At 59.2% G+C, this 57,671-nt stretch carries 49 protein-coding genes, 1 tRNA gene and 2 pseudogenes (2 of these 52 cut by a window edge); 28 read left to right on the forward strand and 24 right to left on the reverse strand.

Going from position 1 to position 57,671, the window contains the following annotated elements; genetic code table 11:
• On the forward strand, positions 1-2,593 hold the 3' portion of the coding sequence (locus tag JJD74_RS18685) for a bifunctional diguanylate cyclase/phosphodiesterase (protein WP_200616529.1). Its footprint begins 1,154 nt before the window's first position; only the last 2,593 of its 3,747 coding nucleotides appear in the window; the start codon falls outside the window, past its left edge; the stop codon is at positions 2,591-2,593.
• 15 nt (positions 2,594-2,608) lie between these two features.
• Positions 2,609-2,685: transfer RNA gene (locus tag JJD74_RS18690), tRNA-Ile, on the forward strand.
• A 120-nt stretch (positions 2,686-2,805) separates the two neighbouring features.
• Here JJD74_RS18690 and JJD74_RS30865 read toward each other — a convergent pair.
• The 5 genes and pseudogenes from JJD74_RS30865 to JJD74_RS18710 form a co-directional block, all read right to left on the reverse strand.
• Positions 2,806-2,958: pseudogene (locus JJD74_RS30865) on the reverse strand (phage integrase); the annotation flags it as partial.
• 158 nt (positions 2,959-3,116) lie between these two features.
• Entirely contained in the window at positions 3,117-3,752 is a 636-nt protein-coding gene (locus JJD74_RS18695; RefSeq protein ID WP_325167006.1) for a DUF2931 family protein, read from the reverse strand.
• 22 nt (positions 3,753-3,774) lie between these two features.
• A pseudogene (locus JJD74_RS18700) lies at positions 3,775-4,344 on the reverse strand (DUF2235 domain-containing protein); the annotation flags it as partial.
• 195 nt (positions 4,345-4,539) lie between these two features.
• Entirely contained in the window at positions 4,540-5,058 is a 519-nt protein-coding gene (locus tag JJD74_RS18705) for a hypothetical protein (RefSeq protein ID WP_200616531.1), read from the reverse strand.
• The gene (locus tag JJD74_RS18710; RefSeq protein WP_200616532.1) at positions 5,016-5,324 is read right to left on the reverse strand and encodes a type II toxin-antitoxin system TacA family antitoxin; all 309 of its coding nucleotides are present in this window, start codon (positions 5,322-5,324) and stop codon (positions 5,016-5,018) included. The genes JJD74_RS18705 and JJD74_RS18710 overlap by 43 nt, the downstream gene beginning before the upstream one ends.
• A 556-nt stretch (positions 5,325-5,880) precedes the next feature.
• Between JJD74_RS18710 and JJD74_RS18715 the strand changes: the two genes are divergently transcribed.
• The 11 genes from JJD74_RS18715 to JJD74_RS18765 all read left to right on the forward strand — a co-directional run bounded on the left by JJD74_RS18715 (position 5,881) and on the right by JJD74_RS18765 (position 17,669).
• Positions 5,881-6,405, forward strand: coding sequence for a hypothetical protein (locus JJD74_RS18715; RefSeq protein ID WP_200616533.1), 525 nt, complete (start codon positions 5,881-5,883; stop codon positions 6,403-6,405).
• A gap of 356 nt (positions 6,406-6,761) precedes the next feature.
• On the forward strand, positions 6,762-7,223 hold the full coding sequence (locus tag JJD74_RS18720) for an Lrp/AsnC family transcriptional regulator (RefSeq protein WP_007910086.1): 462 nt from the start codon (positions 6,762-6,764) through the stop codon (positions 7,221-7,223).
• A gap of 221 nt (positions 7,224-7,444) precedes the next feature.
• Positions 7,445-9,127 carry a flavin monoamine oxidase family protein gene (locus JJD74_RS18725; RefSeq protein WP_042561400.1) on the forward strand — a complete coding sequence of 561 codons (1,683 nt, stop codon included), beginning with the start codon at positions 7,445-7,447 and terminating at the stop codon, positions 9,125-9,127.
• 12 nt (positions 9,128-9,139) lie between these two features.
• Positions 9,140-9,934 carry a carbon-nitrogen hydrolase family protein gene (locus JJD74_RS18730; RefSeq protein WP_047303781.1) on the forward strand — a complete coding sequence of 265 codons (795 nt, stop codon included), beginning with the start codon at positions 9,140-9,142 and terminating at the stop codon, positions 9,932-9,934.
• A gap of 38 nt (positions 9,935-9,972) precedes the next feature.
• A complete protein-coding gene (gene pqqF, locus JJD74_RS18735) occupies positions 9,973-12,378 on the forward strand; it encodes a pyrroloquinoline quinone biosynthesis protein PqqF (protein WP_200616534.1) in 2,406 nt (801 codons plus the stop codon).
• Between the two features lie 158 nt (positions 12,379-12,536).
• Complete coding sequence (gene pqqA, locus JJD74_RS18740) at positions 12,537-12,611, forward strand: pyrroloquinoline quinone precursor peptide PqqA (protein WP_003422658.1); 75 nt, start codon at positions 12,537-12,539, stop codon at positions 12,609-12,611.
• Between the two features lie 81 nt (positions 12,612-12,692).
• Positions 12,693-13,604 carry a pyrroloquinoline quinone biosynthesis protein PqqB gene (gene pqqB, locus JJD74_RS18745; RefSeq protein ID WP_047303785.1) on the forward strand — a complete coding sequence of 304 codons (912 nt, stop codon included), beginning with the start codon at positions 12,693-12,695 and terminating at the stop codon, positions 13,602-13,604.
• A gap of 134 nt (positions 13,605-13,738) precedes the next feature.
• Positions 13,739-14,491 carry a pyrroloquinoline-quinone synthase PqqC gene (pqqC, locus tag JJD74_RS18750; RefSeq protein WP_042561405.1) on the forward strand — a complete coding sequence of 251 codons (753 nt, stop codon included), beginning with the start codon at positions 13,739-13,741 and terminating at the stop codon, positions 14,489-14,491.
• Positions 14,488-14,763, forward strand: a complete 276-nt coding sequence (gene pqqD, locus JJD74_RS18755; RefSeq protein WP_042561406.1) for a pyrroloquinoline quinone biosynthesis peptide chaperone PqqD — start codon at positions 14,488-14,490, stop codon at positions 14,761-14,763. The genes pqqC and pqqD overlap by 4 nt, the downstream gene beginning before the upstream one ends.
• Positions 14,735-15,895 carry a pyrroloquinoline quinone biosynthesis protein PqqE gene (gene pqqE, locus JJD74_RS18760; protein WP_042561407.1) on the forward strand — a complete coding sequence of 387 codons (1,161 nt, stop codon included), beginning with the start codon at positions 14,735-14,737 and terminating at the stop codon, positions 15,893-15,895. The genes pqqD and pqqE overlap by 29 nt, the downstream gene beginning before the upstream one ends.
• On the forward strand, positions 15,861-17,669 hold the full coding sequence (locus JJD74_RS18765) for a S9 family peptidase (protein WP_200616535.1): 1,809 nt from the start codon (positions 15,861-15,863) through the stop codon (positions 17,667-17,669). Before pqqE ends, JJD74_RS18765 begins: the two co-directional genes overlap by 35 nt.
• Positions 17,670-17,818: 149 nt before the next feature.
• Here the strand turns inward: JJD74_RS18765 and JJD74_RS18770 are convergent, their stop codons facing one another.
• Positions 17,819-17,977, reverse strand: a complete 159-nt coding sequence (locus tag JJD74_RS18770; protein ID WP_003228885.1) for a YqaE/Pmp3 family membrane protein — start codon at positions 17,975-17,977, stop codon at positions 17,819-17,821.
• 196 nt (positions 17,978-18,173) lie between these two features.
• Positions 18,174-19,457, reverse strand: a complete 1,284-nt coding sequence (locus JJD74_RS18775) for an aspartate aminotransferase family protein (protein ID WP_200616536.1) — start codon at positions 19,455-19,457, stop codon at positions 18,174-18,176.
• 169 nt (positions 19,458-19,626) lie between these two features.
• On the opposite strand from JJD74_RS18775, the gene JJD74_RS18780 reads away from it, so the two are divergent.
• Positions 19,627-20,556, forward strand: a complete 930-nt coding sequence (locus JJD74_RS18780; protein WP_200616537.1) for a LysR family transcriptional regulator — start codon at positions 19,627-19,629, stop codon at positions 20,554-20,556.
• A 228-nt stretch (positions 20,557-20,784) separates the two neighbouring features.
• Here the strand turns inward: JJD74_RS18780 and JJD74_RS18785 are convergent, their stop codons facing one another.
• From JJD74_RS18785 to bioB, 10 genes are all read right to left on the reverse strand, one after another.
• Positions 20,785-22,563, reverse strand: coding sequence for an acyl-CoA dehydrogenase C-terminal domain-containing protein (locus JJD74_RS18785; protein WP_200616538.1), 1,779 nt, complete (start codon positions 22,561-22,563; stop codon positions 20,785-20,787).
• 210 nt (positions 22,564-22,773) lie between these two features.
• A complete protein-coding gene (locus JJD74_RS18790) occupies positions 22,774-24,570 on the reverse strand; it encodes an acyl-CoA dehydrogenase C-terminal domain-containing protein (protein WP_200616539.1) in 1,797 nt (598 codons plus the stop codon).
• Positions 24,571-24,661: 91 nt separating this feature from the next.
• Positions 24,662-25,951 carry a GGDEF domain-containing protein gene (locus JJD74_RS18795; RefSeq protein ID WP_042561413.1) on the reverse strand — a complete coding sequence of 430 codons (1,290 nt, stop codon included), beginning with the start codon at positions 25,949-25,951 and terminating at the stop codon, positions 24,662-24,664.
• Positions 25,952-26,250: 299 nt separating this feature from the next.
• Positions 26,251-28,056, reverse strand: a complete 1,806-nt coding sequence (locus JJD74_RS18800) for a phenylacyl-CoA dehydrogenase (protein WP_042561414.1) — start codon at positions 28,054-28,056, stop codon at positions 26,251-26,253.
• Between the two features lie 277 nt (positions 28,057-28,333).
• Positions 28,334-28,630, reverse strand: coding sequence for a pyrroloquinoline quinone biosynthesis protein PqqE (locus JJD74_RS18805; RefSeq protein WP_115147171.1), 297 nt, complete (start codon positions 28,628-28,630; stop codon positions 28,334-28,336).
• Between the two features lie 108 nt (positions 28,631-28,738).
• Entirely contained in the window at positions 28,739-29,419 is a 681-nt protein-coding gene (gene bioD, locus JJD74_RS18810) for a dethiobiotin synthase (protein ID WP_042561416.1), read from the reverse strand.
• The gene (gene bioC, locus JJD74_RS18815) at positions 29,416-30,228 is read right to left on the reverse strand and encodes a malonyl-ACP O-methyltransferase BioC (protein WP_042561417.1); all 813 of its coding nucleotides are present in this window, start codon (positions 30,226-30,228) and stop codon (positions 29,416-29,418) included. The genes bioD and bioC overlap by 4 nt, the downstream gene beginning before the upstream one ends.
• On the reverse strand, positions 30,221-30,952 hold the full coding sequence (locus JJD74_RS18820; RefSeq protein WP_200616540.1) for an alpha/beta fold hydrolase: 732 nt from the start codon (positions 30,950-30,952) through the stop codon (positions 30,221-30,223). Before JJD74_RS18820 ends, bioC begins: the two co-directional genes overlap by 8 nt.
• Positions 30,945-32,123: an 8-amino-7-oxononanoate synthase gene (bioF, locus tag JJD74_RS18825; protein ID WP_200616541.1), complete on the reverse strand. Its 1,179-nt coding sequence runs from the start codon at positions 32,121-32,123 to the stop codon at positions 30,945-30,947. The genes JJD74_RS18820 and bioF overlap by 8 nt, the downstream gene beginning before the upstream one ends.
• Positions 32,124-32,282: 159 nt before the next feature.
• On the reverse strand, positions 32,283-33,338 hold the full coding sequence (gene bioB / locus JJD74_RS18830) for a biotin synthase BioB (RefSeq protein WP_047303803.1): 1,056 nt from the start codon (positions 33,336-33,338) through the stop codon (positions 32,283-32,285).
• A gap of 91 nt (positions 33,339-33,429) precedes the next feature.
• Between bioB and JJD74_RS18835 the strand changes: the two genes are divergently transcribed.
• The 5 genes from JJD74_RS18835 to rarD all read left to right on the forward strand — a co-directional run bounded on the left by JJD74_RS18835 (position 33,430) and on the right by rarD (position 39,317).
• Complete coding sequence (locus tag JJD74_RS18835) at positions 33,430-34,164, forward strand: ComF family protein (RefSeq protein ID WP_200616542.1); 735 nt, start codon at positions 33,430-33,432, stop codon at positions 34,162-34,164.
• 218 nt (positions 34,165-34,382) lie between these two features.
• Positions 34,383-35,147, forward strand: coding sequence for a TOBE domain-containing protein (locus JJD74_RS18840; protein WP_200616543.1), 765 nt, complete (start codon positions 34,383-34,385; stop codon positions 35,145-35,147).
• Positions 35,148-35,217: 70 nt separating this feature from the next.
• Entirely contained in the window at positions 35,218-37,119 is a 1,902-nt protein-coding gene (locus tag JJD74_RS18845) for a PhoX family protein (RefSeq protein ID WP_200616544.1), read from the forward strand.
• Between the two features lie 166 nt (positions 37,120-37,285).
• A complete protein-coding gene (locus JJD74_RS18850) occupies positions 37,286-38,260 on the forward strand; it encodes a serine/threonine protein kinase (RefSeq protein WP_042561424.1) in 975 nt (324 codons plus the stop codon).
• A gap of 169 nt (positions 38,261-38,429) precedes the next feature.
• Positions 38,430-39,317, forward strand: coding sequence for an EamA family transporter RarD (rarD, locus tag JJD74_RS18855; RefSeq protein ID WP_042561425.1), 888 nt, complete (start codon positions 38,430-38,432; stop codon positions 39,315-39,317).
• A gap of 220 nt (positions 39,318-39,537) precedes the next feature.
• On the opposite strand, the gene JJD74_RS18860 is transcribed toward rarD, so the two are convergent.
• Positions 39,538-40,056 (reverse strand): glycine cleavage system protein R, encoded by a 519-nt coding sequence (locus tag JJD74_RS18860; protein ID WP_042561426.1) that lies wholly within the window; start codon positions 40,054-40,056, stop codon positions 39,538-39,540.
• Between the two features lie 521 nt (positions 40,057-40,577).
• Between JJD74_RS18860 and JJD74_RS18865 the strand changes: the two genes are divergently transcribed.
• The gene (locus tag JJD74_RS18865; protein WP_200616545.1) at positions 40,578-42,755 is read left to right on the forward strand and encodes a malate synthase G; all 2,178 of its coding nucleotides are present in this window, start codon (positions 40,578-40,580) and stop codon (positions 42,753-42,755) included.
• 139 nt (positions 42,756-42,894) lie between these two features.
• On the opposite strand, the gene JJD74_RS18870 is transcribed toward JJD74_RS18865, so the two are convergent.
• Both JJD74_RS18870 and JJD74_RS18875 read right to left on the reverse strand, forming a co-directional pair.
• Entirely contained in the window at positions 42,895-43,314 is a 420-nt protein-coding gene (locus JJD74_RS18870) for a hypothetical protein (protein ID WP_200616546.1), read from the reverse strand.
• A gap of 136 nt (positions 43,315-43,450) precedes the next feature.
• A complete protein-coding gene (locus tag JJD74_RS18875) occupies positions 43,451-43,897 on the reverse strand; it encodes a response regulator (RefSeq protein WP_042561429.1) in 447 nt (148 codons plus the stop codon).
• Between the two features lie 253 nt (positions 43,898-44,150).
• On the opposite strand from JJD74_RS18875, the gene JJD74_RS18880 reads away from it, so the two are divergent.
• The 8 genes from JJD74_RS18880 to JJD74_RS18915 all read left to right on the forward strand — a co-directional run bounded on the left by JJD74_RS18880 (position 44,151) and on the right by JJD74_RS18915 (position 53,315).
• Positions 44,151-46,091 carry a putative nucleotidyltransferase substrate binding domain-containing protein gene (locus JJD74_RS18880; RefSeq protein ID WP_042561430.1) on the forward strand — a complete coding sequence of 647 codons (1,941 nt, stop codon included), beginning with the start codon at positions 44,151-44,153 and terminating at the stop codon, positions 46,089-46,091.
• A complete protein-coding gene (locus JJD74_RS18885) occupies positions 46,088-46,795 on the forward strand; it encodes a 3'-5' exonuclease (protein ID WP_047303816.1) in 708 nt (235 codons plus the stop codon). Before JJD74_RS18880 ends, JJD74_RS18885 begins: the two co-directional genes overlap by 4 nt.
• 243 nt (positions 46,796-47,038) lie before the next feature.
• Positions 47,039-47,515, forward strand: coding sequence for an RNA polymerase sigma factor (locus JJD74_RS18890; protein ID WP_234451801.1), 477 nt, complete (start codon positions 47,039-47,041; stop codon positions 47,513-47,515).
• Positions 47,512-48,486 carry a FecR domain-containing protein gene (locus tag JJD74_RS18895; protein ID WP_200616548.1) on the forward strand — a complete coding sequence of 325 codons (975 nt, stop codon included), beginning with the start codon at positions 47,512-47,514 and terminating at the stop codon, positions 48,484-48,486. Before JJD74_RS18890 ends, JJD74_RS18895 begins: the two co-directional genes overlap by 4 nt.
• 210 nt (positions 48,487-48,696) lie before the next feature.
• Entirely contained in the window at positions 48,697-51,132 is a 2,436-nt protein-coding gene (locus JJD74_RS18900) for a TonB-dependent siderophore receptor (RefSeq protein WP_200616549.1), read from the forward strand.
• 74 nt (positions 51,133-51,206) lie between these two features.
• Positions 51,207-52,337 carry a PepSY-associated TM helix domain-containing protein gene (locus tag JJD74_RS18905; protein ID WP_200616550.1) on the forward strand — a complete coding sequence of 377 codons (1,131 nt, stop codon included), beginning with the start codon at positions 51,207-51,209 and terminating at the stop codon, positions 52,335-52,337.
• On the forward strand, positions 52,334-52,513 hold the full coding sequence (locus tag JJD74_RS18910) for a hypothetical protein (RefSeq protein ID WP_042561436.1): 180 nt from the start codon (positions 52,334-52,336) through the stop codon (positions 52,511-52,513). The genes JJD74_RS18905 and JJD74_RS18910 overlap by 4 nt, the downstream gene beginning before the upstream one ends.
• A gap of 172 nt (positions 52,514-52,685) precedes the next feature.
• Positions 52,686-53,315: a glutathione S-transferase gene (locus JJD74_RS18915; protein WP_200616551.1), complete on the forward strand. Its 630-nt coding sequence runs from the start codon at positions 52,686-52,688 to the stop codon at positions 53,313-53,315.
• A 244-nt stretch (positions 53,316-53,559) separates the two neighbouring features.
• On the opposite strand, the gene creD is transcribed toward JJD74_RS18915, so the two are convergent.
• The 4 genes from creD to rloA2 all read right to left on the reverse strand — a co-directional run.
• Complete coding sequence (creD, locus tag JJD74_RS18920) at positions 53,560-54,930, reverse strand: cell envelope integrity protein CreD (RefSeq protein WP_042561438.1); 1,371 nt, start codon at positions 54,928-54,930, stop codon at positions 53,560-53,562.
• A 169-nt stretch (positions 54,931-55,099) separates the two neighbouring features.
• The gene (gene creC / locus JJD74_RS18925; RefSeq protein ID WP_200616552.1) at positions 55,100-56,518 is read right to left on the reverse strand and encodes a two-component system sensor histidine kinase CreC; all 1,419 of its coding nucleotides are present in this window, start codon (positions 56,516-56,518) and stop codon (positions 55,100-55,102) included.
• Entirely contained in the window at positions 56,518-57,198 is a 681-nt protein-coding gene (gene creB / locus JJD74_RS18930; RefSeq protein WP_200616553.1) for a two-component system response regulator CreB, read from the reverse strand. The genes creC and creB overlap by 1 nt, the downstream gene beginning before the upstream one ends.
• Positions 57,199-57,265: 67 nt before the next feature.
• A protein-coding gene (rloA2, locus tag JJD74_RS18935) for a retropepsin-like aspartic peptidase RloA2 (protein ID WP_042561441.1) crosses the window boundary here: on the reverse strand, positions 57,266-57,671 show its 3' portion. Its footprint extends 101 nt past the window's final position; only the last 406 of its 507 coding nucleotides appear in the window; the start codon falls outside the window, past its right edge; its stop codon occupies positions 57,266-57,268.

Below are 57,671 nucleotides of genomic sequence, written 5' to 3' on the forward strand. Positions count from 1 at the left end.
TAGCCTCGATTACCGGGTGATCACCGCCGACGGTCGCTGTCTGTGGGTACGCGACATCGTCAGCCTTATCGAACACGGCCATGAGCCGGTGATGCGCGGACTGATGATCGACATCAGCGAGACCAAACGTACCGAGGAGGCCTTGCGCCTGTCCGAGCAGAAATTTGCTTCGGTGTTCCAGCAATGCCCGGACATTCTGGTGATCGCGCGGTTGTCCGACGGTTGCTTGCTGGAAGTAAACGAGGCCTTCGAAGAGCAGATCGGACTGAAAGCCGAAGAAGTCATCGGTCAGACCGCCACCGACCTCAACATCTGGGGCATTCCCGGTGTCGGACCGGGGCTGTTGCAGCGGTTGCAGGCCGGAAGCATTCGCAACCTGGAAATGCCCTTTCGCCGTAACAATGACCAGGTGTTTACCGGGCTGATTTCCGCCGAACCCTTTGATCTCGACACCACGCCCGCACTGGTCGTGGTGGTGCGCGACATCACTCAGCTCAAGGAAACCCAACAGCAACTGCAAACGTCGGAAGAAAAGTTTGCCAAGGCGTTTCATGCATCTCCGGATGGCTTGCTGCTGTCGCGTCAAAGCGACGGATTGCTGCTTGAAGTCAACGACGGTTTCAGCCGGATCACCGGGTTCAACAGCGCCATGTCGGTGGATCGTTCGGCGCTGGACCTGGGGATCTGGGTCAACCTCAACGAACGTAAACAGATGCTCGATCTGCTGCACCGCGACGGCTTCGTCCGTGATTTCACCTGCCATATTCGCCGCAGCGATGGGCAGATTCGCCTGTGCGAAGTGTCTGCCCGACCGCTACCGATCGGCGAAGAAGACTGCATGCTGACCATCGCCCGCGACATCACCGAACGCCACCTGATGCAGGAGAAACTGCAACAGGCTGCGACTGTTTTCGAAAGCACCGCGGAAGGCGTGTTGATCACTGACACCCAGCAGCACATCAGCGCAGTCAACCGGGCCTTCACCGAAATCACCGGTTACAGCGAAAGCGAAGCCCTCGGCCATACACCGCGCCTGCTCGCCTCGGGCCTGCACGACAGCGCGTTTTACGCAGCGATGTGGCACCAGTTGACCGATGAAGGCCACTGGCAGGGCGAGATTTCCAATCGGCGCAAGAATGGCGAGTTGTATCCGAGCTGGCTGACCATCAGCGCAGTGCGCAACCGCGACAAACTCATCACCCATTTTGTTGCGGTATTTGCCGACATCTCCAGCCTCAAGCACGCCCAGGCCAAACTCGATTATCAGGCTCACCACGACCCACTCACCGGCCTGCCGAACCGCACGTTGTTCGAAAGCCGTTTGCTCACGGCACTCAATAATCAGCAGGAAAACGGCGGTCTGGGTGCCGTGCTGTTCCTCGATCTCGACCGCTTCAAACACATCAATGACAGCCTCGGTCATCCGGTCGGCGACCTGCTGCTCAAGGGCATCGCCGTACGCCTCAAAGAACAGCTGCGCGACATTGATACCGTCGCCCGCCTCGGCGGCGACGAATTCATCATTCTGTTGCCCGGCCTGCAACAGGCCAGCGACGCCGATCATATCGCGCTAAAACTGCTCAATTGCTTCGGCGCGCCTTTTCAGGCCGGCGAACATGAGTTTTTCATCAGCGCCAGCATCGGCACCAGCCTGTACCCCCGCGACGGTGGCGACGTGGCCACACTGGTAAAAAACGCCGATGCGGCGATGTACCGCTCCAAAGCCAAGGGCCGCAACCGCGTCGAGAGTTACACCCGCGACCTCACCGCACAGGCCATCGAGCGCGTGGCACTGGAGCACGAACTGCGTCGAGCCATTGAGCGTGAGGAGTTGCATCTCTACTACCAACCGAAAATCAGCCTCGACGACCACAGCCTCGTCGGCGCCGAAGCGCTGATCCGCTGGCGCCATCCGACCTTTGGCGAGGTGCCGCCGGAGCACTTCATTCCATTGGCCGAAGAGAACGGGATGATTCTGCAGATCGGCGATTGGGTGCTGGAGACTGCGTGCCGGCAGATGTTCGAGTGGAACCAGATCTACGACAGCCTCGGGCCGCTGTCGGTCAACCTCGCCGGGGCGCAGTTGCGGCAGCCGAATCTGCTTGGGCGCATCGAGCAACTGCTCAAGGACAACGGTCTCAGGCCGGATTTACTGCAACTGGAAATTACCGAAAACTTCATCATGAGCCAGGCTGAAGAAGCACTGACAGTGCTGCATCAACTCAAACACCTGGGCGTACAACTGGCGATCGACGACTTCGGCACCGGTTATTCTTCGCTGAGCTACCTCAAGCGTCTGCCGCTGGACATCCTCAAAATCGATCAGTCATTCGTCCGCGGACTGCCCGACGACCCGCACGATGCGGCGATTGTCCGCGCCATCATCGCCTTGGGCCGAAGCATGCAATTCACCGTCATCGCCGAAGGCGTGGAAACCCAGGCGCAACAACAATTTCTCGCCGCCGAAGGCTGCGAACAGATCCAGGGCTACATCGTCAGCCTGCCGCTGCCACCGGAAGAATTCGCCGCGACGTTTCTGCGTATTACCGTATCGGATTTTTCGGATAGCACAGCGGCGAAACCGTCGCTATAATCCGCGGCCTACTGAGGGCCTATAGCTCAGTTGGTTAGAGCAGAGGACTCATAATCCTTTGGTCCACGGTTCAAGTCCGTGTGGGCCCACCAAATTGAAAGCCACGTATTACGTGGCTTTCGTCGTTTCTAGCGCTTGAAAAAACTGGTCGATTGAATTGCACAAAATGCTTTCCGTCCAAGATTCGTCCAATTCCGTTTTTGGACGGGCCTTTACGCCACCTCTGCGACCACTGGTTTCGCTTCCAAGATACCGGCTAGCGGATTCAAAGTGACAACCTCTGCCATGTGTCCAGGACTGAAGTGTGCGTACTTCTGTGTCATGGCCAGCGTTGCGTGCCCGAGAACTTTTTGAAGCGTCAGGATAGCCAGCTAGCTGCGCACAAGCATGGGCCAACACCGCCGCCAGACAATGCCGGAGAGTTCGTACGCAATGGCACCAGCGCACTGTCGTTGAGCGAGAAATTAAAGCCCATCACTGGATAGCAAAAAACCGCCAATTGACGGGCTAAATATGTGCAGACTTACCAACTGCCGTAGGGGATTCCGTACTTTTCGACATACAGTTTTGACGCATCCTGCAATGGATAGTAAGTACCATCTGAAAGCCCTAAGTCAGGCCCCTTTGGCTCTATTTCTACTTGAGCGCGTGCGACTTTGATTGCTCGTCGACACTCGTCCAGTGCCCACACTTGGACAATACCGCCGGGAGCTAGCCCCAGCCGTACAGACGCACGCTTCGGAAGAAAAGTAGTCTCAGGAACACTTGAGCATTCTTTGGTCAGGGCATTGCGCATGACCTGCCGTGCACTTTCGGGTATCTCGATCCAGCCTTGGTAGGTTTGTGGTTCGACAAGCGATTGCCAGCGAACATAAATACGTACCGGAAGTTTTGCATCTACCACATGTCTTTCTTTGCCTCCTCCCGTAACCAGCCAGCCACTTGCTCCCTGAGTGCCGTTTTTCCTCCCCCCGGAAGAGCTGCTTCCAATCCTACGGTACATGTTCCCATCGACATCGACATCGACAGTGGCACTGTCCTCAACCCAGCCGTCCATGGCGTAGGGAGTGATAAACCCAGCGCCCACGGGCCGGCAGCCAGGTCCGAATGTCCCGAAGCTTGGCAACCGCCCGTTAAAAATGCCTCTAACAAAATCCATAGTGTTCGCACGCTTGTGACTCCTAGTCGGGTACGTGGGGATGCTGTACGCGGATCCCGTCCGTGGTAGGGCCGTTAAAATAAACCAATCCCGTGCGTGGCGTGATGCCTTGCAACTTCCTGGGAGGGTTCCAGTTGGCCGAGGTGTGAATATACTTCAGCTTGAGCAACTGCTCTTCCGCTGGCGTCGTGCTGTAGTCACCAGATACAAAGCGATCACAAAGTGCTTGAAGCTCTGCCGGAATGGCATAGCGCGAAGACTTATCGTTGATTGGTATGAATCGTACTCCCTGTTGCTTGGCCAGTTCGTATATGACCCGCAGGTAAACCCGCGACAGCTCACCTCGTACTGGTCGCTTAAGCTGCAACGCCGCGTAGACACGCTTGGTAGGGTTCAAGCGATCCTGCTGAGACGGAGGTAAGCTCCGAACATAGGGTGTAACGATCTCCAGCATCTCTGCCGGCCAACCTTTGGCCTCCCACTTCGCCTTCACTTGTTGGGCATCGCGATAGATTGAGGTGTATTTCACATCGGTCGTTACGGGAGCGTCCAGCGCTTGCATGGGACTGATCAGCAGTAGCTCTTCAGACTCGGCTCCGGCGAAGGCGTCAGGACCGAGTCGGCGGGTACATAGCTTGAGGGGGCGGCCAGATGAGCAGGCATCGGACTAACGGGGAGTAGCCAACAACTACGACTTTTGTTCAGCCTCCCTCATTGCAAAGAAGTGAACAATCGGAAAGGGATCTAACTGGCCGCAGAGTGCGGCCAGTTTTTCACGCGCTCCCAATCAGGTGAAAGGAAGCATCATCGTGATTGAGGACAACTGCGGACAGCGAATGAACCCTGCCTTCTCGTAAAGACCCACCAAGCTCTCATTCAGCGGATGCACAACGAGTGCGGTCGAGGCGACTTCTTCCGAGGCTGTAAGCGCACGAAGCACCGCGTCCTGAATCAGATCGAGCGACAGTCCAGTACCTTGCAGCGTCCTACATACTCCCATACGCCCCAAGATCGTGATCGGGTGCTGGTCTGGAGAATTGCGCTGCGCCTTTTTGGGCACGACGTCTGCCCGCATGATCGTACCGTTCGACAACGTGTAGTAACCGACGACGGTATTCGTATCCTTGATGCAAACAACAAGCACCGTGGCGGTCTTTGCGATCTGGGCCTTGATCGCTTTTTTCTTCAAGAACTCGTTGATAGAGTCCTCACCACAATCGAACGTATCCAGATCGTGGGTTTCAGTCAGTTTTACTGGAGCGCTCAACTCCAGCGAGATGGCCTTTGCAGCAGTTTCTCTAAGCATGTATTACTCCTTACGGGATTGTTCTGTAAGGCTTGTTCAAAGGCGTCAAAGTCATCGTCGGCAAGGACAAACAGGCGCTGATCAAGGATGACTTCCTCTGCCTTTTTACACGCAGCATCCAGGATGAAGCTGGTTCGGTCACTTCCCGACATGGCAGCGGCCACATCGATCAAGTCTCGTTTCCTAAAATCGACCCGCATGTTGATCGGGACGGGTTTTGTTTTTTCTGCTGCAGCGGACTCCGCACGCAATAGAGATCTGGTCATGGTCTTTCCTTTGTTTTCACGGTTTTTTTAGGTCTGATTCACCTCAGCGATTTTCATATTTCTGTTACTCGGCTGGTTAGACGATTCATGGCATAGCCTCACGCTTCTAGTTAGGGGACATTCCCTAAGATCTATACTTTCATCTTGTGTATGAGATGTCTACACGTAACGCATATAGATACACAAGGTACGACGGACGGTATCTGGGACCGTTTCATGAACTCGCTTTCAGAATCGCGGGCGGGCGGCTAATCTGAGATGGAATAAGGTCAGAAAAAATCTGGCGATAGCAGCGCTCCGGAGCGCGAAGGAGTGGTACTTGACGGCTGACCTCACTGTTCCCTTTTACCTGGACTGGAAATTTTGGTCCTTCGCCGTATCGTTCGCCGCGATAGTTCTTTCGCAAATGCCGCCGATTCACTTGCTCATTCGACCACGGCGCCTAGATGTTGAGGTGCATAGCCGGATTCAGCTGATGCATCGAGTTGGTAACACCTGCGTAGGTTTAGTAGTGGGCATTACCAATTCTGGGGGGCGCGCATTGAGGATCAGATCCATGCGCGCTGACCTAACGCGAGACGGACAGCCGTTTGCCTCTTTGCCGTGCCAGTCTTACTTCGAAACCCCTTCGTCAACCGCCAGCGTTTTGTTCGTTCCGTTTTTATTAAAACCCAACGAAAGCTGGTCTCACGCTGTCGGCTTTTTTAGTGCATTTGATCGGCAGACGGAAAAAACCTATCGATCTTGCATTTCACGTCTGAAAGCTGACATCCGCCAAAAGCTGGATGCTCAGCCTCCCGGAAGCAAGGAGTGGGTTGAAGCCGAACCTGATGCAGTGGCTCCATTCATGGAAATGTTCACCAGGCTTTTCAATTTGGAACCAGGCGAATACTCGGTAGCACTAACGGTTACGGCAGAACCTGGATCGGCTTCGTACTCGAAAAAATACAGGTTCACCCTGTTCGAAAGCGACACCGTGGAATTACGAGCGCAGTCTGAAAGATATAAATTCGGGACGTTTATAGCGTTCGATGACCCGGAGGTTGCAATAAACATCCCTCTCACCGAAGACACAGCCTAGGATTCGAGAAGCAGTGGCAGCGGGACGGAGGTCCAGGTCAGTCGCAGGAAAATGTTTACCACTGGCCAGCGATATGCCCGTCCAACCTCCGTCCAAAATGGGTGCAAAATTATCGTTCACATATACACATACGTCCCAGACGTGCCTATTTTGCTGACCTAAAGCAATGAACATTGCACTTTTACTCGGGCTCATAATCCTTTGGTCCACGGTTCAAGTCCGTGTGGGCCCACCACTTTGAAAGCCGCGCAAATGCGCGGCTTTTTCTTGGGTGATGGTTTGGTTTTTTTCAGTCTTGGCGAGCTTCATCGCCTGTAACATGCGCTGATCAACGATCCGCACCAATGGAGCCCCCCTTGCCCGACATCCGCCCGCCCGTGCTTGACGAAATCGACCGCCAGTTGATTGCAGCCCTGCAAATCAACGCCCGCGAAAGCGTGGCCATGCTCGCCCGACAGTTGGGGATTGCCCGCACCACGGTGACGTCACGATTGGCGCGGCTGGAAAAAGCCAAGGTGATCACCGGTTACGGCGTACGCCTGGGGCAACGTGTGGTCGATGGCGGGTTGCAGGCGTATGTCGGGATAAAGGTTCAGCCGCGCTCCGGCAAAGAGGTGTTGCGCCGCTTGAGTGCGATGGCGCAGGTGCAGCAGCTGTGTGCGGTGAGTGGCGAATTTGATTATGTGGCGTGGTTGCGCACGGATTCGCCGGAGCAGCTGGATCAGTTGCTGGATCAGATTGGCAGTGTGGATGGGGTTGAGAAGACCACGACGTCGATTATCTTGAGCAGCAAGATTGATCGGGGTCAGCCGGTCTGATTGCAGGCATTGAGATCCAGGATGTCAGATAGGGCCTAGTCGCGGGCAAACTCGCTCCCACAGGGAACAGAGTGAAGCTTAAGATCGTCATTTTGAACAGGAAACTGGCAAAACGACGACACTTTGCGTCTTATTAACGTGTTCTACGCTCCCTAGAATGGCTGGCATCTTTTCCTATACTCAGACGCGCATTCCGCATCGGGTCGCCAGCAAGGTCAGCCATGAACAAGAACAATCGCCATCCTGCAGACGGTAAAAAGCCCATCACCATTTTCGGCCCGGACTTTCCTTTCGCCTTCGACGACTGGATCGAACACCCGGCCGGACTCGGTAGCATCCCGGTGCAAAATCATGGCGCTGAAGTGGCGATTGTCGGCGCCGGCATCGCAGGTCTTGTGGCCGCTTACGAGTTGATGAAGCTGGGCCTGAAACCGGTGGTTTACGAGGCGTCGAAACTGGGTGGGCGCCTGCGCTCGCAGGCGTTCAACGGCACTGACGGTATTGTCGCTGAGCTCGGCGGCATGCGTTTCCCGGTATCTTCCACCGCGTTCTACCACTACGTCGACAAGCTGGGTCTGGAGACCAAACCGTTCCCGAACCCGCTGACACCGGCGTCCGGCAGCACAGTGATCGATCTGGAAGGCAAAACCCATTACGCACAAAGCTTGAAGGATCTTCCTGCGCTGTTCCAGGAAGTGGCTGACGCCTGGGCGGACGCGCTGGAAGCCGGTTCGCAATTCGCCGATATCCAGCAAGCCATCCGCGACCGTGATGTGCCGCGCCTCAAAGAACTGTGGAACACCCTGGTGCCGCTGTGGGACGACCGCACGTTCTACGACTTCGTTGCCACCTCCGAGGCCTTCGCCAAACTGTCGTTCCATCATCGCGAAGTGTTCGGCCAGGTCGGTTTCGGCACGGGTGGATGGGACTCGGACTTCCCTAACTCGATGCTGGAAATTTTCCGCGTGGTGATGACCAACTGCGACGATCACCAGCACCTGGTGGTCGGCGGTGTGGAACAAGTGCCGCAAGGCATTTGGCGTCATGTGCCGGAACGTTGCGTTCACTGGCCAGAAGGCACCAGCCTGAAATCCCTGCACCGGGGCGCACCGCGTTCCGGCGTGAAAAAAATCGCCCATGCAGCCGATGGTCGTTTTGCTGTCACCGACAACAACGGCGACACCCGCGAGTACGCCGCCGTCCTGACCACTTGCCAGAGCTGGCTGCTGACCACCCAGATCGAATGCGACGAAACGCTGTTCTCGCAGAAGATGTGGATGGCGCTCGACCGCACGCGCTATATGCAGTCGTCGAAGACTTTCGTGATGGTCGACCGGCCGTTCTGGAAGGACAAGGACCCTGAAACCGGTCGCGATCTGATGAGTATGACCCTCACCGATCGCCTGACCCGTGGCACCTATCTGTTCGACAACGGCGACGACAAGCCAGGGGTGATTTGCCTGTCGTACTCGTGGATGAGCGATGCTTTGAAAATGCTCCCGCACCCGGTAGAAAAACGTGTAGAGCTGGCGTTGAATGCGCTGAAGAAGATCTACCCGAAAGTCGACATTGCCGCGCGCATCATCGGCGATCCGATCACCGTGTCGTGGGAGGCTGATCCGTACTTTCTCGGCGCGTTCAAGGGCGCTCTGCCCGGCCACTATCGCTATAACCAGCGCATGTACGCGCACTTCATGCAGGACGACATGCCGGCCGAGCAGCGCGGGATCTTCATCGCCGGTGACGATGTGTCGTGGACGCCTGCGTGGGTTGAAGGCGCGGTGCAGACTTCGCTCAACGCGGTGTGGGGGATCATCAAACATTTCGGCGGTGCCACACATAAAGAGAACCCAGGCCCGGGTGATGTGTTCAAAGACATCGGCCCTATCGCCCTGCCCGAGTAAGAGGAATTCCTGATGCGTGTAGCCCTTTACCAATGTCCACCGCTGCCACTGGACCCCGCCGCCAACCTACAGCGCCTGCATCAACTGGCGATGGAGGCCAAAGGCGCCGACCTGTTGGTGCTGCCGGAAATGTTCATGACCGGCTACAACATTGGCGCCGAGGCGGTCAGCACATTGGCCGAGGTCTACAACGGTGAATGGGCGCAGCAGATCGGCCGGATCGCCAAAACCGCTGGCCTGGCGATCGTCTACGGTTATCCCGAGCGCACTGCCGACGGTCAGATCTACAACGCCGTGCAGCTGATCGACTCCCACGGCGAGCGCCTGTGCAATTACCGCAAGACCCATCTGTTCGGGGATCTTGACCGGTCGATGTTCAGCGCCGGTGGAGACGAGGTTCCCGTGGTGGAACTCAACGGCTGGAAGCTCGGTTTCCTGATCTGCTACGACCTCGAATTCCCGGAGAACGCCCGACGACTGGCCCTCGCCGGCGCCGAGCTGATTCTGGTGCCGACGGCGAACATGATCCCGTTCGATTTCGTTGCCGATGTCACCGTCCGCTCGCGCGCCTTCGAAAACCAGTGCTACGTCGCCTACGCCAACTACTGCGGCCATGAGGGCGACATCCATTATTGCGGACAAAGCAGCATCGCCGCGCCGGACGGCAGCCGTATTGCTCAGGCCGGCCTGGACGAAGCGTTGATCGTCGGCGAGTTGGATCGGCAGTTAATGGTCGACTCCCGCAAGGCCAATCACTATCTCAGTGATCGTCGGCCTGAACTTTACGGCGCGCTCAACAAGCGCTAATCCGCTAGCATTGGCACTTCACTGTTCTGGAAGTGCCCATGCCTGCGCCGACTCACCCCCGCCCCCACACTGAAACCCTGGCCAACGGCTTGCGCGTGACCCTGCGTCATGTGCCTGGCCTGAAGCGCAGCGCTGCCGCACTGCGGGTGGCCGCGGGCAGTCATGACGTGCCGCTGGCGTGGCCGGGACTGGCGCATTTTCTTGAGCATTTGCTGTTTCTCGGCACTGAGCGTTTTCCCGCGAGCGAAGGGCTGATGGCCTACGTGCAGCGTCACGGCGGGCAGGTGAATGCCAGCACTCGCGAGCGCACTACCGATTTTTTCTTTGAGTTGCCGAGGCAGTCATTCAGTGCCGGGCTTGAGCGTCTGTCAGACATGCTCGCTCAGCCGCGTATGAATCCGGACGATCAATTGCGGGAACGGGAAGTGTTACAGGCGGAATTTGTCGCCTGGTCACAAGATCCGACGGCGCAGCAGCAGTTTGCGTTGTACGAAGGTTTACCGGCTGATCATCCATTGCGCGGCTTTCATGCTGGCAATCGGGCCACTCTCCAGGTCGAGCAGCCGGAGTTTCAAAAGGCTCTGACAGACTTCCATCAGCAGTTCTATCGCACCGGGCAAATGACCTTGAGTCTGGTTGGGCCGCAAAGCCTCGAACAGCTACGCGAGTTGGCGGAAACGTTCGCGGCGGCGTTGCCGGCTGGGGATAACGTTGTGCAAGCCGCGCCGCCGCCGTTAAAGGTGAAAAGTTATCAACAGGTCGCCGAACGCCAGTGCAATCTGCTGTTTGCATTCGACGCCTTGCCTGATTCATCCGCTCAAGCGTTGGCGTTTCTTTGCCACTCGTTGAACAGCGCCAAGCCCGGAGGATTGCTTGCGTATTTGCAGCAGCAGGGCTTGGCTGACAGCTTGAAAGCGGCGCCGCTCTATCAGTTTGCTGACCAAGCCTTGCTGCATCTGGCGTTCAATACATCCTCCGAATCGCTGAGCAGCATTGGCGAACAGGTGCGGGACTGGCTTAGCTTCTTCGCGCAGCAGGACTGGACGTCGCTGCGTGAAGAATACGCAGCCATGCTTGCGCGTCAGCAGCAAGTCAGCGGCGCATTGCAACGGGCGCGGCTCGACAGCGAACAATTGGAAACAGGCCTGAGCGCAACCGGCGTTGCTGCCCTCAAACATATCGTTGGTGAGATCGGCACTGTGGATAACTTCAGCGCCCATTGGCGTTTGCCGACTGCCAATCCATTTTTGCGCGCCAACGAACCGGTCGCCAACGCCGGACTGATCCGCGGACAAACCAGCGCTCACCGAGGTCTGCGCACGTTCGCGCAGGATCGTTCACGCGGCCGTCGCGAGCGCTCGCCGATGCAGTTCAGCCAGGCATTGCCGGACAACGGTGATCAAGGCGCGATTTATCTGCGCTGGCAGATGGAAGCGGCAGCCACCGCCGGCCTGCAAGCGCAACTGCAGGGCAGCCTGCGGGAAACTCAGGACGACGCACGTCAGGCCGGGGTGGAATTGTCATTCAGCACGACCGGCAATCAATGGCTGCTGAAACTGACCGGTCTGCAAGAACCAATGCCGATCGTCCTGGAGCATGCGCTGAAATGTCTGACGCAAGTTGATGCCGATTCCGCGCGAGGTGAGCCGGAAATGCCGTTGCTACCGATCCGCCAATTGCTCAAGGCATTGCCTGAACAATGTCCGCCCTCTGTAGAAACATCCGACAATGCCCAGCACTTGTGGACAACTTCCCGCTGGGATGGCCTGGCCTTGGGCCTCGGTGCGCAAACCCAATCAGCCATGGGCCTGGCTCTGAGCCGCATCCCCGGCACACCCGACACTCAAATACCGGCTCCGTCGGCGATCAATGGCCAACACCTGTGGCGCCACATCGACACCGCGTCCAGCGAACACGCGTTGTTGCTGTTCTGCCCAACGGCCAGTCGCGACGTCTCTGATGAAGCCGCTTGGCGCCTGCTCGCGCAGCTGTGCCAAACGCCGTTCTACCAACGCCTGCGGGTCGAGTTGCAGTTGGGTTACGCGGTGTTCAGTGCCGTGCGGCAGATGCACGGACAGACCGGGCTGCTGTTCGGCGTGCAATCGCCGACGTTCGCACCGGTGGAGTTGCTCCGCCATATTCAACAGTTTATTGAAGCGCTTGCTTCGCTCATCGATGCGACTGACCTCGTCCAGCAACGGCAGAACCTCGCCGATCAATTCAGCGACGAAAATCTATCGACCAAAGATGTCGCCGAACTGCTGTGGCAGTCCAGACTTGCCGGCCACTCGTCGGATTATCTGCCGCAACTGGTCAGCGCAATCGATTCGCTGGAACGCCCAGCATTGCTGGCAGCCGCGCAACGATTGAACCGCGCCGAGGGTGGCTGGCTGTGCCTCGCCAGCGATTCGCCGCTCGGCGCGCCGTGGCAAGCGACAAAGTGATCATTACCGAGGCTGCAACGAGCTTTATCGAATATTCACGGGCAATCACGTTGAAATTTTGAGTAACATAGCCGCCTAACTATTTGGAACATCCCTGCGCTGCCGTGGACTATACCTATGGACAGCGCTATCCCATCCACCACCTGAGGAGTAACCCTATGTCCTGGACAAAACCTGCTTACACCGACCTGCGTATCGGCTTCGAAGTCACCATGTACTTCGCCAGCCGCTGAGTTCTGCCTCGACAGAATTGCAGTGCAACGCCTCGGTTCGCCGGGGCGTTTTATTTTCAGCGTTGAAATGATGGAGCGTTCATGTTCGTCCAGATTCTGGGTTCGGCCGCCGGTGGCGGATTTCCGCAGTGGAATTGCAACTGCGTCAACTGCGCAGGTTTTCGCGACGGCAGCCTGAATGCCAAGGCCCGCACCCAATCGTCGATCGCGATTTCCGATGACGGCGTGAACTGGGTGCTGTGCAACGCCTCGCCGGACATCCGCGCGCAGTTGCAAAGCTTTGCCCCGATGCAACCGGGCCGCGCTCTGCGCGATACCGGCATCAGCGCCATCATCCTGATGGACAGCCAGATCGACCACACCACTGGCCTGCTCAGCCTGCGCGAAGGCTGCCCGCATCAGGTCTGGTGCACGGACATGGTTCACGAAGACCTCAGCACAGGGTTTCCGCTGTTCAAGATGCTCACCCACTGGAACGGTGGGTTGGACTGGAACCGCATTGAGCTCGACCAGAGCTTCACCGTTGCCGCGTGCCCGAACCTGCGCTTCACCCCGCTGCCATTGCGCAGCGCCGCGCCGCCCTATTCGCCGCACCGCTTCGACCCGCACCCAGGCGACAACATCGGCTTGATCGTCGAAGACCTGAATACCGGCGGCAAACTGTTTTACGCCCCGGGCTTAGGCAAGGTGGATGCGCCGCTGCTGGAAATCATGGCCGGCAGCGATTGCCTGCTGGTGGATGGCACGATGTGGGATGACGATGAAATGCAGCGCCGTGGCGTTGGCACCCGCACTGGTCGCGAGATGGGCCACTTGGCGCAGAACGGCCCCGGCGGCATGCTCGAAGTGCTGGAGCAATTGCCCGAACAGCGCAAAGTGCTTATCCACATCAACAACACCAACCCGATTCTCGATGAGGATTCGCCGGAGCGCGCAGAACTGGCGCGGCGTGATGTTGAAGTGGCGTTCGATGGCATGAGTATTGTGCTGTAGCTGATGGCCTCATCGCTGGCAAGCCAGCTCCCACAAGGTTCTGTGGCGTACGCAAAATCTGTGGGAGCTGGCTTGCCAGCGATCGCGTCCTGACAGACACCACAGAATCCAATGGTTGTTCCCGGAGAACAGACATGACTGACACGCCAATGTCCCCTACAGAATTCGAAGCGGCCCTGCGCGCCAAGGGCGCGTATTACCACATCTACCACCCGTACCATGTGGCGATGTACGAAGGCCGCGCCACCCGTGAGCAGATTCAGGGCTGGGTCGCCAACCGCTTCTACTATCAGGTGAACATCCCCCTGAAAGACGCCGCGATCCTCGCCAACTGCCCGGATCGCGAAATCCGCCGCGAGTGGATACAGCGCTTGCTCGACCATGACGGCGCTCCCGGTGAAGACGGCGGTATCGAAGCCTGGCTGCGGCTCGGCCAGGCAGTCGGCCTCGACCCGGATCAACTGCGTTCGCAGGAACTGGTGTTGCCTGGCGTGCGTTTCGCCGTCGATGCCTACGTTAACTTCGCCCGCCGCGCCAGTTGGCAGGAAGCCGCCAGCAGCTCACTGACCGAACTGTTCGCGCCGCAGATCCATCAGTCGCGTCTGGACAGTTGGCCGCAGCATTACCCATGGATCGACCCGACCGGCTACGAGTACTTCCGCACCCGCCTCGGCCAGGCACGGCGCGATGTCGAGCACGGTTTGGCGATCACACTGGAACACTACAAGACGCGCGAAGGCCAGGAGCGCATGCTGGAAATTCTCCAGTTCAAACTGGACATTCTTTGGAGCATGCTCGATGCCATGAGCATGGCCTACGAACTGAACCGCCCGCCGTATCACAGCGTGACTGAGCAACGCGTCTGGCATAAAGGAATCACCTTATGAGTTTCGACCGCAGCAAGACCCCGACCTGGCGTCCCGGCTACCGTTTCCAGTACGAACCGGCGCAAAAAGGCCATGTGCTGCTGTACCCCGAAGGCATGATCAAACTCAACGAGACGGCCGCGCTGATCGGTGGTTTGATTGACGGTGAACGGGATGTCGCGGCGATCATCGCCAAACTCGACGAGCAGTTCCCCGGCGTGCCCGAGCTCGGTGACGACATCGAGCAATTCATGGAGGTTGCCCGTGCGCAACACTGGATCACCCTTGGTTGATCTGCCCGCAAAACCTGAAATCGGCCTGCCGCTGTGGCTGCTCGCCGAGCTGACGTATCGCTGCCCGCTGCAATGCCCGTACTGCTCCAATCCACTGGATTTTGCCGAACAGGGAAAAGAGCTGAGTACCGAACAGTGGATCAAGGTGTTCCGCGAAGCACGGGAGATGGGCGCGGCTCAGTTGGGCTTTTCCGGTGGAGAGCCGCTGGTGCGCCAGGACCTCGCCGAGCTGATAGCTGAAGCTCGGAAATTGGGTTTTTACACCAACCTGATCACCTCCGGCATCGGCTTGACCGAGCAGAAAATCAGCGACTTCAAGAAGGCCGGTCTCGACCACATCCAGATCAGTTTCCAGGCCAGCGACGAGCAAGTGAACAACCTGCTCGCCGGCTCGAAAAAAGCCTTTGCGCAGAAGCTGGAGATGGCCCGTGCAGTGAAGGCCCACGGCTATCCGATGGTGCTGAACTTCGTCACTCATCGGCACAACATCGACAAGATCGACCGCATCATCGAGCTGTGCATTGCGCTGGAAGCCGACTTCGTCGAGCTCGCCACTTGCCAGTTCTACGGTTGGGCGCAGCTCAATCGTGTCGGTCTGTTGCCGACCAAAGAGCAACTGGTCCGTGCCGAGCGCATCACCAACGAATACCGCGCCAAACTGGAAGCCGAAGGGCATCCGTGCAAGCTGATTTTCGTTACCCCGGACTACTATGAAGAACGCCCGAAAGCCTGCATGAACGGCTGGGGCAGTATTTTTCTGACAGTCACACCGGACGGCACCGCCCTGCCTTGTCATGGCGCCCGACAGATGCCGGTACAATTTCCCAATGTGCGCGACCACAGCATGCAGCACATCTGGTACGACTCGTTCGGCTTCAACCGCTTTCGCGGTTACGACTGGATGCCAGAGCCGTGCCGCTCCTGCGACGAAAAGGAAAAGGATTTCGGCGGCTGCCGCTGCCAGGCATTCATGCTGACCGGTGATGCAAGCAATGCAGACCCGGTGTGCAGCAAATCCGAACATCACGGTGTGATCCTTGCGGCCCGCGAAGAAGCCGAGCACGCCACCCAAACCATCGAACAACTGGCCTTTCGCAATGAACGAAACTCACGCCTCATCGCTAAAGGCTGAGCCTTTCAGCGCCGCCCAAGCTGTCGCTGCCGGAATGGATTTTGCCGAACTGCAACTCGGTGCCAACGGTTTGTTCTGGAACGAATATCGCCCGGAAGATGCCGCGTGCCGAATCTGGCACTGGCGCGACGGCGTGGCGAAATGTCTGACACCCACGGGTTTCAGCGCACGCAGTCGGGTGTACGAATATGGCGGTGGAGCGTTTTGTCTGACGCCTGACGGTGTGGTTTTCGTTAATGAGGCGGATCAGCAGCTTTACCGGCAAACGCTGGATGGCTCGCCCGAGGCGCTGACATCAGGCGAGTGCCGCTATGGCGATGTGAATTTTGCCGACGGGCAGATTTTGGCAGTCGAGGAAAATGGCGATCAGCATCGACTGGTCGCAATCGATCTGGCCGATGGTACGCGCCGTCTGCTGGCCGAAGGCGCGGACTTTTATGCCGCACCGGTTATCAGCCCGGATGGCGCAAGGCTGGCGTGGATCGAGTGGAGCCGTCCGCATCAACCATGGACGTCAACCCGGTTGATGGTGGCCGAGCGTTCCGGGCAAAGCTTTTCAGCACCCCGCTGCGTGGCGGGCGATGCCACTGAAGAGTCGATTCAACAGCCGCGTTTCGACGCGAAAGGACAGCTTTACTGTCTGACCGACCGCGCTGGCTTTTGGCAGCCTTATGTCGAATCAGTGGATGGATTCGAGCCATTGCCCAGCGTGCAAGCGGATCACGCGCCAGCGCCGTGGCAAATGGGCGGCTGCACCTGGCTGCCACTGGCTGACGGCTATCTGGCCAGTTGGAGTGAGAGCGGTTTCGGTCGCCTCGCATTGAATGGCGATGACCTCACCGGCGATTACAGCCGATTCCGGCATCTGGCACTGGATGAGCGATTCATCTATTGCATCGCTGCCTCGCCGATCAGCCCTTCGGCGGTGATCGCCATTGATCGCGCATCCCATGAAGTAACAGTGCTGGCCGGCGGCGTTGCGCCGCTGGCCGCCGAACGCATCAGCCGCCCGCAAACCCTGCGCTACCCAAGCGGTTCGGGCGAGGCTCACGGGTTCTTTTATCCGGCGATGAGCGGTGAAACGAAGCCGCCGCTGGTGGTGTTCATCCATGGTGGCCCGACCTCAGCGTGCTACCCGATGCTCGATCCGCGCATCCAGTACTGGACGCAACGCGGCTTCGCGGTCGCCGACCTCAACTATCGCGGCAGCAGCGGGTATGGCCGGGAATATCGGCAGGCGTTGCATCTGAGTTGGGGTGACGTCGATGTCGAGGACGCCTGCGCCGTGGTCGACTATCTCGCCAGACAAGGCCTGATCGACGGTGAACGCGCGTTCATTCGTGGCGGCAGCGCTGGCGGCTACACGACCCTATGCGCCCTGGCCTTTCATCAAGTGTTCCGCGCCGGCGCCAGCCTCTACGGGGTCAGCGATCCAGTCGCCCTTGCCCGTGCGACGCATAAGTTCGAAGGCGATTATCTGGACTGGCTGATCGGCGATCCCGAACAGGACGCCGAACGCTACGCTGCCCGCACACCCTTGCTGCACGCGAGCAACATCCGCGTGCCGGTGATTTTCTTTCAGGGTGAACTGGACGCCGTCGTCGTCCCGCAGCAAACCCGCGACATGGTCACGGCGCTCGAGCAGAATGGCATTCCGGTCGAGGCGCACTACTACGCCGACGAACGCCACGGCTTTCGTCGAGCGGTGAATCAGGCGCATGCGTTGGAGCGGGAGTGGGCGTTTTATCGGCGGGTGATGGCATTGGCGGACTGAAATTCACCTCCACCACTCGGATCCGTGTCGCCCCAATCGCTGGCAAGCCAGCTCCCACAGGTGTTCTGGTGTACACGCAATGTGTGAACAACCGAGACCAATGTGGGAGCGGGCCGCTCGCGATAGCGATCTACCTGGCGCCGCGGAACTCAGCGCTTGGCGATGATGTAAACCGCGTGCACGATCCCCGGAATGTATCCGCACAACGTCAGCAGAATGTTCAACCAGAACGCCCCGCCAAATCCGACCTGCAGAAACACACCCAGTGGCGGCAACAGAATGGCGATGATGATACGAATGAAATCCATGGGTCAGCTCCTGATTGGGGGTTGGCTCACGTGAGCCATACACGCTAATGACCCGTGCCGCTCGTCAGGGTTCAGTGCTTCCGCCATTTGTTCGCCACTATCGCACGCAAAAAAAACGCCCCACACCAAAAGAATCAGGCGTGGGGCGTGCGTTATACCGCGAGACGGTTCTTGAATTCGGGTAGGAAGCTTCAGCTCAGACGGCAATCCCTTTGCGGCATTGCAGTTGTGCGGTGCGCACTCTGGAGAAGGCCCGGGCCAGGCGCAGGAGCATTTCGTCGATGTTGGCCTTGCTGACCGTAAGTGCCGGGGTGAAGCGCAGGCAATCGGCTTGTGGGGCGTTGAGTATCAGGCCTTCATGCAGCGCTGCTTTGACTACGGCATCTGCTGAATCATCCGACAGGGTCAAACCCCAGAACAGCCCCTGACCGCGCAGGTCGCCGTGATCATAACGATGCGCCAGCCGTGCGAGGCCTTCACGAAGATGCTGACCGTTGTCCCGGACCTGCTGAAGGAAGGCGCGATCCTGAACGCTGTCGAGCACCACCAGCCCTGCCGCGGTCATGAGTGCATTGCCATGGTGCGTGCCGCCCAGTTCGCCCGCGTCGAAACAGCACGCTTTGCCACGCGCCAGCAGCGCCGCCAATGGCACGCCACCGCCCAAGCCTTTGCCGAGCACGACAATGTCGGCGCGCACGCCGTAGGACTGTTCGGCAAGCAAGGTGCCGCAACGGCCGATGCCGGTTTGTACTTCGTCGAGGATAAGCAGAATCCCCAGTTCGCGGCACAGGCGTTCGACACCTTTGAGATAGCGATCGGCCGCAGGGACAACCCCGGCATCGCTCTGGATCGGCTCAAGCAGGATCGCCACGGTTTGCGCGTCGACGGCGTCATGCAGCGCCGGAAGATCGTTGAAGGGCACCAGATCGAAACCCGGCAGCAGCGGTGCAAAGCGATTGTGCAGGTTGCAACTGTCTGACGCCGAGATCGTCGCCAGGCTACGACCGTGACAGCCCTGCCTCGCCACGATGATTCGCGAGGCGCCGCCACGATGCAGTTGACCCCACTTGCGTGCCAGTTTGATCGCCGCCTCGCAGGCTTCGCTGCCGCTGTTGAGCAGGTACGCCTGATCGCTGGAGGTGCTGGCACACAGCCGTTCGGCGAGGCTGAGCATGCCGCGGTTGTGCAGATTGAACCCGGGGTTGATCAACGCCTGGGCCTGACCGGCGATGGCTTTGACTAACGCTGAAGGACTGTGGCCAAGGCTGTTGGCGCCGCCGGCCTGGGAGAAGTCGAGGTAGGCGCGATCGTTGCTGTCCCACAGCCACGACCCCTGCCCCCGAACGAAAACCTGCTGCGGCCGTTCAACGCTCGGCATCAGGCGATCGCTATTCAGGCTGTCATCCGCATCGGAATGCTCGGCATCGAAGACAAGGTCATCGAGGCTTGGCGCAGGGCGCCGCAGATTGAACAGATTCATTGGAAAAAACCTCGTCCGAGGTTTTTTGAACTGCCTATGCAAACACTGTCGCAGCAAAAGCTATTCATCGCGCGCTATGGCCCTGTAAGCCTTGTGATTGCGGTTAGACTAGGCGCACTGACGGCCTTGGGCCATTTCGATTTATCAGCATTTTCGATAAGCATTACTTATGGATTTCAAACAACTGCGTTATTTCGTCGCGGTCTACGAGGAAGGTCATGTCGGACGGGCTGCCGAACGCCTGTCGATCTCCCAACCCGCGCTGTCACAGCAGATTCGCCAACTCGAGCAAAATCTCGACGTCACCCTGTTCGAACGCAGCAGTAAACGCCTGCTGCCGACCCTCGCCGCGCATACGTTGTACAACCACGCGCTGCCATTGCTCGACGGGCTGCAACGCGCACGCGAAGCGCTCGGCAACTTCAAGGGCCAGGCTTTGCGCACCTTGGCGATTGGCGTGCTGCAAACCGTCCATACCAGTCTGGTGCCGCAAATGCTTGAGCGAGTGCGCAAGGCGCAACCGCATCTGGTGGTGCAAATTTATGAATTGACCGGGCTGGAGATCGAACGGCGCTTGCTTAACGGCTCGCTGGACATCGGCATCAGCTATCTGCCGCCACGTCAGCCAGGGCTGCATGGCGTGATGCTGTACGAAGATGAACTGACGCTGGTCATCCCGGCGGACCATCCGTTGCGTGAATTCAAGAAGGTTTCGATTCGCCAGGCGGCCGAATTGCCAATGCTGTTACTGGGCGAGGAGTTTCAGATCCGCCAGATCTGGCAAGCGCAATTGACCAGCCTTGGCCGTCGCCCGCAAGTGCAGGCCGAGTTGAACAATATGCTGGGGATTCTCGACAGTCTGCCGCACACCAAACTGGCGACGGTGCTGCCCGGGCACTCGCAAAAAGAGTACGACGATGAAGATCTGCTATGGAAGCCGCTGAGCGAGCCACGGGTGCCGTTGAAAGTCGGGCTGGTGTGTCGCGACGTGCAACGTCAGCAAGCTTCGCTGGCACTGCTGCAGACATTGCTGGAAGAGGTCATGGGCCGCGATGAAAAAGCGCGCAAAAGCCCGCCAGCAATGGATTCCCTGACCTGAAAACTTTTCTTCAGGCAAAAGAAAACCCCGCCGAAGCGGGGCTTTGCAGACTGTTTCCCTGACATCCATTTCACTCCGCCACCCTGGCAGAATCCTACGTGTCCGTGTTGTTGCTTTGCGCTTCCTGCGCGACGTCCATGAAATGTAGATCAGCCGTGGATCCAATCTACGCATATGGGAGAACAGCAGCACGTCATGTAAGCGATTGCTTACATGACGCTATCGGGGTCAGAACTGCGCTGCATCCAACAGGTACAGCGACTCGCTACCGGCCTTGACCGACGCGCTCAACGAGTGAACGCGCGGTAGCAGACGGGCGAAGTAGAAGCGCGCGGTGCCGAGTTTGCTGGCATAGAAATCTTCCTGCGCTTCTTTGCCCAACGCGGCTTTGGCCATCAATGCCCACATGTAGGCGTAGGCTACGTAACCAAACGCCTGCAGATATTCGACCGACGCCGCGCCGATTTCGTGCGGATTGCTTTTCGCCCGATCCAGCACCCACGAAGTCAGCTCGTCGAGCGTTGTGACGGCGTCGTTCAGCGGCTTGGTGAATTCGCCGAGATCTGCACTGGCAGTCGCGGTGAAGTGGCGGATTTCGTCAGCGAACAGTTGATAGAACGCGCCGCCACTGCCGACAATCTTGCGACCCACCAGGTCCAGCGCCTGAATGCCGTTGGTGCCTTCGTAGATCTGGGTGATGCGCACGTCACGTACCAGTTGCTCCTGGCCCCACTCGCGGATGTAACCGTGGCCGCCGAAAATCTGCTGGCCGTGCACGGTGGTTTCCAGACCCAGATCGGTGAGGAACGCCTTGGCAACCGGCGTCAGCAACGCCACCAGGTCTTCCGCACGCTTGCGCGTCGTCGCGTCTTCGCTGAACTTGGCAGTGTCGAGTTGCATCGCCACGTAAGTGGAGAATGCGCGACCACCTTCGTTCGACGCTTTCATGGTCAGCAGCATGCGACGCACGTCCGGGTGGACGATGATCGGGTCAGCGACCTTGTCTTTGTTTTGCGCGCCCGTCGGCGAGCGGCTTTGCAGGCGGTCGCGAGCGTATTCGACGGCGTTCTGGTAGGAGCGCTCGCCAGTGGCAAGGCCTTGGATGCCGACGCCCAGACGCTCGTAGTTCATCATGGTGAACATCGCCGCCAGGCCTTTGTTCGGCTCACCGACCAGATAACCCACCGCTTCGTCGAAGTTCATCACGCACGTCGCGGACGCCTGGATGCCCATCTTGTGTTCGATCGAACCGCAGTTGGCCGGGTTGCGCGCGCCCAGGCTGCCATCGGCGTTGACCATGAACTTCGGCACGAGGAACAGCGAGATGCCTTTGGGGCCCGCTGGTGCGTCCGGCAGTTTGGCCAGCACCAGGTGAATGATGTTTTCGGTGAGATCGTGTTCACCACCGGTGATGAAGATCTTGGTGCCGCTGACCTTGTAGGATCCGTCGGCCTGAGGTTCGGCTTTGGTGCGGATGATGCCCAGGTCGGTGCCGGCGTGCGGCTCGGTCAGGCACATCGAACCGGCCCAGACGCCGGCGTACATGTTCGGCAGGTAGGCGGCTTTCAGCTCTTCGCTGGCGTGGGCGTTGATCGACAGGCACGCGCCGGCAGTCAGCATCGGGTACAGACCGAAGGACAGGCTCGCGGAGTTGACCATTTCTTCGACCTGCGCCGACACGGCTTTGGGCATGCCCATGCCGCCGTATTGCGGATCGCCACCAACGCCAACCCAACCGCCCTCGGCGTAAGTCTGATAAGCCTGTGGGAAACCGGCCGGCGTGGTGACGGCACCGTCCGCCCAGTGACAACCTTCTTCATCAGCGGCACGGCTCAGCGGCGCGATGCTTTTGCTGGTGACCTTGCCGGCCTCTTCGAGAATCGCTTCAACAGTCTCGGCGTCGACGGTCTCGGCCAGCGCCGGCAGTTGCGCCCAGAGTTTGGCGACCTCGAACACTTCATTGAGGACGAAGCGCATATCGCGCAGCGGCGCTTTGTAGTCAGCCATGGCAAACCTCGCAAGATCTAAACAGGTGATTCGTGGGAATGTATTCTCGTTGAGCCGGAGTGTACATCAACAACTTTTGCGACACATAGGGTCAACCGGTGACTGATTTGTTATTTTTAGTCATCAGAAAAATATCGCGGCCTTCGCCAGCTTCCATAGGTAAAAAGCAATCCCGTGGAGCTGCCGAAGGCTGCGATCTTTTGATCTACCTTAAAGCGCAAACATTTCGGCCGGCAGTTTCATCAAACAATCACTCCCCGCCTCAATCGCCGCACGATGCGCCGCCGTGCGTGGCAGCAACCGTTTGAAGTAAAACTCGCAAGTGGCCAATTTACCCCGAAGATAATCCGCCTCCCCCTCGCCCGCATCCAGTTGCGCTTGCGCCACCAGCGCCATGCGCAGCCACAGATAGCCGAGGATGATGTAACCGCTGTACATCAGATAGTCCACCGACGCAGCGCCGACCTCGTCCGGGTTCTTCATCGCCGCCATTGCGACCTTCATGGTCAGATCGCCCCACTGCTGGTTGAGCTCATTGAGCTGCGTGACAAAGCTCCCCAGTTGCGGTTGCCCCTCGTTCGCCGCGCAGAACTTGTGGACGATTTTGGTAAAGCCGCGCAGCAGCTTGCCTTGACTGCCGAGCACCTTGCGCCCAAGCAGATCGAGCGCCTGAATGCCGTTGGTGCCTTCGTAGATCGGCGCAATGCGGCAATCGCGCACCAACTGCTCCATGCCCCACTCGCGAATGAAACCGTGACCGCCAAAAACCTGCATGCCGAGATTGGTCACTTCCAGCCCGGAGTCGGTCATGAACGCTTTGCAGATCGGCGTGAGGAACGCCAGCAGGTCTTCGGCTTCCTGACGCGCCTCGGCATCGCTGCCTAGATGGGCGACATCGAGCAGTTGCGCGGTGAAGTAAGTCAGCGCGCGGTTGCCTTCGTTGAAGGCTTTCATGGTCAGCAGCATGCGCCGCACGTCCGGGTGGACGATGATTGGATCGGCCGGTTTGTCCGGGGCTTTGGCGCCGGTCAGCGAACGCATCTGCAGGCGGTCGTTGGCGTATTTGATGGCGCCCTGGAAACTCGCTTCGCCCAGACACAAGCCCTGCATTCCAGTGCCGAGCCGCGCGTGGTTCATCATGGTGAACATGCAGTTCAGACCCTTGTTCGGTTCGCCGATCAAGAAGCCTTTGGTGCTATCGAAGTTCAGCACGCAAGTGGCCGAGGCCTTGATGCCCATCTTGTGTTCGATCGAGCCGCAGGAAACGCCATTGCGCTCACCCGCCTCGCCCGACGCATCCGGGAGGAATTTTGGCACGATGAACAACGAGATGCCCTTTGTTCCCGCCGGCGCATCTGGCAGTTTGGCCAAGACCAGATGGATGATGTTTTCGCTCATGTCGTGCTCACCGGCAGAGATGAAAATCTTGCTGCCCGTGACCATGTAACTGCCGTCTGCCTGAGGCACGGCGCGGGTTTTGATGATGCCCAGATCGGTGCCGCAGTGGGCTTCGGTCAGGCACATTGTGCCGGTCCACTGGCCGGCGGTGAGTTTACTCAGGTAAGTGTCTTTCTGATCGGTGGTGCCGTGGGCATGGATTGCCGACATCGCGCCGTGAGTCAGGCCCGGGTACATGCCCCAGGACGTGTTGCTGGAGCCGACCATTTCGCTGATCACCAGCCCCAGGGAGCTTGGTAGGCCTTGACCGCCATAAACCGGATCTGCCGCCAGACCATGCCAGCCGCCCTCGACATATTGTGCGAAGGCTTGCTTGAAGCCTGTAGGCGTTGTCACCACCCCGTTGTCGAAATGGCAGCCCTCTTCGTCACCGCTGCGATTGAGCGGTGCCAGAACGTTCTCACAGAACTTCGCGCCTTCTTCGAGGATCGCGCTGATCATGTCCGGGCTGGCGTCATCGGCGCCGAGGGCGGCGTAGTTGGCGTGGAAGTCGAAGACGTGGTCGATCAGAAAACGCATGTCGCGCAGCGGGGCTTTGTACTCGGGCATGATGGCTTCTCCGTCAGCAGGTTTCCTTGAAACTACTGCCGGCCAACACGCGCCACAATCACTGTCCAGACGCTGAATGCGCCGTCATCACTCAACCCGCAGCGGTGTCCATGCGCACCGCGCCACGGCGGTTCTGGCCGAACGCGACCACGCAGTTACGCCCCGCACCCTTGGCACTGTAGAGCGCCTCGTCCGCGGATTTGAGAACTTGCTCGGGGTTGCGCTGCTCCACCCGCTCAGCGACGCCGATACTCACCGTCACCGACACGCTGGAAGCACCGGAACCGGCGCGACGCTGGCGACCTTGCTGATCGTCGTTCGGGCGGTTTTCCTGATTGCGCAACTGGATGCTGTAGGACGCAATCGACTCGCGAATGACTTCAAGGTGCGGCATGCATTCCTCAAGGGTTTTGCCTGCGAACACCAGGGCAAATTCCTCACCGCCGTAGCGATATGCCCTACCGCCTCCGCTGATTTTGGACAGCTTGCTGGCGACCAGTCGCAGCACCTGATCACCGACATCGTGGCCGTGGGTGTCGTTGAATTTCTTGAAGTGGTCAACGTCGCTCATTGCCAGCACATAGTTGCGCCCCAAGCGCTGCATGCGTTCATTGAGCGCACGACGGCCCGGCAAACCGGTTAGTTCGTCGCGAAAGGCCATTTGATAAGCCTCGTGCGCCACGGCGGCAGCAATCATCAACATCACCTGGCTGCACATGATGTTCAGGGTAAACGGCAGAATGAAGGTTTTCGGCAGCATCCAGAACACCCCGAGCAAACCGACCAGTTGCGCCGCATGCAGTGGACGCGGATTGCGCCAGTATTGCCAGGCCAGCAGCAGGAATGCCGAAATGAACACCGGATACGACAACTGGATCAGGCTCATCCACGCGCCGTGCAGCGCCGGCCAGCGAATTTCCGAAAGCCACATCAGCAACGCCTGTGGGTAACTTTGCTCAAGCCCCAGCGCCACGCTGCCGAAGGCGAGCAACACGGCGAATCGCGCGACCATGTCCTGAAACAAGTGTGTGCGCTCCTGCCACGCAGCAAACAGACCGAACAACAGGGGCAGCAACAGGCAGACGAGATGGAAGACCACGGCGGCGTCTTCGCGCACTTTGCCGTTGTCGCGGTAAAAGTCGGTCTGGGTGTCGAGCAAAAAGTAGGCGATGTACACCGTGAGCATCAGAAACAGTTCGCGCTGGCGTCGGTAAACCGCGCAGTAAGCGCCGCCCAGCAGCAGGACCAGAGTCGGCAACACGTTGAACAGGGAAGTGAAGAACACGCTGAGGTCTTTGACATACGCAGCCGCCAACCCCGCAAGCAACAACAGCAGGGAAGGTAGGAAATGGCTGAAACGTACAGCGGAAGAACGTGGCAAGGGTAAAGCTCCGACCCGTCATGGCAAAGAGATGGCATTGTGCCTGCAATGTGGCCAGTTAAGCACACAGATTGTGATCCAGATCACATGCAGTCTCTTTAACGGCCGGAAACACTGATTTCTGAGCCGTCGACCAAGGTTTTTTGCCCCCTTGGAGATGAAATCTCCTTCATGGCCATCATGCTTGATGGCAACGTCGGGAATTTCTTTCAGAAATACCCGCGGCCGGAGGAAATTCGCGCATAAAAAAACCGCTGCCCCCGAGGGAGCAGCGGTTTTTCAACAGACCGCGTTAAGGCTTAGTAGCCCAGTGCGAAGTCTTCTTCTTTCATGTCCATCAGGTTATTGGCGCCCGACAGCATGGTGGCCACGTGGGTACGGGTACGCGGCAGGATGCGCTGGAAGTAGAAGCGCGCAGTTTGCAGCTTGGCGGTGTAGAACGCCGCGTCGCCCGTGCCTTCTGCCAGTTTCTCGGCAGCCAGACGCGCCATGTCGGCCCAGAAGTAGGCCAGGCAGGCATAACCGGAGTACATCAGGTAATCCACGGAGGCCGCGCCGACTTCTTCGCGATCTTTCATGGCGGCCATACCGACCTTCATGGTCAGCTCGCCCCATTCCTTGTTCAGTGCAGCCAGCGGCGTGACGAACTCTTGAACCGCTTCGTTGCCTTCGTTGGTCTGGCAGAACTTGTGGACAATCTTGGTGAAGCTTTTCAGAGCCTCGCCTTGCGTCATCAGTACTTTGCGGCCCAGCAGGTCGAGTGCCTGGATACCGGTGGTGCCTTCGTACAGCATCGAAATGCGGCTGTCGCGAACGTTCTGCTCCATGCCCCACTCGGCGATGAAGCCGTGGCCGCCGTAGATCTGCACGCCGTGGTTGGCGGATTCGAAACCGACTTCGGTCATGAACGCTTTGGCGATTGGCGTCATGAAGGCCAGCAGTGCATCGGCTTTCTTCTTCTCTTCTTCGTCCACGCCGTACTTGACGATGTCGACCTGTTTGGCAGTGAAGTACACCATCGCGCGGTTGCCTTCGGCGAATGCCTTCATGGTCAACAGCATGCGGCGTACGTCAGGGTGCACGATGATCGGGTCAGCAGCTTTTTCCGGCGCTTTCGGGCCAGTCAGGGAGCGCATTTGCAGACGATCGCGAGCGTATTTCAGGCCACCCTGGAAACCGATTTCGGCGTGGGCCAGACCTTGCAGCGCGGTCCCCAGACGTGCGGTGTTCATAAAGGTGAACATGCAGTTCAGGCCTTTGTTCGCCGGGCCGATCAGGAAACCGGTGGCGCCGTCGAAGTTCATCACGCAAGTGGCGTTGCCGTGGATGCCCATCTTGTGTTCAAGCGAACCGCAAGTCACAGCGTTGCGTGCACCGACGGTGCCATCAGCATTGGGCATGAACTTTGGAACGATGAACAGGGAGATGCCTTTGGTGCCAGCAGGCGCATCCGGCAGGCGGGCCAGTACGATGTGGACGATGTTGTCGGCCATGTCGTGTTCACCGGCCGAGATGAAGATCTTGGTGCCGGAAACTTTGTACGAACCGTCAGCCTGAGGTTCGGCCTTGGTACGCAGCATGCCCAGGTCGGTGCCGCAGTGCGGCTCGGTCAGGCACATGGTGCCGGTCCATTCGCCCGAAACCAGTTTGGTCAGGTAAGCACTTTGCTGCTCAGGGGTGCCGTGCTCGGAGATGGTGTTCATCGCGCCGTGCGACAGGCCTGGGTACATGCCCCACGACCAGTTGGCTTCGCCAACCATTTCGCTGACGGCCAGACCCAGCGACTCAGGCAGACCCTGACCACCGTGCTCGACGTCGTGCGCCAGGCTTGGCCAGCCGCCTTCGACGAATTGCTTGTAAGCCTCTTTGAAGCCAGTCGGGGTTTTAACGCCGGACTCGCTCCAGGTGCAACCTTCGATGTCGCCCACGCGGTTCAGCGGCGCCAGTACCTGCTCACAAAACTTGGCGCCTTCTTCGAGAATGGCATCAACCATGTCCGGAGTTGCGTCTGCGCAAGCCGGAAGGCTCTGATAGTGCGCTTCGTAGCCGAGCAGTTCGTCACGAACGAAGCGAATATCACGCAAGGGGGCCTTGTAGTCAGGCATAGCGATAAACCTCTGCTGATGTAACCGGGAATGAACGACCGTGTTGATTTGTTGTGACGGTCAAACAGTTGTTTGAAACATACGTTTACGCCGAAATCTTGTCAAGCGTCGATCATTTGCCGTTCGTCTTCATATCTTCCAAACGCCGGACACAGCAAACCGCCATCGACTCGATCGAGTCATGGACGATAAAAAGAAGATTAGTTGAGCGAGAAGGACTTACAACGAAAAACGCCGCGACAATGCGCGGCGTTCAGCGTGCTGGAAGCTCTGAAAATCAGGCGAATGTATCGATGATCGTACCGAGCACTTCGTCGGATGCCTTGACGACTTTCACGCCCAGCTCAGCTTGGTATTTGCCCTGAGACATCTCGACGATGTTGCTTGCCAGATCAGACTGCTGCGCACGATCCAGGCCACGCAGGCGATCGACCTGTACTTCAGAAGACTGGCTGGTGACCGAACGCTCAATGGTGTTGTTGGCGATCTGGCCGGCCGCCTGATCGACGCGATTCTGCCCGGTCTGAATCGAGCTCAAACCCGCATAAAAAGCTGTGTTACCGGAGATTTCCATAACTGGTCTCATCCTTGGGAAGGATCAATAGTCGCCATTGAACCAGAGGCGCCAGAAAAACACCCGTCAAAAACACTAATGGCACAGTGCCTGCCCATAGGCAAAACCTTAGTCGAGCAAGTCCAACTGCAAATGCTCAGCCACCGCTTCAGCGCTCAGCGCCTTGAGCTTGGGCACTCGCCCAAGACAAGGTGCGGGAATCCGCTCCGCGAGCGTCGCCAGATTCTCCTCCAGCCGCGAAGTCTTCGGATCGATGATATTCGCCACCCACCCCGCCAGTTGCAGACCATCTCGGGCAATCGCCTCGGCTGTCAGCAACGCATGGCTGATGCAACCCAGCCGCACACCCACCACCAAAATCACCGGCAGCTTCAACGCCATCGCCAAATCCGAGAGATTGTCCTGATCCGCCAACGGCACCCGCCAGCCACCCGCGCCCTCTATCAGGGTGAAATCGGCATTCATGGCCAGAATCTCGCGCATCGGCGTCAGCAGCGATTGCACCGTCAGCGCGACACCGGCCTCGCGAGCCGCCAGATGCGGAGCAATAGCCGGCTCGAACGCTATCGGATTGACCTGTTGATAACTCAGCGGCAACGAACACTCGGCCAGTAAGGCCAAGGCATCCGAGTTGCGCAAACCCTTGGGCGTGACTTCGCACCCGGAGGCAACCGGCTTACCCGCCGCGGTGCTCAACCCTGCCGAACGCGCCGCATGCAGCAATCCGGCGGCGACCGTTGTCTTGCCAACGTCGGTGTCAGTTCCGGTGATGAAATAGGCTGCGCTCATACGGGTTTCTCCAACACGGCGTAGACCACCTGATAAGTCGCCGGCAACCCCGACGCCTGACGGAACTGCTCGTAAGCCTCGACCAGACCAAGAATCCGCGCCCGCCCGGTCAATCCACCCGGACGACCAGGATTCAGATTGTGCGCCCCCAGAGCCTTCAGCTCATGGGTCAAACTGCGCACATCCGGGTAATGCAGCACATGCACCTGATTCTCCAGACTCACCGTGCGCAGGCCACTGGCCGCACACAACTGTTCATATCGCGCGAACTCGCGGAAGCGATTCACATGCACCAGACCATCGACCTGACGCCAGCTATCGCGCAACTCAAACAATGTCCCTACACAAAGACTAGCAAACGCGAAAATTCCGCCGGGTTTCAGCACACGGAAAGCTTCACTGAGCACCGCATCAAAATTCCCACACCACTGCACCGCAAGGCTGGAGAAGATCAGATCGCAGGTTGAATCGCGTAACGGCAGACGTTCCGCGTCACCGGCGATGAAATGCTCGGCACCACCCAACGGTCGCGCGTGATCAAGCATGCCCTCGGCAATGTCCAGCGCCAGCCCTTGGCCATGGGCAAAACGCCCGGCCAATGCACGACTGAAATACCCGGTGCCGCAGCCCAGATCCAGCCAGCGCGACGGCACGAAATCCGCTGGCAAGCGCTGCAGCAATTGTGTACCGACATCACGTTGCAACTCGGCGACACTGTCGTAGCTGGCCGCCGCGCGGGAGAAAGAGGCCGCGACCTGACGCTTGTCAGGCAAGCCGCCGGGCAGCGCCACATGGGACAAATCAGTCATCACCGCACTCATGTAAAAAAGCCTGGATCGCACCCGCCACTCCATGGGGGTCTTCCAGAAGAAACGCATGACTGGCCTGTTCGATCAGACCAATTTCAATATCCGGCAACAGGGCGAACAATTCGCCCGCCGCCTCTGCCGGCACCAATCCGTCCTGCCCGGCGAACAGATGCAACTGCGGGCCACGAAACGCCTGCAACGCTTCGCGCGTATCCAGTTGCGCGAGCAATTCCAGCCCGGCCATCAGTGCCGCCGACGAAGTGTTCGGTGCGCCGCCGAGCATCAGCCGCGACAAGCCGCGCGGGTCTTGCGCGCCCTGAGCGCACAGCAGCGAGAAACGTTTGAGGGTCAGCCGTGGATCAGCAGCGCAACCGGCAAGAAACGCATCGAAGGTCTCGCCGGGCATCGCACTCGGCCATTGTTCATGAGCAACAAAGGAAGGATTGCTCGCCAGTGTCAGCAATCCGCAACACCTGTCGCCGCGACGCGCCGCCAGTTCGGACGCGAGCATCCCGCCGAGCGACCAGCCACCGAGCCACACGTCTTGAGGAATGCGCTCATCGAGGTCATCGAGCCAGTCTTGCAGGTCGCAGGAGTCGAGTTCCGGCAACGGCTCGACCTCGACATGCAGATGTTCGTCGAGTCCTTGGAGCGCAGCGGCCAAAGGCTCCATCGGCGAAACACCGAGGCCCCAGCCGGGCAGCAGAATCAGGCGATCACGCATGGCTTGGCTCCGAAGACAGTTGTGCAAAGCAATCAGCCAGTCCTTCTAACAATAGCTGCACCTGCGCCTCGCTGTGGGCGGCGGTCAGGGTTACGCGCAGTCTTGCGCTGCCAGCGGGCACGGTCGGCGGACGGATCGCGGTGACCATCAAGCCACGTTCGCGCAACATCTGCGACAGGCGCACCGCGCGGCCGGCATCGCCGATCATGATTGGCTGGATCGGGGTAAAGCTGTCCATCAACTCCAGGCCGATCTGTTCGGCACCGCGACGGAACTGGCGGATCAGCGTCTGCAAATGCTCTCGACGCCAGTGTTCACTACGCAGCAGCTCGAGACTTTTCAGCGTCGCACAGGCCAGCGCCGGCGGTTGACTGGTGGTGTAGATGTACGGACGCGCGAACTGGATCAGGCTTTCGATCAACTCTTCGCTGCCAGCGACGAACGCGCCCGCCGTACCGAAGGCTTTGCCGAGCGTGCCGACCAGCACAGGGACGTCGTCCTGACTCAAGCCGAAATGCTCGACGATACCGCCGCCATTAGCACCCAACGGGCCGAAACCATGGGCATCGTCGACCATCAGCCACGCGCCTTTGGCCCTGGCCTCACGGGCCAGCGCCGGCAGATCGGCAAGGTCGCCGTCCATGCTGAACACGCCATCGGTAACCACCAACGTATTGCCGGTGGCTTTCTCGAGTCGCTTGGCCAGACTTACTGCGTCGTTATGCAGATAACGATTGAAGCGCGCGCCGGACAACAGCCCCGCATCCAGCAACGAGGCGTGATTGAGCCGGTCTTCCAGCACCGTATCGCCCTGCCCGACCAACGCTGTGACCGCACCGAGATTGGCCATGTAGCCGGTGGTAAACAGCAGCGCACGCGGCCGACCGGTGAGATCAGCCAGTGCTTCTTCGAGTGCGTGATGCGGGCCGCTGTGGCCGATCACCAGATGCGACGCCCCGCCGCCCACGCCCCAACGCTTGGCACCGGCGCGCCAGGCTTCGATGACCTGCGGGTGATTGGCCAGGCCCAGATAGTCGTTGTTACAGAACGCCAGCAATGGCTGGCCGTCGACCACCACCTCGGGCCCTTGCGGGCTTTCCAGCAGCGGTCGCTGGCGGTAGAGATTTTCGGCACGTCGGGCAGCAAGGCGTGCGGCGAGATCGAAAGACATGCAGGCCTCGATTTTCAAATAGACAGATCCCCTGTGGGAGCAAGCCTGAACGCGCAAGCGTCAGTCCAGTCGACATCACTGTTGAATATTCGACGGCATTCGCGAGCAGGCTCGCTCCCACAGGGGTTTGCATTCCTTCAGAGGAGTGCGCGCAAATCTTTACACCGCGGCGTTGTAGAACTGCTCGGTACTCTTCTGCTCCACCAACGCCTGTTCGATCGCGGCCTGATGCACTTCGTCGGAGTGCTCTTCGCGGGCTTCCGGCGCGATGCCCAGACGCGCAAACAGTTGCATGTCCTTGTCCGCTTGCGGGTTGGCAGTGGTCAGCAACTTGTCACCGTAGAAAATCGAGTTGGCGCCCGCGAAGAACGCCAGGGCCTGCATCTGCTCGTTCATCGCTTCACGCCCGGCCGACAGCCGCACGTGGGATTGCGGCATCAGGATGCGCGCCACGGCGAGCATGCGGATGAAGTCGAACGGATCGATGTCCTCGGCGTTTTCCAGTGGCGTGCCGGCGACTTTCACCAGCATGTTGATCGGTACCGACTCCGGATGCTCCGGCAGGTTAGCCAACTGGATCAGCAGATTGGCGCGGTCATCCAGCGACTCGCCCATGCCCAGAATGCCGCCGGAACAGATCTTCATCCCCGACTCACGCACGTAGGCCAGCGTTTGCAGGCGCTCGCTGTACGTGCGGGTGGTGATGATGCTGCCGTAAAACTCAGGCGAGGTGTCGAGGTTGTGGTTGTAGTAATCGAGCCCGGCCTTGGCCAGCGCTTCGGTCTGATCCTGATCGAGACGACCGAGAGTCATGCAGGTTTCCAGGCCCATGGCTTTGACGCCTTCGACCATTTTCAACACGTAGGGCATGTCCTTGGCCGACGGATGCTTCCACGCCGCCCCCATGCAGAAACGCGTCGAGCCGATGGCTTTGGCGCGGGCAGCCTCTTCGAGGACTTTCTGCACTTCCATCAGCTTTTCTTTTTCCAGGCCGGTGTTGTAGTGACCGGACTGCGGACAATATTTGCAATCTTCCGGGCAGGCGCCGGTCTTGATCGACAGCAGCGTGGAGACTTGAACGCGGTTGGCGTTGAAATGCGCGCGGTGCACCGTCTGCGCCTGGAACAGCAAGTCGTTGAATGGCTGTACGAAGAGGGCTCTGACTTCGGCCAATGACCAGTCGTGACGCAGGGTGGCAGTGGTGCTCGCGCTCATGGGTATTTCCTTGGTTATGCTTGGCTGGCGGCTGCGGGAACGGAATACCCACAGGCGCTACACGGATGTTCGGCATATTTAAGGAAGTGTCATGCGCTGTCAACCACGAGACAAAGATCAGGTTTACATCTGTTTAAAAAACGTACAGAACTGCTTATTGTGCGATGAGCCAGCAGAAGCAGAAATGCCAATCTGCGTCGCTTGCGAAGCCGAGATGCCATGGCTGGGCGAGCACTGCCAGACCTGCGCATTGCCGCTGCCCGAGGCCGGACTGACCTGCGACGGGTGCCTGCTAGAGCCTCCGGCGTACGAACAGGTCGCCGTGCCATGGCGCTACGATTTCCCGGTGGACAGTTTGATTACCCGCTTTAAACACAACGCGAAATGGCCGTTTGGTCATCTGCTCGCCGACGTTCTCAGCCAATACCTGCAACATCGCTTCGATAAAGACTTGCCGCGCCCCGACGCGTTGTTGCCGGTGCCATTGGCCGCTAAACGTCTGCGTCAACGCGGATTCAACCAGGCAGCGATGTTGGCGCGCTGGTTGAGTCGGCAACTGGATTTGCCCTGCGAGGAGAATGTTGTGCACAGGATTCAGGACACCAGCGCCCAGCAGGATCTTGATGCCAAGGCGCGCAAGCGCAACCTGCGCAATGCCTTTGCCCTGACGTCAGATGCGAACGTAAAGGGTCGGCATCTGGCGTTGGTTGATGATGTTTTGACCACCGGCGCAACGGCCCAGGCCCTTGCACGACTGTTAATGAATGCGGGAGCGGCAAGGGTCGACGTGTATTGCCTGGCGCGCACGCCAAAACCCGGCTCCTGAGGTCAGCGCAATCCTCTGTAGGAGCTGCGGCACGCTGCGATCTTTTGATCCTGATCTTTAAAATCAAAAAATCGCAGCGTGCCGCAGCTCCTGCATCGATATTGCGCAGTGACGAATAGCAGGGCGCCCCCCACGGACAGGTTCTGCACACGGCTTGACTCGCGCGCCACAAGCCGCCAACTTCACCTCCCACCGCCACAGCAAAAAAGCACCCATTCATGTCCATGCCTTCCCTGCTCTCCCAGCACATTGTCCGTCGCCCGCAGCGCATTGCCCTGCTGCAACATATCGCCGAACAGGGCTCGATCACCCGTGCAGCGAAAAGCGCAGGGCTGAGCTACAAAGCGGCGTGGGACGCCATCGATGAGCTGAACAACCTGTCGCAAAAGCCGCTGGTCGAGCGTGCCGTCGGCGGCAAGGGCGGCGGCGGTGCCAAACTGTCCAGCGAAGGTCAACGGGTGCTGCGCCTCTATCAAAAGCTGCAAGCCTTGCAAGCGCAGGTACTGGAAGCCGCCGAAGACGCCAGCGACCTCGACCTGCTCGGTCGCTTGATGCTACGCACCAGCGCTCGCAACCAGTTGCACGGCAAAGTCGTGGCGATCAACGCTCAGGGGCGCAATGACCTGATTCGTCTGGAGCTGGCCGAAGGCTTATGCCTCGACGCACAAATCACCCACGACAGCACTGTGCATCTGGAGCTGCAAACCGGTTCGCAAGTGGTGGCCCTGATCAAGGCCGGCTGGCTCGATTTGCTGGCCAGCGATCAGCCGGCAACGCCTGGGCACAATCATCTGGAGGGCACCATCGAAGCGATTCTCGACGCCGACGACGGCCCCAGCGAAGTGCGGATTTCCCTGCCCAACGGCCACACCCTTTGCGCGCTGGCCGAACCGCAGGACTTGCGCAGCCGTGGGCTGGCAGTGGGGCAACCCGTGCATGTGCAGTTTTCGCCGTCCAATGTGCTGATCGGCACGTCACTTTAATCGCGGCCTGCAACGAAAGCGTCATCGACGCTCATTAAGGTGACTGCCAAAACCAAGCAGGAAGCCTGATGTGAGCCTACTAGAAGAAAACCAATCGACTGATCTGGAAAAAATGGTCGGCCTCAGCCGTCGCGGTTTCATCGGCGCCGGCGCTCTGTGTGGCGCAGCGATGTTCCTGGGCGGTAGCCTCCTGAGCCGCAGCGCGCTGGCCACTGGCGTCAGTGCTGGCAACAGCCGTCTGCTGGGCTTTGAAAGCATTCCGGCGGCGACCACTGATGTCATCAGCCTGCCCAAAGGCTACAAATCTTCAGTACTGATCAGTTGGGGCCAGCCCCTGCAAAAGAATGGCCCGGCGTTCGACCCGAGTGGCAATGGCACCGCGGCCGCACAGGAAGTGCAGTTCGGTGACAACAACGACGGCATGAGCCTGTTCGCCTTCCCGGACGACAGAAATCGCGCGTTGATGGCGATCAACAACGAATACACCAACTACCGTTACCTCTACCCGCACGGCGGCATGCCGCAATCGGCCGAAGACGTGCGCAAGGCCCTGGCGTGCGAAGGCGTTTCGGTGATCGAGGTGCAGCGCAAGAACGGCCAGTGGCAATTCGTTCAGGGCTCGCGTTACAACCGACGCATCCATGGCAACACGCCGCTGCGCATCGCCGGCCCGGCGGCCGGTCACGACCTGATGAAAACCGCCGCCGACAAACACGGCAAAAAGGTCCTCGGTACCTTCCAGAACTGCGCCAACGGGAAAACGCCGTGGGGCACTTACCTGACCTGCGAAGAGAACTTCACCGACGTCTTCGGCAGCAGCAACGCCCAGCAGCAGTTCGACGCAGCGCAAAAGCGCTACGGCGTCTCGGCCGCCAGCCGCGAAATCAACTGGCACCCGCACGACCCGCGCTTCGACATGGCGAAGAACCCCAACGAACTCAACCGTCACGGCTGGGTGGTCGAGATCGACCCATTCGATCCGCAATCGACCCCGGTCAAGCGCACGGCACTGGGCCGCTTCAAACATGAAAACGCCGCACTGGCAGAGACCAACGACGGTCGCGCCGTGGTGTACATGGGCGACGACGAGCGTGGCGAGTTCATCTACAAATTCGTCAGCCGCGACCGTATCAACCACCGCAACGCCAAAGCCAACCGCGACATCCTCGATCACGGCACCCTGTACGTCGCCAAATTCGATAACGGCGACAGCAACCCGGATCATCCGAAAGGCCAGGGCCAATGGATCGAACTGACCCACGGCAAAAACGGCATCGATGCCAGCAGCGGCTTTGCCGATCAGGCTGAAGTGCTGATCCACGCCCGCCTCGCCGCCAGTGTGGTCGGCGCCACGCGCATGGACCGCCCGGAATGGATCGTGGTCAGCCCGAAGGACGGCCAGGTTTATTGCACCCTGACCAACAACGCCAAGCGCGGCGAAGACGGGCAACCGGTGGGCGGGCCGAACCCGCGCGAGAAGAACGTCTACGGGCAGATTCTGCGCTGGCGCACTGACCGCGACGATCATGCGTCGAAGACGTTCGCGTGGGATCTGTTCGTGGTCGCCGGCAACCCGGGCGTGCACGCCGGCACGCCGAAGGCCGGCTCGAAAAACATCACCCCGCAGAACATGTTCAACAGCCCCGATGGCTTGGGTTTCGACAAGGCCGGACGCTTGTGGATTCTGACTGACGGCGACTCGAGCAACGCCGGGGACTTTGCCGGGATGGGCAATAACCAGATGCTCTGCGCTGACCCCAAGACCGGCGAGATTCGCCGCTTCATGGTCGGGCCGATTGGTTGTGAAGTCACCGGGATCAGCTTCTCACCGGATCAGAAGACATTGTTTGTCGGGATTCAGCATCCAGGGGAGAACGGCGGTTCGACCTTCCCTGAGCATTTGCCGAATGGCAAGCCACGGTCTTCGGTGATGGCGATTACCCGTGAGGATGGCGGGGTCGTCGGCGCCTGACAAATCGCTTTCGCGAGCAGGCTCGCTCCCACAGGGGATCGCATCCCAAATGTGGGAGCGAGCCTGCTCGCGAAGAGGCCCGACCAGACACCAACCAACTCCCCCGCCGCCATCTGCGCTACCATGCTGGGCCGGACGCGGCAGCCTGCTGCGCGCAGGAGTCAGCATGGCCCATCCGTTTGAAACCCTCACACCCGACCTCGTACTCGATGCCGTAGAAAGCATCGGGTTCCTGAGCGATGCGCGCATTTTGGCGCTCAATAGCTACGAAAACCGCGTCTATCAGGTCGGCATCGAAGACTCCGAACCGCTGATCGCCAAGTTCTACCGACCGCAACGCTGGACCAACGAGGCCATCCTCGAAGAACACAAGTTCACCTTCGAACTGGCCGACGTCGAGATCCCGGTGGTCGCGCCGATGATCCACAACGGCGAAACCCTGCACGAACATGCCGGTTTCCGCTTCACCCTGTTCCCGCGTCGCGGCGGCCGTGCGCCGGAGCCGGGCAATCTTGATCAGTTGTACCGACTCGGTCAGTTGCTCGGGCGCATTCACGCGGTCGGCGCGACCAAGCCGTTCGAACATCGCGAAGCCCTCGCCGTGCAGAACTTCGGCCATGCCTCGCTGACCACGCTGCTCGAAGGCAACTTCATCCCCAAGAGCCTGCTGCCGGCTTACGAATCGGTAGCGCGCGATCTGCTCAAGCGTGTGGAAGACGTCTACGCCAACACGCCGCATCAGAACATCCGCATGCACGGCGACTGCCACCCCGGCAACATGATGTGCCGCGACGAGATGTTCCACATCGTCGACCTCGACGACTGCCGCATGGGTCCGGCGGTGCAGGACATCTGGATGATGCTTGCCGGCGATCGGCAGGAATGCCTGGGGCAATTGTCGGAATTGATGGACGGCTACAACGAGTTTCACGATTTCGACCCGCGCGAGTTGGCACTGATCGAACCGCTGCGCGCGTTGCGCCTGATGCATTACAGCGCCTGGTTGGCGCGGCGTTGGGATGACCCGGCGTTCCCGCACAGTTTTCCGTGGTTTGGTACGGAACGTTATTGGGGCGATCAGGTGTTGGCATTGCGTGAGCAGTTGTCGGCGCTCAATGAAGAACCGCTGAAACTCTTCTGATTCAAGAAGCAAAGATCAAAAGATCGCAGCCTTCGGCAGCTCCTACAGGGGAACGCATTCCAATGTAGGAGCTGCCGAAGGCTGCGATCTTTTTGCTTTCTGACACGACACATCTATACAACCTCCTTACAATCCCCTCCTTTGTTAGCTGCCTAAGCAAGGATTCTGCATGCAAGCTGCCAACCCGCGCCGCGGGTACATCCTGGGCCTGAGTGCCTACATCATCTGGGGCCTGTTCCCGATCTATTTCAAAGCCATCGCTGAAGTACCAGCGGTCGAGATCATCATCCATCGGGTGTTGTGGTCGGCGCTGTTCGGCGCGCTGCTGCTGATGGTCTGGAAGCACCCAGGCTGGTTGCGCGAATTGCTCGACAACCCGAAACGTCTGGCGATTCTGGCGCTGAGCGGCACGTTGATCGCGGCCAACTGGCTGACCTATGTGTGGTCGGTCAACAACGGGCGCATGCTCGAAGCGAGCCTCGGTTACTACATCAATCCGCTGATCAACGTGCTGCTGGGGATGGTGATTCTTGGCGAACGACTGCGGCGCATGCAATGGATCGCCGTGGGGCTGGCGGCGATCGGCGTGGCGCAGCAGGTGTGGCAAGTCGGCAGTCTGCCGTGGGTATCGCTGGTGCTGGCGCTGACGTTCGGTTTCTACGGTTTGATCCGCAAACAGGCGCCGGTCAAGGCATTGCCCGGACTGGTGGTGGAAACCTGGATGCTGGTGCCGATTGCCATCGCATGGCTGCTGTTCAATCAAACCGCGACCAGTGTCCAACCCGAGTTCTGGACGACGTCGCAAGCGTGGTGGCTAGTCGCAGCAGGCCCGGTAACATTGATCCCGCTGGTGTGTTTCAACGCAGCAACCCGGCATTTGCCCTACACCACGATCGGCTTCCTGCAATACATCGCGCCCACGCTGGTGTTGTTGCAAGCGGTGCTGTTGTTCGGTGAACACATGTCGTCGAGCACGTTGATCGCTTTTGCCTTTATATGGGCCGGCCTCGCCGTTTACAGCGTCGATGCGTGGATAAGTTTGCGCCGACGCAGCTGATCAAAAAACGTACAAACAGCTACAGGCCACGTTGCTCGCGGCCCTTAGCGTTCCTTCCCAAGGTTATCCACAGCGTGATCCCCGCCGTTTGTGCGCAAGTCACTGAATGCTGGCGGTTTTTTGATCAACTCTCGCAGAGCCACAGTGGACGTGGCCTGGAGAGCAGTCTCTACAGGTTATCCACAGGCAGGTGCACGTTTAAACTGGATAACCCAAAGCGTTAAACCTCTGTGCGTAACACCAGATCCACCATCAGGTCGTCCGCCAGGGTTTCCAGGCGCGATTGCAGGACATCCAGCGACAACGTCAACGGCACCGCCAGAATCGCTTCGGCGTGAAACAGCGGCTCGCTGCTCATCGGTGCCGGGCGCACTTCGGTCACCAGCCGCTCCAGGTTGACGCCCTGCTCGCTCAGCAGGCGGGTGATGTCGCGCACAATCCCCGGGCGGTCATTGCCCACCAGTTCCATCGCGATCGGTTTCCAGGTGCAGGATTGCTCGATACCGCTTTCGGCGATCAGCACGCGAATGCCATGAGTCGACAGTGCTTGTAGGGAATCGACTAATTCGTCGTAAGCCTCCGCCGGCACACCCACCCGCAGAATCCCGGCGAACTGTCCGGCCATTCGCGACATACGACTTTCCAGCCAGTTACCGCCATGCTCGGCGATGCATTGGGCGATGCGCTCGACCTGCCCGGGTTTGTCCGGGGCGAAAACAGTGAGTACGAGATGGTCCATGGCGCAGCCCTCTTGTCATGACTTTTGTTATGGAAGGGCAAGTATAGGCAAGCAGGACTTGTGCGTCGTAGCGACTGCTCTCTTCGCGGGCAAGCCCGCTCCCACAGGGGGATGCGCCGGCCATGTGGGCGCCGTCCGATCTGACGCGAAGATAAATCGTGTACAACTTTCGATATTTAACTGGAACAATCCAATGGTTTTTTGAGAACATCCTGTTCCGCACCGTGACCGCAATGCGTCATGGGGTCGCAGAACGACGTAATTAGTCTGATTTTCACAAGCGCAACTCATCATGTAGTATGCCGCAGCGCGCACTACATAACGCTGGATCGATGTCTGCCCAAGGCATGTTCGCAATCCTGAAAGCCCCGTCAGCAAGGCCCCAAGCCGTTGATTGGTCCCAGCCCAGCCGCCAGCAATGGCATGTACTGGTCCGCAGGTTTGTGGTTTAAATGGCCAGAGGCTTCATTGGTAAATTGAAGAGCTGAAAAGCGAAATAGCTGAGCAGAGTGAGGCAAGCAATGACTGAACACGTTCAAGTCGGTGGCCTGCAGGTCGCCAAAGTCCTGTTCGACTTCGTGAACAACGAAGCCATTCCCGGTACCGGCCTCACCGCCGACAAATTCTGGGAAGGTGCCGACAAGGTCATTCACGACCTGGCACCGAAGAACAAAGCCCTACTCGCCAAACGCGATGACTTCCAGGCTCGCATTGACGCCTGGCATCAGGAACACGCGGGCCAGGCGCACGACGCTGTGGCTTATAAAGCCTTCCTGCAAGAAATCGGTTATCTGCTGCCAGAAGCGGCTGATTTCCAGGCAACGACGCAAAACGTCGATGACGAAATCGCCCGTACCGCTGGCCCGCAACTTGTTGTGCCGGTGATGAATGCGCGCTTCGCCCTCAACGCCTCGAACGCTCGCTGGGGTTCGCTGTACGACGCCCTCTACGGCACCGACGCGATCAGCGAAGACGGTGGCGCGGAAAAAGGCAAAGGCTACAACAAGGTGCGTGGCGACAAAGTCATCGCCTTCGCCCGTGCTTTCCTCGACGAAGCCGCGCCACTGGCAGCGGGTTCCCACGTCGATTCGACCGGCTACAAAATCGCCGACGGCAAACTGGTGGTCACCCTCAAGGGCGGCAGCAACAGCGGTCTGCGTAACGATGCACAGCTGATCGGCTTCCAGGGCGACGCCAACGCGCCAATCGCGATCCTGCTGAAAAACAACGGTCTGCATTTCGAAATCCAGATCGACGCCAGCACCCCTGTCGGCCAGACCGACGCGGCCGGCGTCAAAGACGTGCTGATGGAAGCCGCGCTGACCACCATCATGGACTGCGAAGACTCCGTGGCGGCCGTCGATGCCGACGACAAAGTGGTGATCTACCGCAACTGGCTGGGCCTGATGAAGGGCGATCTGTCGGAAGAAGTCGCCAAGGGCGGCCAGACCTTCACTCGCACCATGAACCCGGACCGCAGCTACACCACAGTCGATGGCGGCGAAGTGACCCTGCATGGCCGCTCGCTGTTGTTCGTGCGCAACGTCGGTCATCTGATGACCATCGACGCGATCCTCGACAAAGACGGCAACGAAGTGCCGGAAGGCATCCTCGACGGTCTGCTGACTTGCCTGGCGGCGATGCACAACCTCAACGGCAACACTTCGCGCAAGAACACTCGCACCGGCTCGGTCTACATCGTTAAACCGAAGATGCACGGCCCGGAAGAAGCAGCGTTCACCAACGAACTGTTCGGCCGTATCGAAGACGTGCTTGGCCTGAAACGCAACACCCTGAAAGTCGGGATCATGGACGAGGAGCGCCGCACCACGGTCAACCTCAAGGCCTGCATCCAGGCGGCCAGCGAACGCGTGGTGTTCATCAACACCGGTTTCCTCGACCGCACCGGCGACGAAATCCACACCTCCATGGAAGCCGGCCCGATGGTGCGCAAGGCTGACATGAAGGCCGAGAAATGGATCGGCGCCTACGAGAACTGGAACGTCGATATCGGTCTGAGCACTGGCCTGCAAGGTCGTGCACAAATCGGTAAAGGCATGTGGGCGATGCCCGACCTGATGGCAGCGATGCTCGAACAGAAAATCGCTCACCCACTGGCCGGTGCCAACACCGCCTGGGTGCCATCGCCGACCGCCGCTGCGCTGCACGCGCTGCACTACCACAAGGTCGACGTGTTCGCCCGTCAGGCCGAATTGGCCAAACGTGCTCGCGCTTCGGTGGACGACATCCTGACCATTCCGCTGGCGGTCAATCCGAACTGGACACCAGAGCAGATCAAGAACGAACTGGACAACAACTCCCAGGGCATTCTCGGCTACGTGGTGCGCTGGATCGACCAAGGCGTGGGTTGCTCGAAAGTGCCGGATATCAATGACGTCGGCCTGATGGAAGACCGTGCGACGCTGCGTATCTCCAGCCAGCACATCGCCAACTGGCTGCGCCACGGTATCGTCACCGAAGCGCAAGTGATGGAAAGCCTCAAGCGCATGGCGCCGGTGGTCGATCGTCAGAACGCCAACGACTCGCTGTACCGTCCGCTGGCACCGAACTTCGACAGCAACATCGCCTTCCAGGCGGCGGTGGAGTTAGTGATTGAGGGGACGAAGCAGCCCAATGGCTATACCGAACCGGTGTTGCACCGTCGGCGTCGGGAGTTCAAGGCTAAAAACGGCCTTTAACTAAGAAATAAAAAAGGCTCTGTTTGAGAAAACAGAGCCTTTTTTATGAGCCTTGCACATAACTCGCGCAGTGAGCTTCAAACTACTCACCCAAAAACAGCCTGTTTCTTAACGCATAAAACATGGCTTTCATAATGCATCAGCTAAAAACCCTACTAACCTCGCCTATCATTACGACCCGCATAACATCACTGCCATCTTCATATGTCGCATCCGCTTGAAACTTCTGTTCTCGGCCTGCGTTGCTGGCGATCAAATGGCATACTCCGGACATATAAAACCGCTTTGAATCATACTCATGCCGTATAAATGAAGGGTGCGGTCCCGAGTCTTGATAGCCATCAAAATTAAACGTGTACTCTCCTTCTGAAACTTCCTCTGGAAACTCGACAAAAACGATCTCTTTATATGTTTCATCACTGACAATCAGATAAAAACTATCGCCTGCAATGTATCCCGCATCTACCTTGCGAATAAGCTCACCATTGCGAAAAATCTTGATCTGCGCATTGCCCTCTGTAACGAGCTTAAACTTACGACCACGGCTCGCAGTATCCATATTAGCCACCATAGTAATTCCCTCTAGACTGGTAGGCTGCGTTCGGCTTCACGTAGCCTTTCAACTCAAGTAAACAGGTAAATTACATGGCGTTCTACTGTCAACATTGACAGGTACCCGAAGCCGACTAAGGAACCTATTGGGCCATCCCCAACTCATGCTTGACCAACCCCAGCAACTTCGTCGTATCAATCGGCTTGAGCAAAAAGTCCACCACGCTCAAGTGCATCGCCGCGATCGCGTCTTTCACATCGGCATCGCCCGACACAATGATGATCGGCATCGCCGCCCGTACCGATTCGCGCACCTGACGAACCAGGTCCAGCCCACCGACATTGCCCATGCGCAGATCAGTGATCACCAGCCCGATCGAAGGTTTTTCCTCAAGCATCTTCAGTGCGGTTTCGCCACTGGCGGCGGTCATGCAGCGAATGCCGTCCAACGCCAGAATCTCCGCGAGCAGCTCGCGGGCGTCCTTGTCGTCATCGACGATCAGTACACGCTGCGGCGGCAGGTCGGGTTCGAGCATTACGGCGCTGAGCGCTTCTCGCTCGGCGTCGCTCAAAATATCGTGGTCGGACATGGCATTCTCTACATTTCCAAATCAATCACCTCGCTCAGTCGTCAGACATCGCCAGGCAGAGCTTCAATGTGCACTTCGTCGGATTTTTTTCCAATAGTTGGGCGGGCGAATTTCCGACTGAATTTGTAGGTCACTTCCCAAATATACCCAACGTCATCGCCAACCTAGACTTACGTCCAATGGGCACCCCGGCCGCAGGGGTCGACCATGGCTGCAACGATCCGACAACAACAATTCAAAAAAGACTGCGGTAATGGTTATGAGTAAAGCGGACGCCTTCACCCAGGCAGGGAAAACCGCGGTGTTGCAGAACATTCAGGGCACTGTGCAATTCCTCCAGCGTTTCCCGCCCTTCAATCAGATGGAGCACGCCCACCTCGCCTATCTGGTGGAGCAGTGCCAGCTGCGGTTTTACGGTCAGGGCGAAAGCATCATCAAGCCTGCCGACGGCCCGGTGGAATACTTCCATATCGTCAAACAGGGCCGCGTGGTCGGCGAACGTCCGCACACGGCCAAGGGCGGCACTGAAACCACGTTCGAAATCACCACCGGCGAATGTTTTCCCCTGGCCGCGTTGCTGGGTGAGCGGGCAACACGCACCGAGCATCTGGCCGGTGAAGATACTTTCTGCCTGCAACTGAACAAACAGGCGTTCATCAAACTGTTCGCCCTCTCCAGCGTCTTCCGCGACTTCGCCTTGCGCGGGGTCAGCAGCCTGCTCGATCAGGTCAATCAGCAAGTCCAGCAGAAAGCCGTTGAAAATCTCGGCACCCAATATTCGCTGAACACCCGTCTCGGCGAGTTGGCGATGCGCCATCCGGTGACGTGCAGCCCCGACACGCCACTGCGTGAAGCGGTGAAGTTGATGCACGAGCAACAGGTCGGCAGCATCGTTGCGGTGGATGAGCACAAGGCGCCGCTGGGCATTTTCACCCTGCGCGATTTGCGCCATGTGGTGGCCGAAGGTGTCGGCGATTTCAGCGAAGCCATCGAACGGCACATGACCCGCGCGCCGTTCTATCTGTCGCCTGATCACAGTGCCTTCGATGCCGCGATTGCCATGACCGAACGGCACATCGCCCATGTCTGCCTGGTTAAGGATCAGCGCCTGTGCGGCGTGGTGTCCGAACGCGATCTGTTTTCCCTGCAACGGGTGGACCTGGTGCATCTGGCCCGGACGATCCGAAGCGCCCAACGCGTCGAGCAACTGGTGACCCTGCGCGGCGAGATCGGCCAATTGGTCGAGCGCATGCTGGCTCACGGTGCGTCCTCGACGCAGATCACGCACATCATCACCCTGCTCAACGATCACACCGTGTGCCGGGTGATCGAACTGACCCTCGCCGAAAAAGGTGATCCGGGGGTGCCGTTCAGTTGGTTGTGTTTCGGCAGCGAGGGCCGGCGTGAGCAGACGCTGCACACGGATCAAGACAACGGCATTCTCTTTGACGCGCGAGATGCGGCGCATGCCGCGGAGATTCGCGGCAAGCTGCTGCCGATAGCCCAGCAGATCAACCAGAGTCTGGCGCTATGCGGCTTCACGCTGTGCAAGGGCAACATCATGGCCGGCAACCCTGAGCTGTGCCTGTCCCGTGCGGAATGGGCGCGACGGTTCGCGGCGTTTATCCGCGAGGCGACGCCGGAAAACCTGCTGGGGTCGAGCATCTATTTCGATCTGCGCGTGGTGTGGGGCGATGAACAGGGCTGTGCGCAATTGCGCCGGGGAATTCTCGATCAGGTCGGCGATAACCGCTTGTTCCAGCGCATGATGGCCGACAACGCCCTGCGCAATCGCCCGCCAGTGGGACGCTTCCGTGAGTTTGTGCTGGCGCGCAAGAACGGCGAGAAAGCCACCCTGGATCTGAAAGTCCAGGGCCTGACGCCGTTTGTGGATGGTGCGCGATTGCTCGCGCTGGCCAACGGCATCGATGCCAACAATACGTTGGAACGCTTCCGTCAGTTGGTGGAGAAGGAAGTCATCGAGCGACTCGACGGCGCGGCATATGAAGAGGCTTATCACTTCATTCAGCAAACGCGCATGCAGCAGCATCAGATTCAGAGCCGCGAGAACCTGCCGTATTCCAACCGGGTCGATCCCGACAGCCTCAATCATCTGGACCGGCGCATCCTGCGTGAATCGCTGCGTCAGGCCCAACGCCTGCAAAGCAGCCTGACGTTGCGGTATCAGCTATGAGTCTGTTTTCGTGGCTGCGTCCGGCCAGCCCGGTGGTGCCGGCTGATCTGCAACAGCGTCTGGCAAGCCTGCCGTCGATCAATCAACTGGGCGATTGCAGCCTGCGCGAACAGCGCTGGGTCGTGCTCGATCTCGAAACCACCGGGCTGAACCTGAACAAGGATCGGTTGTTGTCGATTGGCGCCGTGGTGATCGAAGACGGCGCGATCGACTTAAGCCAGCAGTTCGAACGCACGCTGCAGTGCTCGGAGGTAAAGCTCGGCGCCAGTGTGTTGATTCATGGCCTGGGGCCGAACGCGATCGCTGCCGGCAGCGACCCGGCCGAGACGCTGGTGGAGTTCATGGAGTTTGTCGGTGACAGCCCGGTGTTGGCGTTTCATGCCCCGTTCGATCAGCACATGCTCGGACGGGCGCTGAAGGAACATCTGGGGTACAAATTGCAGCATGTGTTTCTGGATGTCGCCGACATTGCGCCGTTGGTCTGCCCACAGGCGAACATTCGCGAGGCCGGGCTGGATGAGTGGATCGAGTGGTTCAAGCTTGAAGTGTTCGAGCGGCACAATGCGAGTGCCGATGCACTGGCAACGGCAGAGTTGGCGTTGATACTGTTCAGTCGGGCGCGGGGGCAGCAGATTCATAGTCCGTTGAATTTGCAGCAGCGCTTGAGCCAGTGGAAGCGACGGCAGCAGGCGCCCTCTTTCTGACTTTAAACAACACACTCCCTGTAGGAGCTGCCGAAGGCTGCGATCTTTTGATCTTATAAACAGCAAAATCAAAAGATCGCAGCCTTCGGCAGCTCCTACACAGGGCAGCACCCGACCAGTGGCCAATTGCTAACCATTCCCACCTCTGCCACAATCGCGAACAATTCGCGTTAGTTAATATTTCCCAATCGGTGATGTCCGGTGTCGTCAGTCCCAAGCCCTCACAGTGAGCTCGTCGGTGCGATGTATCGCGACCATCGCGGTTGGCTGCTGGCGTGGCTGCGGCGCAATGTGGCGTGTCCGCAGCGTGCCGAAGACTTGAGCCAGGACACTTTCGTACGCCTGCTCGGCCGCGATGAACTGCTGACACCGCGCGAGCCCCGGGCCTTCCTGGTGGCGATCGCCAAAGGGCTGCTGTTCGATTACTTCCGCCGCGCTGCCCTCGAACAGGCTTACCTCACCGAACTGATGCTGATTCCCGAAGGTGAACAACCGTCGGTGGAAGAACAGCAACTGATCCTCGAAGACCTCAAGGCCATCGACCGCCTGCTCGGTAAACTGTCGACCAAGGCCCGCACTGCGTTCCTTTATAACCGCCTCGATGGCCTCGGCCATGCCGAGATCGCCCAGAAGCTCGGTGTGTCAGTGCCGCGCGTGCGCCAGTATCTCGCTCAGGGCATTCGTCAGTGCTACATCGCGCTGTACGGTGAGCCAACATGAGTCCGGCCAGTTCCAGACCGGTACCGGCGCATGTGCTGGACGCGGCGATAGCCTGGCAACTGACGCTCGATTCCAGCAGTCCGTTGGAGCGCGAAGAATTCGTCAAGTGGCATGCGGCCCATGAAGAACACGCCCGCGCCTGGCGCCAGTTGGGCATGCTCGATCAGCGATTCAGCGTCGCCAAAGGGCCGGCCCGCAGTGCGCTGCTGCAATCGCGCGAAAGCATTCGCCGCCGCGTACGCAAATTGGGGAGTGGTCTGGCCAGCGTTGTCGCGGTGGTTGGTCTGGCCTTGTTTGCCGGTGAACGCTATGTGCCGCTCGATTACTGGCTCGCCGACCAGCGTACCGCCACCGGCGAACAGCGCACTGTGCGGTTGGCCGACGGCACGTTGCTCAACCTCAATACCCACAGCGCCGTGGACGTGCGCTTCGATGCGAAGCAGCGCCTGATTGTTTTACAGGAAGGCGAAATCCTCATCGAAACCGCTCACGGCGACACGCGCCCCTTTATTGTCGAGACTCGCGAAGGCAGCATGCGCGCGCTCGGCACACGGTTCCTGGTTAAGCGCGAGGAACAAGGCACGCGCCTGAGCGTGCTGCAATCGGCGGTGGCGGCGCATACGCAATCGAACCCTGAAGAACAGATCCTTCGCGAGGGCCAGCAAGTGCTGCTGCGCAGTGACGGGCTTGGCTCGGTTGTCGCCCTCACTCCCGGCGCCGATGCCTGGACACGCGGGATGCTGGTGGTCGACAACGCACGACTGAGCGATCTGGTCCATGAACTGGGTCGCTATCGCCACGGGCATTTGGGCGTGGCACCGGAAGTGGCCGATTTGCGCATTACCGGCAGCTTCCCGTTGCATGACACCGATAAAGCCTTGAGCGCGCTGTTACCGACCCTGCCGGTGCAGATCGAGCAGCGCACACCGTATTGGGTCACCGTGGCGAAGGCTGAGCCAAAGCCTGATTGAGGTGGTGACTGAACCATCGCTTTCGCGAGCAGGCTCGCTCCCACATTGGAAATGAGTCCCCCCTGTGGGAGCGAGCCTGCTCGCGAAGGCATCATCTGCCACAACGTCGATTTCCAGTTAATCGAAATTATTTCCATCCAGCCCTATCACTTTTTGATTTTCATCCGGCACACAGGCAATTGAGAAATATTTTCATTCAGGAGCCGCCGTATGTCCCGTTCGCTAGACACCTTGTTGCGCCCCAGTTTGCTGGCGGTCGCCATTGCCCTCAGCACTCCGCTGGTCAGCAGCCAACTGATCGCTGCTGAACAAGCGTCCAGCGTTCGCGCCTACAACCTGCCGGCCGCGCCGCTGTCGACCACCCTGAACCAGATCGCCAGCCAGGGCGGCCTCGCGCTGTCGCTGAACCCGGCGCTGGCGGCGGGCAAGACTTCGGCGCCCGTGAGCGGCCAATACGACGCCGCCGGCGCTTTGCGCGCAGCACTGCGTGGCACCGGCCTGCAACTGGAACAAAGCAGCACCGGCACTTACACCTTGGTGGCTGTGCCGGAAGGCGTGATGGCGCTGCCGGAAACATCGGTCATCGGTGTAGAGAATCTGGAAACAGCCTGGAGCCCGGTCGAGGGCTACACCGCCACGCGCACCGCCGCCGGCAGCAAAACCGACACAGCACTGGTCGAAGCCCCACGTTCGATCTCGGTAGCGACCCGTCAGCAAATGGAAGACCGAGGCGTGCACAGTCTCGATGACGCCGTGCGCTACATGCCGGGCATCACCGCCAGCAGCTACGGCAGCGACACTCGGGCCGACTGGCTGCGCGTACGCGGCTTCGAACCGACCCAGTTCCTCGACGGTCTGCCGCTGCCAAAAGGTGTGTACGCCAACCCGAAACAGGAAACCTGGAACCTCGACCGCCTCGCCCTGCTGCGCGGCCCGGCGTCGTCCGTCTACGGCCAGACCCCGCCGGGCGGCTTGCTGGACATGGTCAGCCGTCGCCCAAGCGACATCACCAGCAGCGAAATCCAGTTGCAGTACGGCAGCGACAACCATCGCCAGATCAACTTCGCCAGCACCGGCAAGATCGATGAGGCCGGTCAGTTTCTCTATGGCATCAGCGGCGTGGTGCGTGACAGCGGTACGCAGGTCGACCACGTCGACAACAAGCGCTACAACATTGCGCCGAGCCTGACCTGGAACATCGACGAAGATACCAAGTTCACCCTGCTGAGCCAGTTCACCCGCGACGATACCGGCATTACCAGCCAGTTCCTGCCGATTCAGGGCACCAAGATCAAATCGCCATTCGGTGATATTTCCCATCACAAGAATCTCGGTGATCCGGACTGGGAATACTACGACCGCACTTACTACGCATTGGGTTATGCCTTCGAGCATCGCTTGAACGACACCTGGCAGTTCAAGCAGAACCTGCGTTACACCAAGTCGGATCTGTCGTTCCAGGCACTGACGGTTGGCTCGTATCCATTCACTGAAGTCGATGACCAGGGCAACGTCGGTCGCTCGTCCACGAGCGTCGATGAAGACATCAGCCAGTTCGCGGTGGACAACAACTTCCAGGCTGACTTCGCTACCGGTGACATCCGCCACACCCTGCTGCTGGGCCTGGATCATCAGCGCAGCAACACCAACTACACCTCGATTTTCGGCTTTTCGGATACCACTCCGGGTACCAACGTAATCAACCCGATCTACGGCCAGCCAATCGTGCGTCCGGCGCGCTCCACTGCGTTCTACGACTACAACCAGAAGACCTATCAGACCGGCCTGTACGTGCAGGACCAAATGGCCCTCGACCAGTGGCGCCTAACCTTGGGCGGGCGTGAAGACTGGGTGCACACCAGCACTCAGTTCATCAACAAGGGCGATGCCACCAACACCCAGCGCGACAAGGCGTTCAGCGGCAACGCGGCGCTCAGCTATGTATTCGATTCGGGCTTCGTGCCGTACCTGTCGTATGCCGAATCCTTCCAGCCGACCACTGGCGCCGACGCCACGTCCACCGGTTCGCTCAAGCCCACCGAAGGCAAGCAATGGGAACTGGGCATCAAGTATCAGCCGCCGGGCAGCAAGACCCTGCTGAGCGCCGCTGTGTATGACCTCACCCAAAAGAACGTCTCGGTCAACACGTTCGTCGACGGCGTGTCGATCACCAGCCAGACCGGCGAAGTGAAAGTCAAAGGCCTGGAGCTGGAAGCGGTCTCCGACGTCACCGAAAACCTGAAAGTCATCGCCGCCTACACCTTGGCCAAGTCTGAAGTGCAGAATGGCGCCGACAAAGGCAATCGCCTGCAACTGATGCCGAATCAACAGGCCTCGCTGTGGACCGACTACACCTGGCACACCGGCGTGCTTGATGGTTTCGGTGTGGGTGCCGGCGTGCGTTATACCGGCAACACCTACGGCGACAAAGCCAACACCTGGCTGGGCAAGGCGGACGCTTACACCGTGTTCGACGCGAGCGTGCATTACGACCTCGGACGTCTGGACAACAGCCTCAAAGGTGCGTCGCTGGCACTCAACGCGACCAACCTGTTCGACAAGGAATACATTTCCACCTGCGACAGCTTCTACTGCTACTACGGCGACACGCGCAGCGTCGTCGCCAGCGCCACTTACAAGTGGTAAGCGACTGAGCTGAAACAGGCCCTGTAACCTGGCCGTCCCTCGCGGACGGCTTTGGTGTTTTTGAAGGTCATGAAATGAAAAGTAAAACAATTCGCCGCTGGTCGTTCATCCACACCTGGACCAGCCTGATCTGCACCGTGTTTTTGCTGATGCTGGCCCTGACCGGGTTGCCGTTGATTTTCCATCACGAGATCGAACACGCGCTCGGCGATGCGCCGCACGTGCGCGAGATGCCGGCCGACACACCGCGCCTGAATCTGGCGCAACTGGTGCAGGCTGCCGAACAACATCGCCCTGACGAAGTCGTGCAGTACTTCGGCTTCGACGACGATGAGCCGAACGCGGTGCTGACGATCATGGCGAAGACTGCCGGCACCGAACCGAACTCCTCACACACCTTCATGCTTGACGCGCGCACCGGCGAAGCGCTGGAAACCCCTTCGGCCAACGGCGGTTTGATGCTGTTCATCCTGCGCCTGCACGTCGACATGTTCGCTGGGCTGCCGGGCAAACTGCTGCTGGCGTTCATGGGTTTGCTGTTTGTCGTCGCGATTGTTTCGGGGACGGTGTTGTACCTGCCGTTCATGCGCCGGTTGAAGTTCGGCACCGTACGCCAGGACAAATCCACGCGCCTGCGCTGGCTCGACCTGCATAACCTGATCGGCGTCGTCACACTGACCTGGGCACTGGTGGTCGGCGTGACCGGTGTGATCAGCGCATGCGCCGATCTGCTCATCGCCGCCTGGCGCAACGATGCGCTGACCACGCTGATCGCACCTTATCGCGATGCACCGCCGCTGACGCACCTGGCACCGGCCACCCGCTTGCTCGACATTGCCGGCGAAGTCGCCCCCGGCATGAAGCCGGATTTCATTGCCTTCCCCGGCACGCGCTTTTCCAGCGAGCATCATTACTCGGTGTTCATGAAGGGCGGTACGCATTTGACGTCGCACCTGCTGACGCCGGTGCTGATCGACGCTACCACCCTGAAAGTCACCGCCATCGCCGAACGCCCGTGGTACATGGACGCCATGGGCATGTCGCAGCCGCTGCACTTTGGCGACTACGGCGGCATGCCGATGAAAATCCTCTGGGCGACGCTCGATGTGCTGACGATCATCGTGCTCGGCAGTGGCGTGTACCTGTGGGTGGTTCGGCGCAGGGCGGCCAAGCCTGTGCTGGAAACGGCGGAGGCGTCTGCATGAAGCCGCGTCAGTCGAATTTCTGGAAGGTGTTCAGCACACCGCTGGTGATTGCGTTGCTCAGTGCCGCGGGGTTGTTCGCGGCATTGTTGGGGGATGGTATCTGGGATGCGTTGAGCTGGGTCGGGCTCGGCGTGCCGGCGGTTCTGGCCATAAAAGGATTGCTGCAGCGAAGCTAGAAAACGTGTGGGAGCGAGCCTGCTCGCGAAAGCGCTCTGACATTCAACATCAACGTTGACTGTACCGACGGCTTCGCGAGCAGGCTCGCTCCCACATTGGTTTTGCGCAGGGATTGAGGAGGCGGCGCTACGCGCTATGCTGCCCCTTCACCATTTTGATCGAGGTTTGCCAATGTCCGCCCCCAGCATGACCCTGTTCCACAACACGCTTTCCCCGTTCGTACGCAAAGTGATGGTGTTGCTGCATGAGACCGGTCAGCAGGATCGCGTTGCGCTGCAAGACTGCGTCCTCAGCCCGGTCAGCCCGGACCCGGCGCTCAACGCCGACAACCCGCTGGGCAAGATTCCGGCCCTGCGCCTGGCCGACGGCACCGTCATCCATGACAGCCGCGTCATCCTCGAATACCTCGATCACCAGCATGTCGGCAACCCGCTGATCCCCCGCGAAGGCTCGGCCCGCTGGCGGCGCCTGACCCTGGCCTCGATGGCCGACGGGATCATGGATGCTTCGGTCATGGTGCGTTATGAACTGGTGCTGCGCGCGCCAGAAAAACACTGGGATGAATGGCTCGAAGCGCAACGCGAGAAAATCCGCCGCGCCCTGAATCTGCTGGAGAACGACGCCATCGCCGAGCTGACCAGCCACTTCGACATTGCCGCGATCAGCGTGGCCTGTGCCCTGGGTTATCTCGACCTGCGTTTCCCGGACCTGGGCTGGCGCGAGGCCAACCCGCAACTGGCCAGCTGGTTCTTTGAAGTCAGTCAGCGACCGTCCATGATCGCGACCATGCCCAAGACCTGAATCTGAGGTGCCTGGTCCGGCCTTATCGCTGGCAAGCCAGCTCCCACAGTGGATTTGGGTGTAACAGAGATATCTGTTTCATCACAGAACCTATGGGAGCTGGATGTGGCAGAGAGAACTGATCCAGCACAAATCTTGTGGGAGCTGGCTGGCCAGCGATGGCACCACCTCGGTTCCGGCGGTAGTGACGCAACAATCAGCGTCACCAACACCTCAGCCTCACGCTGATCCTCTCGCAATCCACTCATTGCACCGCTCCAATATCAAACTCCAGCGGTTTGGCCGGTTTCTGCCCGATCCCGTACCAATCCAGTTTGCGCGTCAGCACCATGAATACACCCAGCAAGCCAAACAGCAGCAGCGAGCCCATCAACAGCGCATAGTCCTCGGCGCTCAGCAAGCCATAGAGCAAGCCATACAACGCCGCCAAACCCGCCGAAAAACTCAAGCCATGCCGCACGCTGTGCAGCACATGACAGACATAGAACCCGATCAACACCACACAACCGCTGGCCGATAGCAGATACGCCGGGCCAAAACCGATGTGCTCCGACAGCGACAGCAACAACAGATAAAAGAACGCCAGCGCCACACCCACCAACGCGTACTGCACCGGGTGCACCGCCAGGCTCTTGAGCACTTCGAACAGGAAGAAACCGGCGAACGTCAGCACGATAAACAGCAACGCATATTTGATCGCACGGTCGCTCTTCAGATACTGATCCACCGGATCGATGAAACTTACGCCGAAGCTGCGGCCATTGAAGGCCTCGCAATCATTGCTGCTCGCACAGCGGCTCATGGCGTCCTGCAAGTTGGTGGAGAAGAAGGTGGTCTGCCAGTCAGCGCTGAACCCGGCGTCATTGATTTCGCGTTTGGCCGGCAGGAAGTTGCCGACAAAACTCGGATGCGGCCAGTTGGCGGTGAGGCTCACGCTGCTGCTCTTGCCCACCGGCAGCACTTGCAGCGAACCGGTGCCTTGCAGACGCAGGTCGAAGCCGAACGCCAGTTCCGTGGCTTTGCTGGCGTCGAGCAGTGGCAGCGTCACCCGTACGCCTTCGCCGAGCCAGCCGACTTGCGTACCGGGAACGAAGTCCAGGCGCTGACCGTCGAGTTCCAGTTTCAAAGCGTTTTCGATGCCGCGAATGTCACTGATGCCGACCGCGAGAAACGGTGCATCGAACTGATAGTCGACGAAGTCTTCCTTGATGCCCAATTGCGCCGGCAGGGAGAAATGCCCGTTGATGCGGTTATCAGCGTGGAACAGCCGCGCCTCGTAAATGCCCCGGGCGCGCAGTTCGGTCTGCACCTGACCATCGAGTTCGAAGCGTTCCGGCAGGAAGTACAAACGCCCGCGCTCTTCGCCAGGCTCGTCATAACGCTGATTGGTTTTGTCGTTGATCTTCCAGTTGTGCACCACTTTGCGATACGGCACCACCATCACCGGCCCGCTCAACTGCTGGCTGTAACTGGAGCTGCGAGCGATGTCTTCAAGCACGCCGTCACGCAGTTGCTGGCGATCATCGATAACGCCGTCGATCATCAGCAGCGGCACCAGCAACAGCAGGATCAGCAGGCCAATGGCCCCCAGCTTTATGGTTAGATTCTTGTTCATGGGACTCTCCCTGTTTTGATGGGCAGAGTCTGGCGGGGCTGTATGGAAGGAATGTGGGGGGAATATGGAGATTGTGTGGAAAGATCAAAAGATCGCAGCCTTCGGCAGCTCCTACAGGTGTACGTGACCCTATGTAGGAGCTGCCGAAGGCTGCGATCTTTTGGCGGTATCAAGGCATGCGCAATGTCACTTCAACCCCACTCTCGACATTGCGAATGCTCATCGAGCCGCCATGCAACTTGACCACTTCTTCAACGAAATTGAGCCCAAGCCCGGTGCTCTTGCGCCCACTGTCCGGGCGCGGCAGCGAGTAGAAGCGTTCGGTCAAACGCGGCAACGCATAGTCGGGAATCGGTGAGGTTTCATTGAACAAGCGGACTTCAATCTGCTCCCCCAACCGTTCGGCACTAACGCGCAGCAAGCCCTGACGCGGGGTGAAATCCAGCGCATTCTCCAGCAGATTGCCCAACGCCTGACGCAGCAGAAATGGCTCGCCGATCAGCAACAGATCCGCCGCGACAGCTTGTTCAACGCGCAACTGTTTGCCTTCAATTCGCGCAGCCTGGGCGTGCAACAACTCATCGACCAACACTGCCAGCGGCACGGCTACGCGTTCCTCCAGACCCTGGCGCTGCTCCACTTGCGCCAGATTCAGCAAGCGCTCGATCAACTGCTGCATCCGTGCACTTTCGCTGTCGATGTTGCCGACAAACCGCAGGCGCTGCGCCGGTGCCATCTCGCCTTGCAACAACTCCGCCGCGCCACGAATCGCCGCCAGTGGACTTTTCAGTTCATGGGTAAGTGTGTGCACGTAACGCTCGACGTAGGCCTTGCCCTCCAGTTGCGTGCGCATCTGCTCCACCGCTGTCGCAAGCTGCTCCAACTCACCACCGCGATAGTGCGGCACTTCCACCCGCCGCCCTTCGCTGACGGCCTGAGCGTAACCGGTCAAGCGATGCAGCGCGCGACTCAGCCACCACGATAGCAATGCGCCGAACAGCAGACCGAGGCCGATCAACCCGGCGCCGTAAAGCAACAGGCGCCGCTCGGTGCGATCGACATACGGCTGCAAAGAGCTGTTGGGCTTGGCCACCGTGACCACACCGATAATGCGGCCGTTGTCACGAATGGGCGCACCGACGTGCATCACCGAAGAACTCGGGTCATCCGCATCGCTGCGGCTGGAACGGGCACCGTATTCGCCACGCAGGGTCAGGTAGACGTCGTTCCAGCGCGAATAGTCCTGCCCTACCGCCACGCCATTGGAGTCCAGCACGACAATGCCATTGGCGTCGGTGACATAGATGCGGTGGTTGACCTGATTCTTCGGCAAGCCCCAGATCGTCGCTTGCGGCTGGCGTTCGCCGTAAGCACGGAGCAATTGCGGCCAGCGATTCTCACTGAGGGTGCCGGCCTTGAAGTCGTCTCGCAGGATCTCCGCCATCAGGTTGGCGGTATCGACCAACGTTTCTTCGGTGGACTGACGCACGCCAGGGCGAATTTCTTCCATCACGGTGTTGAGCACGAAATAACCGGTCAGGCCGACAAACAGCACATACACCAGAAAAATTCGCAGGCCCAACGACATCAGCTATGCCCCGGGCTGTAGCTGTAACCGAGGCCACGATGAGTCTGGATTGGCTCGGCTTCAGCGCGGACCAGGCGCAGTTTGGCGCGTACGCTTTTGATGTGGCTGTCGATGCTGCGCTCGTACCCGGCATCGGCGGCCACGCCCAGCGCATCGAGTAATTGTTCGCGACTGAACACCCGCTCCGGTTGTTCGAGCAGGCATTGCAGCAGGCGGAATTCATGGCGCGTGAGGCTCAATGTCTGACCGCGATAGCTGATCTGGACGCGCTCGGGATCAATGCGAAACAGTGTCGAAGAGGCCTCAATGACGGGACGCGGCGCCATACGCTTGAGGATTGCCCTCACCCGCGCCGCGACTTCCCGTGGGCTGAACGGCTTGACCACGTAGTCGTCAGCGCCGATTTCCAGCCCCACCACACGATCAATCTCGGCATCGCGAGCACTGAGGAACAGCACCGGCACTTCACTGAAACGCCGCAGCTGTTTGCAGGTTTCGAAACCGCTGATGTCTGGCAGGCCGATGTCGAGGATGATCAGATCAGCCGGTGTCTGCCGTTGATGCTCAAGCGCCGCCTCGCCAAGGCTCACCCACGTGGTGGTGAACCCCTCGCCCTGCAAGGCAAAAATCAGCGTGTCGGCAATCGCCGCTTCGTCTTCGACAATCAGGATATGAGGCATGGCATCCGAGCCCGTGGTTGAGTGCGCGAACGTTGCCCCAAGCCTGACGTTACGTCAATGAGACCACTTAGCAGTCAGGCTTGTCAGCCGTGTAACGACGCGCCGGGTTTACTGCCGCGTCAAACTCACGCAAGGCTTTGGCCCCGATCAACAGCGGATAGTTGAAGTGGCTGCGATCCGTTAGGTTGACCTCCACGGTGCGTTTGACGTTACCCAGGCACAGCTCCAGATCGACCACCGGGCGTTTGGCCGCTTCAGTGGTTTCGCGCTCATCGTCGTCCTCGTCGGAACGACTTTTGATCTTGCTGATGCGCGCGACCTTGTGTTCATAAACCTTGTTGCTGGCATCTTTGGTGGCGAGGCGGAAACGTACCCAGTCGTCGCCATCGCGGGTGAAAGTCTCGATGTCCTTGGCCGACAGCGAGGCAGTCAGCGCGCCGGTGTCCATCTTGGCCTTGAGCACTTCACCACCG

Source organism: Pseudomonas sp. MF6776, assembly GCF_016613125.1.
Lineage (GTDB): Bacteria > Pseudomonadota > Gammaproteobacteria > Pseudomonadales > Pseudomonadaceae > Aquipseudomonas > Aquipseudomonas iridis.

Excerpts from the sequence above, each read along its gene's own strand:
- JJD74_RS18730 (WP_047303781.1), top strand. The coding sequence starts at position 9,140 with ATGCGTGTAGCCCTTTACCAATGTCCACCGCTGCCACTGGACCCCGCC.
- JJD74_RS18835 (WP_200616542.1), top strand. The coding sequence starts at position 33,430 with ATGCGCTGTCAACCACGAGACAAAGATCAGGTTTACATCTGTTTAAAA.
- JJD74_RS18840 (WP_200616543.1), top strand. The coding sequence starts at position 34,383 with ATGTCCATGCCTTCCCTGCTCTCCCAGCACATTGTCCGTCGCCCGCAG.
- JJD74_RS18790 (WP_200616539.1), bottom strand. The coding sequence starts at position 24,570 with ATGCCCGAGTACAAAGCCCCGCTGCGCGACATGCGTTTTCTGATCGAC.
- pqqB (WP_047303785.1), top strand. The coding sequence starts at position 12,693 with ATGTTCGTCCAGATTCTGGGTTCGGCCGCCGGTGGCGGATTTCCGCAG.
- bioD (WP_042561416.1), bottom strand. The coding sequence starts at position 29,419 with ATGAGCGCAGCCTATTTCATCACCGGAACTGACACCGACGTTGGCAAG.
- JJD74_RS18780 (WP_200616537.1), top strand. The coding sequence starts at position 19,627 with ATGGATTTCAAACAACTGCGTTATTTCGTCGCGGTCTACGAGGAAGGT.
- pqqD (WP_042561406.1), top strand. The coding sequence starts at position 14,488 with ATGAGTTTCGACCGCAGCAAGACCCCGACCTGGCGTCCCGGCTACCGT.
- JJD74_RS18860 (WP_042561426.1), bottom strand. The coding sequence starts at position 40,056 with ATGGACCATCTCGTACTCACTGTTTTCGCCCCGGACAAACCCGGGCAG.
- JJD74_RS18880 (WP_042561430.1), top strand. The coding sequence starts at position 44,151 with ATGGTTATGAGTAAAGCGGACGCCTTCACCCAGGCAGGGAAAACCGCG.
- creB (WP_200616553.1), bottom strand. The coding sequence starts at position 57,198 with ATGCCTCATATCCTGATTGTCGAAGACGAAGCGGCGATTGCCGACACG.
- creD (WP_042561438.1), bottom strand. The coding sequence starts at position 54,930 with ATGAACAAGAATCTAACCATAAAGCTGGGGGCCATTGGCCTGCTGATC.
- JJD74_RS18765 (WP_200616535.1), top strand. The coding sequence starts at position 15,861 with ATGAACGAAACTCACGCCTCATCGCTAAAGGCTGAGCCTTTCAGCGCC.
- JJD74_RS18800 (WP_042561414.1), bottom strand. The coding sequence starts at position 28,056 with ATGCCTGACTACAAGGCCCCCTTGCGTGATATTCGCTTCGTTCGTGAC.
- bioB (WP_047303803.1), bottom strand. The coding sequence starts at position 33,338 with ATGAGCGCGAGCACCACTGCCACCCTGCGTCACGACTGGTCATTGGCC.
- JJD74_RS18910 (WP_042561436.1), top strand. The coding sequence starts at position 52,334 with ATGAAGCCGCGTCAGTCGAATTTCTGGAAGGTGTTCAGCACACCGCTG.
- JJD74_RS18775 (WP_200616536.1), bottom strand. The coding sequence starts at position 19,457 with ATGAATCTGTTCAATCTGCGGCGCCCTGCGCCAAGCCTCGATGACCTT.
- JJD74_RS18915 (WP_200616551.1), top strand. The coding sequence starts at position 52,686 with ATGTCCGCCCCCAGCATGACCCTGTTCCACAACACGCTTTCCCCGTTC.
- JJD74_RS18865 (WP_200616545.1), top strand. The coding sequence starts at position 40,578 with ATGACTGAACACGTTCAAGTCGGTGGCCTGCAGGTCGCCAAAGTCCTG.
- JJD74_RS18885 (WP_047303816.1), top strand. The coding sequence starts at position 46,088 with ATGAGTCTGTTTTCGTGGCTGCGTCCGGCCAGCCCGGTGGTGCCGGCT.
- bioC (WP_042561417.1), bottom strand. The coding sequence starts at position 30,228 with ATGACTGATTTGTCCCATGTGGCGCTGCCCGGCGGCTTGCCTGACAAG.
- JJD74_RS18715 (WP_200616533.1), top strand. The coding sequence starts at position 5,881 with ATGCGCGCTGACCTAACGCGAGACGGACAGCCGTTTGCCTCTTTGCCG.
- JJD74_RS18785 (WP_200616538.1), bottom strand. The coding sequence starts at position 22,563 with ATGGCTGACTACAAAGCGCCGCTGCGCGATATGCGCTTCGTCCTCAAT.
- JJD74_RS18900 (WP_200616549.1), top strand. The coding sequence starts at position 48,697 with ATGTCCCGTTCGCTAGACACCTTGTTGCGCCCCAGTTTGCTGGCGGTC.
- rarD (WP_042561425.1), top strand. The coding sequence starts at position 38,430 with ATGCAAGCTGCCAACCCGCGCCGCGGGTACATCCTGGGCCTGAGTGCC.
- JJD74_RS18695 (WP_325167006.1), bottom strand. The coding sequence starts at position 3,752 with ATGGATTTTGTTAGAGGCATTTTTAACGGGCGGTTGCCAAGCTTCGGG.
- JJD74_RS18895 (WP_200616548.1), top strand. The coding sequence starts at position 47,512 with ATGAGTCCGGCCAGTTCCAGACCGGTACCGGCGCATGTGCTGGACGCG.
- JJD74_RS18710 (WP_200616532.1), bottom strand. The coding sequence starts at position 5,324 with ATGACCAGATCTCTATTGCGTGCGGAGTCCGCTGCAGCAGAAAAAACA.
- pqqF (WP_200616534.1), top strand. The coding sequence starts at position 9,973 with ATGCCTGCGCCGACTCACCCCCGCCCCCACACTGAAACCCTGGCCAAC.
- creC (WP_200616552.1), bottom strand. The coding sequence starts at position 56,518 with ATGTCGTTGGGCCTGCGAATTTTTCTGGTGTATGTGCTGTTTGTCGGC.
- JJD74_RS18805 (WP_115147171.1), bottom strand. The coding sequence starts at position 28,630 with ATGGAAATCTCCGGTAACACAGCTTTTTATGCGGGTTTGAGCTCGATT.
- JJD74_RS18905 (WP_200616550.1), top strand. The coding sequence starts at position 51,207 with ATGAAAAGTAAAACAATTCGCCGCTGGTCGTTCATCCACACCTGGACC.
- JJD74_RS18705 (WP_200616531.1), bottom strand. The coding sequence starts at position 5,058 with ATGCTTAGAGAAACTGCTGCAAAGGCCATCTCGCTGGAGTTGAGCGCT.
- JJD74_RS18875 (WP_042561429.1), bottom strand. The coding sequence starts at position 43,897 with ATGTCCGACCACGATATTTTGAGCGACGCCGAGCGAGAAGCGCTCAGC.
- JJD74_RS18850 (WP_042561424.1), top strand. The coding sequence starts at position 37,286 with ATGGCCCATCCGTTTGAAACCCTCACACCCGACCTCGTACTCGATGCC.
- JJD74_RS18870 (WP_200616546.1), bottom strand. The coding sequence starts at position 43,314 with ATGGATACTGCGAGCCGTGGTCGTAAGTTTAAGCTCGTTACAGAGGGC.
- JJD74_RS18770 (WP_003228885.1), bottom strand. The coding sequence starts at position 17,977 with ATGGATTTCATTCGTATCATCATCGCCATTCTGTTGCCGCCACTGGGT.
- JJD74_RS18820 (WP_200616540.1), bottom strand. The coding sequence starts at position 30,952 with ATGCGTGATCGCCTGATTCTGCTGCCCGGCTGGGGCCTCGGTGTTTCG.
- pqqC (WP_042561405.1), top strand. The coding sequence starts at position 13,739 with ATGACTGACACGCCAATGTCCCCTACAGAATTCGAAGCGGCCCTGCGC.
- JJD74_RS18725 (WP_042561400.1), top strand. The coding sequence starts at position 7,445 with ATGAACAAGAACAATCGCCATCCTGCAGACGGTAAAAAGCCCATCACC.
- JJD74_RS18890 (WP_234451801.1), top strand. The coding sequence starts at position 47,039 with ATGTATCGCGACCATCGCGGTTGGCTGCTGGCGTGGCTGCGGCGCAAT.
- bioF (WP_200616541.1), bottom strand. The coding sequence starts at position 32,123 with ATGTCTTTCGATCTCGCCGCACGCCTTGCTGCCCGACGTGCCGAAAAT.